Below are 57,671 nucleotides of genomic sequence, written 5' to 3'. Positions count from 1 at the left end.
ATCATATTCATTAATGAATCAATTTAATTTAGACAAAAATGATGTATTTTTACAATTTGCAACAATGATTTTTGATGCCTCCATTATGGAAATGTTTCCGATTTTGTTATGCGGAGGAAGAATGCATGTAATTTCTGAAATGGAAAAACGTTCTGCAGAAGAATTTATAAATGTAATTAACAAGAATGGTATTACATTTGTTCTTTTACCAACTGCATTTTTTAAATTAATAGCTGATATGCCTAAAGAAATGTTGCTTAAATTAAATTCCTTAAAATGTGTATTTGTGGGAGGGGAAACCATACCTGCTGAATCAGTTCGTAAATGGCAAAGTAAAGTAGGGTTAAAGATTCCAATTCTTAACGCATATGGTCCTACTGAAGCTACTGTATGTACAACCATTTATGAAGTAAATCATGAGATAAAAGAAGAAACTTCTAATATACCAATAGGTAAACCAATTGCTAATAGTAAAGTTTTCGTGGTCAGTCCGTTTAACACGCTATGTCCGTCAGGAGTAGTAGGTGAGTTATTCATTGGTGGTGATGGGGTTGCTAAAGGATATATAAATCAAAAGAAAAAAACAGAAGAGGCATTTATTTCTTTCGAGAAATCATATAATCGCAATAAAAAAATATATCGTACTGGGGACTTAGTACGTCTTTTACCAAATGGCAACTTAGAATTCATCGGAAGGAAAGATAATCAAGTAAAACTACGTGGGTATCGAATTGAGCTTGATGAAATAGAAAGAGCATTATTTAAACACTCAGAGGTAAAAGATGCAGTAGTAGTAACTTATCAAAATGACAAAATTGCTAGCTTTTATGTATCAAAAGACAATACAGAGATAAAACAAGAGAACTTAAAAACATTCTTAAGTGAAAGATTACCAGATTTTATGATGCCAAATTATATATTTCATCTTAAAACATTTCCATTATCACCAAGTGGTAAGATTGATAGAAAAAAATTAGAATTACAAATCCCACCTTTACTTGAAAATATGCAAAATCAATATATACCACCAATAAGTGGCACAGAAAAAAGGTTGGCAAAAACATGGTCAGAGATTTTAAATTTAGGAAAATATAGAATCAGTAGAGATGATGACTTTTTTAAACTTGGGGGACATTCATTAATTGCTGTGCAAGTATTAAATCAAATTCAAAAAGAGTTTCATTTGAAAATAGAAATTAGAGATATTTTTGAGCATACAACAATTGCTAGTCTATCTGCTTACATCGATAAATTAATGGAAGTAAATCGTGATAGGGAAGAACAGAAGATGCAAATATTAAAAGTTACAGATAAGGAAAGTTATCAGTTATCAAGTGCTCAAAAAAGAATCTGGTTTTTAAATAAATCAAACGCTATTAATAGAGTATACGATACACCACTACACATATATATTGAGCCGAGTTTGAAAAAAGATATTTTACAGGACGCCATAAGGCTTTTAGTTGAACGACACGAGATGCTCCGAACAGTGTTTATTGAAAAAAATGGGGAGCCTAGACAAGTCATATTAAAATCAATAGCGATTGACCTGACACACCATGAGATTGAACACATGGCTAAAAAGGAACAACAAGAATATATACATAGAACAATAAATCAAACGGATCATACACCATTTGATTTGGAAAATGGACCGCTTTTCCGGATTAGAATTTTTAATCTTGATAAGAAAAAATCCTATCTATATATCAATTTACATCACATTATTACTGACGAGTGGAGTGTAAGGAATTTATTAGATGAGTTGATGAAGGTATATAGTGCCTTTGCTAAACGAAGAAATCCTGAGTTGCCAACTATTTCTAATCGATATGTAGATTATGTTGAGTGGGAACAAGAGCAGTTAAAATTAGGTCGGTGGGATACGGAAAAATCTTATTGGATGGCCGAACTTGCAGCGCCTCTTCCTATACTAAATCTTCCTTTAGATTTTAGTAAGAATCGTCAAAGTACAAATAGAGGTACAGTATTTGAAATGAAGTTAGATAATAAAATGAAAGAGTCTTTGAAACAAGTATGTGAACAAGAGAATGTTTCGATGTATATGCTATTTTTGGCAGCATATATTCAATTGTTACATTATCTCACGGATCAAAAAGACATTATTGTAGGTACACCGGTTGTTGGAAGGAATTATCAAGAATTTGAACAAATACAAGGATTTTTTGTAAATACTTTAGCGATTAGAACACAATTAAATGATGTAAAAAATTTAAAACAGCTATTAAAAGTAGTGAGAGAAAAATGTTTGAATTCTTTCCAAAACCAATCATACCCATTTGATAAAGTAATTGAGCAAATAAATCCTGATAGAAGCTTTGGAAATAACCCGATCTTTTCTACTATGTTTAGTTACCAGAAAGATATTTTGCAACAACATGATGCGTACAAGCTTCAATTGTTACCTAATAAACAAGATGTTAGTAAGTTTGACATTTCTTTAGCTGTTGAAGAAGAATCGGATTATGTAGAGATTTCATTTGAGTATAATATTAATCTTTTCAAGGAAGAGTCAATTAATAGGTTTACTCAAAATTTACTTAATATACTGGACGCATTTATTCATCAAAGAACAGTGGCATATGAGAATCTTTCATTCCTATCACTGGAAGAGGAATCTCTATATAGAAAGGTAAATCATACAGAAAGACCGTATCCTTATTTTCAAAATATACAGGAGCAATTTTATAAGCAAGTAGAAAGACAATCAAATCGGATTGCTATAGCGACTGAAACAGAGTCTTTAACATATAGGCAATTAAATAGGAGTTCTAATCAAGTAGCTCAACATTTGCTTGATAAAGGTATAAAAAAAGGTGACAAGGTAGCCATATTTTTAGATAGAAGTATGAATAGTATCGTTTCTATGATTGGAATATTAAAAGCCGGTGCTGCCTATATACCAATCGATGTAAAATACCCTGAGGATAGAATAAATTATATAGTTAGTGATAGCGAGGCATGTAGAATTATAACGAGTAACAAATACAAAAGTCATTTGAACGTAAGCAATTATAACGTTTCAATAATAGAGGATATATATCGTACGACTATAAATAGTGATGTGAAAATTTTAAATAAACCAGATGACTTGGCCTATGTCATTTATACTTCAGGATCAACAGGCAAACCAAAAGGTACATTATTAACTCATAAAGGAGTATTAAATTTAGTTGAATGGAGAAATGAAGTATTTCATATTTCACCAAATGATAAAATAACACAGTTTTATTCCCATAGTTTTGATTCTTCTGTATCGGAAATTTTTTCTACTTTGTTAAATGGGGCGGAACTATATGTATTAAGTGATGAACAGCGCTATTCAACTGTCGAATATGCCCAAGCAGTCCAAGAAATACAAGCAACTATTTCTGATTTACCAACAGTATTTTTTAATGAATTATCGACCTCATTAACTAAACCGGATAGGGAGAAGATACGTTCTTTAAGATTTATGATAATGGGAGGGGAAGCTGCATCAACAAATGCTATTAGGAGTTGGCAAAATACTTTTAAAAACCAAGTGCAACTGGTAAATGAGTATGGTCCTACTGAAGCAACTGTTTCAGCGATGTACTATTTCATACCAGACTTAGAATGCGAAAATAACATTTTAGGAAGCATACCGATTGGTATTCCAATTTCTAACACAAAGGTTCATATATTGAATTCATATATGCAACATTGTCCGGTAGGGGCTATGGGTGAATTATATATTGAAAGTTTAGGATTGGCCCAAGGGTATTGGAAGCAGGAAGAAAAAACAAAACAGGCATTTATTTCAAACCCATTTTCAGAAGACAATAGTAAAAGATTATATCGAACAGGTGATTTAGCAAGGTGGTCACCAAATGGAAATATAGAATTTATGGGAAGAAAAGATAAGCAGGTTAAAATTAGAGGGCACAGAATTGAACTAGGGGAGATAGAAGATGCAATATTACAACTTGAGGGGATAAGTCAGGCTGTAGTAACACAAACGGAAGATGGAATGTTACTGCAAGCTTATTATAAAACAGTGGACGGTATAGGGATAGAGAAAAATAAGTTAGCTTTACATTTATCAAATGTATTGCCAGAATATATGGTCCCTAAATATTACTCTCATGTGTTAGAAATACCAATAACGGCGAACGGTAAAATTGATTTTGAAAAGCTGCCAAAAATAGAGTTTGGTCATGAGCAAAAAGATGAGTGTAAACTTAAACCTCAAACTAAAGTGCAAAAAGACATTGCAAAGGTATGGTCTGAAGTTCTAAACATAAAATCTATAGGTTTAAAAGATGATTTCTTTAATTTGGGTGGACATTCTTTAAAAGTTATGCCGGCATTAGTCAAATTAAAACCGTTATATCCTAACTTGAAAATTCAAGATTTCTTTAAGTATAGAACAATAGAAAATTTAGCCTCTCATATTGAAGAAATGGAAAAGATGTCGTTAAAGAAAGAGAAAAATATGAATGTAGCATGTATGGAAAATGAAACGATAATGCCTCCTGCTTGTAAAAGAAATAAAATAGAAGAATGTGAGATAGGTAGGGTGAATTATCCAAAAGCAGTGTTCCTTACAGGGGCTACAGGATATTTAGGAGCACACATTTTAGAACGCTTATTACAGTTGCCATCTACGACTATTTACTGTCTAGTAAGAAATAATGAGGATCAAGTAATTGGTGCAAAGTTAAAAGAAAGAATGATGTTTTATTTCGGTAAAGAAATTCTCCAAAAGTTGGAGGAGAGAGTAGAGTTAATTGAAGGAGATTTATCTTTGATAAATTTAGGTCTAGATTCAAAGCAATTGGACCATTTAAATAATAAGGTAGAATCAATCATACATTGTGGTGGAGAAGTTAGACACTATGGAGAACGTGAGCATTTTCAAAAGGTAAATGTTCAGTCTACAAAATATTTATTGGAATTAGCTAAGAATACAAATGCACGTTTTCATTATATATCGACTTTAAGTGTAGCTGGACAGGCTGAAAGCGATCCAAAAGAATTTGAATTCCTTGAGTCTAATTTTGATAGAGGTCAAAATTTAGATAATGTCTACTTAGAAAGTAAGTTTCAAGGCGAGAAAATGGTCAGAGAGGCAATGGAAAAAGGGATTCGTGCTACGATATACCGTGTGGGGAATTTAGTGGGTAACTCTAAAACGGGTAAATTTCAATTCAATATTAATGAAAACGCTTTTTATAGATTGTTGAAAGGGATATGCTTATCTAACGTAGCACCTGAAATCAATACGTATGTAGATTTAACGCCTGTAGACTATGGAAGTTTAGCTATTACTGAATTATCCTATAAGGCCAATACAGTAAATAAAACTATGCATATTTGTAATCCCAATCAACTTAAATGGGACCAATTTATAAATAATTTACAAGATTTTGGATATGATATTATGTTAATGAAACAAGAAAAGTATATAGAGAAGTTTTTTGATACGAATCTAACTACTGATGAACAGAAAGCTTTAGAGCTCATAATGCCTTTATTAGAATCTGTAGAAGAGCTATCAGTAGCTATACCATCTTGTTTATACACGCAAGGATACTTAAAGAATGTACATTGTTTAGAACCAAATCAAGAGTATATCAATTTGTTATTACATTACGCTATGAGTATCGAGTTTTTACCAACCATTAAAGAACCAATATTGCTATAGAATATACCATCGATTTTGAACAGATTGGTTTATAAATATGAAGTTTTGAATATTTGTTTACTTTCTCTTATTATTTGGAAAAGTAAAAAGAACTTGTAGTTTTGTCTACAAGTTCTTTTCGATTAAAAGGTTTATACATTTAGTTAGTTGGATAATATTTCAATTCTTCATATTACTAACAGAAGAAATTAACCAAGACAAATAATTCTTTTCAATAAGAGTAAAAATACAATTTTATATTAAGACCAAATCCATCGATCATCAGTTAATGCTTGAGAATCATTAACTTTTTCAATCTCATCTGTTATCGACCACTCATTACTTCTTTCAGCGTTCGCCATATGAACTTTAACCTTTTCACCTACATTAAATTTCTGCCCGTGTGTTAAATAAACTGTAACATTACGTTTACTTCCGTCATTTCCAGTATATTGAACAATTACATAATTATATTCTTCTATTCCAGATTTAAACTTATCTACTTTTGTAACATGTCCTATTTCATATTCGTATGCAAAAACATGTTTTAAATAACTTCCCTGGTGTAATGTATCAGTACCTTGAACCTTTTCAATTGAATCTGCAATCATATAGTCCGTAAAATTACGCATCATTGCACCAGTAGCTTTTATTTGATCACCAACTTTTACATTTGGTGTAGAGTTTAAATAGATACTAATAGGTTCTGAATACTTTGTTGACTCAACAGAGATAACATTATCAGTAACCTCAACTACACGCCCTTCAATTGTTGATAAATTTGACTCGATAGAAGCTGCACTTGCTTTTGTTACTTCTAATCCTGGTAGATTTGTGCCTGCAAGAGCTGCAATTCCTAATGCACCAGCTAAAATGATTTTTTTCATACCTTATAACATCTCCATTCCGATTGTATTTAAATGTGCAGTTAGGTTTAATTCGTAAATAACTTTCTTATATCACCCAACATGTAATCATTATAGTTACATTAATAATGATTATCAACTACAATTGAAATGTAATTTTGCATAATAATAAATCTTGATTTAATAATTTATCATTCAAATGGAAAGTAAGATGTGTATGTGTGAAATTGTTACCGTAGAGCAAAAAGGAACTGTCGTGCGAAATGGGGAAAGAAAAATGCTAGGCATAAATGGTCAACATATAAAATTCCTAATTAAACAGTGGAAAATTATAAACGTGAAAAAATTATACACCGTTATATTATCTTTTCGAGAGGATATTAAGGAGAAGGGTAAGAAAATTGAAGGATTAAGAGCTAAATAAAAGCCACTTAATACATCTAAAAAGACGAGATAGGCCATCACGACTGTCTATTTCTATTTTTTATTACAAATTAATCCGCTGAATCCACCTATTTTTTTGAGCTCTAAAAGCTGGGGAAACAAATTTTAACATACCGACTCGAAAACTTCGACTCTTAGAAAACGTCTATAAAATGATTGTAAAATAAATAAAGAAGGATAAATAGATTTTCTCAATAGTGAAAATATTTACAAAATAGTAAAATGTAGGTATGTAATTTCATAATAAACACAAAAAATAAAGAGGGGATGAGGAAAATGAATTTAAAACAATTAGGGATTATATTATTAGGAACCGTAACACTTGTGTTTAGTAGTACAAATTTTGTGGACGCTGCTAGAAAACAGAAAGAATTTAGAGATACGGAGCCAAATAATACTCTTGAAACAGCCAATAGACTAGATTTGGGGTATGATTGTGTGGTTTATGGCAATTTAAATTTAAACGATAAAGACGGTATAGATATCTTTAGATTTTCCCCAAGTGATACTATGAAAGTTGAAGTTACTTTGCAAGGAATGCATGATGATAATGATTTTGATCTATTTGTACGAAATTCGAAAGGTAAAATAATAAAAAAATCTTTGAACCTTTCTAATGATATGGAAAAAATTGTTTTTGAAGCAGAAGAATGGGAAGACTATTATATTGAAGTAAGTTCATCGGTAAGAGGGAATGAAGATAATAACTTTGATTATATTTTAGTAGCAGAAAAATATTAAAACTAGTAAATTTAGAGGCCATCCAAATGGGGTGTTTCTTGTTTTTTCAAGAAATATATGCGTAAAGCCAGTTGGGGTTATTTTTTCGGAGTATTATTTTTACTTAGTGGCTTATCAAACGAAGTATGACTTTGAATTGTAATAGTAAATGAATTAATTGATTAACCTATAAAAACGTAGGAATTAAATATTTCTACGTTTTTTTGTACATAACATTTAAATAAAAAGCTTGTTTTTTGAAAAAGTTGAAAGATGTTATTTATATTGGCACGGATATTTATTACAATGTACTTTATAGAAAAAAGTAGCTGCAAGTGCAACTACTTTTTCACAAAAACATTATTATTCAAATAAAACCTTTAGCGTAAACTTGCGCTTAATGGTACTTGAGAATAAACTGTGAAATTGTTACCATAAGTACCGTGTCTTGAAAATGAGGAAGAAATTAAACTGTTCCAACTTTTGTAGGTAGCCCCGGATGTATCTGTTCTTAGAAGTACATTTGAAAAGCTAGCTTGGCTAAAGGAGTTACGTCCAGTATCTTCAACCCCCTGAACCATTTTTACTGGTTCATATTGAGAAAATGAGCCATATACAGGCTGATTTGCATATCTAGGGTTTCCATTTACATACATAGTAACCGTACCATTTCCGTTATTAACTATTTTAAGGTTTACTCGATCACCATCTTTAATTGATGCATCATACTGTGTGTTCCAATACTTACTGTTTTGACCTGATTCATTATATCCTGAATTTAGAAATACTTTATATCCACTTGGTGTTTTGGAAATACCACCCTCAACTTTAGATGCTCCAATGCCTAAATACCAATTCACATACCCATCTTTAACAACAACTGATTTTGGTAGATTTATATCAGCTGCAATTCCTGTATAGGTACTATTTGTAACACTTTTTACAGCACCTTCTGTAGCTGCAAAACTAGTAGTTGAAAACATTGATAGAGAAATTAAAAGTGAACCAACTAGATACATCATTTTTTTCTTACTTTTTCTTAATACTTGATTCATTTTAGATCCCCCAAATTTAAAATTATTAAATTGTATGGAAAGTTGGCCAACTAACTACAACTTACAAACTAAAGATATATCAGGTTTCATTTAATGTATATATTTTCCTATTATAAGTCATTGAATTGTCGAATAAATCCGATTTTTTATATTTATCAATATAGGTGGAGTTGACAGATTAAAGTTGTATGTCTATTTAAATGTAAGCAGATTTTGTTAAAAATAATATAAAAACCTATAAATATGTTGTGGATAATATGTACTATGATTCATTTAGGAGAGAAAAATATGGAATGAATATAGTGGGATTTATCAAAGAATATATCTGAAATGTTTAGAAATAGATTAAATACGCGGGAAATAAATGAATCGTTTGTCTTAAGGAATTCATTGAAATAGTCCGTAGATGAAGGGGAATATATGATTTATAAGACATGGATTTCCTATATAAAAGAAGAAAGGGGATCCAGCTATGGGAATTACAAATACAAGATTGAAGTTAGATAATGCAGCTATTGAAGAGGCTATAGAGGCATTAAAAGAGGAAAATGAATGTTTACGTATGGAAATCGATTACTTAAAAAAGTTAAAGGCCTTCGTTCAAAAAGAGATGGAATTACAGCCCTTCCTGAACGAGAAAGTCCCTCGTCTTTAGGCATGGGATGAAAGTGAGGTTGGATAAGGAGTGCTACTAAAAACCGCAAGGTTTGTGGCACTCTAAGTATCCAAAATGTTGGTATCTTTTATTTTTTTATCTTTCGTGTTGCAGTTTTATAATCTAACTGATACAATGCACACATGATGAATGATTATAGAAGAACCAAAACAACCGTGTCATTAATTAACTATCATTTTGTGTTTTGCCCAAGATACAGAAGAAAGATTTTTCTTAATACAAAAGTAGAAGAACGTTTCAAAGAGTTGGTTCAAGAAATATGCGGAGAATTGGATATTTCTATTGTTGCAATGGAATGCGACAAAGACCACGTTCACTTGTTCTTAAATACACCACCAACACTTAGTCCTGCTGATACAATGGCAAAAATTAAAGGAGTGACATCAAAACGTTTGAGAGAAGAGTTTCCTCATCTTCAACACTTGCCGAGCCTATGGACGCGTTCTTATTTTGTTTCTACTGCTGGAAATGTATCAAGTGAGACAATAAAACATTATGTTGAAAATCAAAAAACGAGGGGGTGAAACTTGTGCCACAAACCATCACGGTTAAAGTTAAATTGCTTCCAACAAAACAACAAATCATGCTATTGGAACAAAGTAGCCACGAGTATATAAAAGTCATTAATGCCCTTGTAGCTGAAATGGTTAAAGCAAAGAAAAGCACGAAGAAAAGTACAAAGGATATTGAGGCAAATATCCCAAGTGCGGTGAAAAATCAAGCAATTAAAGATGCGAAAAGTGTGTTTTCTACAAAGGTGAAAAAGAGTAAATACAAAATCGTTCCGATTCTAAAAAGACCTGTTTGTGTATGGAATAACCAAAACTATTCATTTGACTTCACGCACATTTCAATTCCGTTTATGGTAAACGGAAAGTCAACTCGTTTAAAGGTTCGTGCTTTATTAATCGACAAATATAATCGCAATTTCGAATTGTTGAAGCACAAATTAGGTACACTTCGTATCACGAAGAAATCTGCTAAATGGATTGCTCAAATATCTGTCACGATTCCTACAAACGAAAAAACGGGAACAAGGATTTTAGGAGTAGACTTAGGTCTTAAAGTTCCTGCGGTAGCCATCACAGATGATGATAAAGTTCGTTTCTTTGGGAACGGTAGGCAAAACAAATTTATGAAACGTAAGTTTCGCAGTGTTCGCAAGAAGTTAGGAGAAGCTAAGAAACTGAATGCCCTTCGTCAACTTGATGATAAAGAACAAAGATGGATGCAAGACCAAGACCACAAAGTAAGTCGTGTAATCGTTGATTTTGCAACGGATAATAATATTTCTGTCATTCGATTAGAGCAACTAACGAACATTAGACAGACGGCACGAACAAGCCGTAAAAACGAAAAAAATCTACACACTTGGTCATTCCATCGTTTAGCACAATTCATCGAGTACAAAGCGACATTAGTTGGCATAAAGGTCGAATATGTGAACCCCTCTTATACAAGTCAAACATGTCCGAAATGTTCTGAAAAGAACAAGGCGCAAGACAGAAAATACAAGTGCCAATGTGGATTTGAGAAACATCGTGATATCGTTGGGGCGATGAATACTCGCTACGCAACTGTGGTTGGCGGTAATAGTCAATCAGCCTAAGAACCTATATGGTCTGTCTTAGGAGGGGTGATGGCACACCCTCATCTTGAAGGCTGTTCAAAACAGAAATGGACTGCGAATGCTTAGTCATTCAAGAATCCCATCCGTTACACCGTAAGGTGTAGGACTTGCGGCTTTAGCCGTGGGAGTGTCAAAATCGCAAAAAAATCAAAGTACACTAAAAAGGAATGAGTCCAGTACAATACCGGACTCACATTCAAACAGCCGCTTAATTTTTTGTTTAATTCTTCAGGCCCAGTTCATCATAGGCGATCGATTGTTGGCTTGCTACGCTCAGTGAGTGTTATTCTTTAACTCATCTAATATTACGTTAGTTTAAGTATTGAGAGTAAAAGAATAGGAATAGAAAAATTAATGTTTTGCTAAATAATCTATTAAAGAAACTTAAAGGAATAACAAGTTCTCCTATTGTAAGGATTTTAAGTTTATCCTTATTTAGTCCTTTTATTAATTCTTTTAATGTTTGGAAATTTATTTTATTAACGAAAGACCAACTTGGCACAGCTTTTGTATCTGAACCTATTTTGAAAATGATATGAATACTATGTGCACGAAAACCGCTTATTATTAAAATAAGCATAAACCCTAAAATAATGAACCAAGTCATTTTTCAACATCTCCTTTCAGTATTTAATATTAAGATATTAAAACTGTTGAGAAAGTGTGCTGTTGTCCATGAAAAATATTGAGAATTTGTTGAGGAAATATTGAGAATGTTGCAATGCGATTGATTGTAGGGGAGTTAGAGTTAATAATGCTTGTCAGATTATATGCGTGAAAAAAGGAAATAGGAAAGAGAACAGTTGCGTAGACTGTTCTCTTAAGGAGCGGAAGTGCTGAACATTTTCAATGACAATGATTCAACCATTCCGTTAATAGTATGTGCAAATATTTATAATTCATACAAGAAAGGCGGCTATTAAAAATAGCCGCCTTGCCTCAGGGAGAATTCAAGAAAATCAGAGATTCATTATGGATACAGATTGGCTGTTACCAATCTATTCGTAGTATTGGAAAAAATTTCATAAATTATTCATAAGTTAAAATATCAATTCATCGTAGGACGAGTGACATGCAAAGTAAAAAGAGCACTTTTTAAGGTGTGTATTAGGACTTGAAAGAGGCATCAATGACAATTTAGAAAGAGATATCTCTATACAACATATGGAGGTACAATGGAAGGGTGACGATAAAAAATAAAAAGAGCAGTTAGAATGAACTAACTGCTCAGCTCTAGGGGAAATGAATAGTTTCAATTATCGAGATAATAAAAGGATAAGCAAAAAGGATTGAATTTGAAGAAAGTGTGTTGTTTTAATTGTATTAGGAGTTTTAATCATCGTATAACTATCTCCCCTATATGAATGGATAAATTGGAAAGAAGTCTTTGTATATCCTATAGGCTCGATTCTATGTATGATACTTGGACATTTTGGGTTACTAGAGTTTTATATATGAGTAGGGTTAGTATGTATTGTATGAGGTATCCTTAGGGCAATAGGAATTAGTGTTAAATAGAAAAAATAAGTGCAGAGAGCATCTAAATGGGATGATTTTTTATTTTGCATAGAAAAAGGAACCCAGAAGGGTTCCTTTTCTTATTCCGATCCATCTTAAGCGCATATAAGATAATGTTATTTTACATCTTAATATTAGGAATTAAAATAAAGAAGTAAAGATTACCATGAGGTGGTGTAAATAGGAGAAAGAACCATAAGTATTACTGCATGATCTGGTTGTAATGAGCCTTGCATGTGGATATTAAATGTCTATTAAGTAAATTGGTCAAATTTTTTCTACAGGTGTTTCATAAAGGTAGATTAATTCGTAAATATGAAGCGTTACGCTATAAGATAGAAATACTTACAAATTTTAAAAGAATTCTATTTGTGTACCAAGAAGCAAAATATATTTATGATAAAATATAGAAAAAGATGATTAAGAAGGGATAATTAAAGTGAAACCAACAATTTATGATGTTGCGGAAAAAGCAGGTGTATCAATAGCGACTGTATCCAAGGTAATTAATCAAACTGGGCGTATTAGTGAAAAAACAATAAACAAAGTAAATCAGGTAATGGATGAATTAGATTACCAGCCAAGTAGTGTAGCAGCAGCGTTAACAGGTAAAAAAACATATACGATTGGGGTACTTGTCCCAGATATCTCAAATCCTTTTTTTGCAGAAGTAGCAAGAGCTTTTGAAAATAGTGCACGAGAATCAGGGTATACACTCATTTTATGTAGTACAGACCATCAAACAAAACGTGAGCATGAATACATTGATTTATTATTTAAAAAGCAAGTAGATGGCATTATTATTGCAACGGAGCTAAATGATTATAAACTTGTAAAAAAAATCGTGAATCGAGATTTGCCACTAGTACTATTCACTGTAGATCACCCTTCCATCACGACTCATGTTGTGACAACTGATGATATGAGGGGAGGCTATCTAGCTGGAAGTTATCTAACGCAGAAAGGCCATACATCTTTAACGATTATGATGGAGAAGGATAGAAAAAGTAGCTTAGGGAGATTGACTGGTTTCAAACAAGCTCTTACAGATTCAGAGATTTCACTAGATGATGATGCTATAATTAGCTGCTATTCGACAGTGGAAGATAGCAAACGTGCAAGTAAAGAGTTACTTAATTTACCTAACAGACCCACAGCGGTTTTTGCTTGTACAGATTTGATTGCTATATGCCTTATGAATGAAGCAAGAAAACAAGGGCTTTCAATTCCAGAAGATTTATCAATTATCGGATTTGATAATACAATCTATGCTGAGATTGCAGATCCTGGGTTAACGACGATTGAACAGCCAATTACACAAATGGCAGCTTGTACGTTTGAACAACTCTTAAAAACGATGGAAATGAAGGAACATGCTAAGCAAAAAATTACAATTATTCCTCAGTTAGTAGAGCGATCCTCAGTAAAGGATATTACATGATAGATTTTTTATAAGCCTATTTGAATGTAAAAAAAGAAGGTCATCGTAACTAAGTATAGTTAGGATGACCTTCTTTTATATATAGGATTTATACAGAGAATTGCTCACCGCTTTTCGTGTTTAAATCCTGTTCCATCTCATTTTCCTTTGGAATAGTAAGGAAATGAGTTAAAAATGCACCAAAGAAATACAAACCAGCAAAGATCCACATCACGCCGCCAACACCTAAAGGACCGATGAAGGCAGTTACCACTAATGGTCCAACGAATGCTGATAATCCTGAACCTAAATTTAAGACAGACATTGCAGCTCCTTTATTTTCAGGAGATAAAGATGGGACTAATGCTGTAAGAGGTACATAACCGGCAAGTGTTGCTCCATAGCAACAGGCAACAAATAATATAGCCCAATAATTATGCCCCACCATTTGAGGTACATAATAGAGTGCAAGAGTTACAATTCCGCAACCGACTCCTCCGAACCATTTAATTGTATTTACCCAACCAAACTTGTCTCCAACAATACCAAAAATAATATTAAACACCATATTCACAAAGAATAGAGTACCCCAAATTTGAAGCCATTCAGTCATCGTAAAATTATATTTCATCATATAAGTAGGCAGGAAAACAACAAATCCAAACTGAGCGGCCGAATTTATAATTTTTACAATACCGCCTATACCAACCTTAGGATTTTCAAATGCGATGGTAATGCCTTTTAGTAACTCACTTGATTTGTTAGCGCTTACGGTTTGTGCTTTAAATCTGTCCTTATTTACAACAATTGAGAACAATCCCCCGATGACAACAAAAATTAAAGCGCTCCATAATGTAGCGATTTCTCCGATTTTAGGAACCATATAGCTAGAATAAAAGGCTCCTATAACACTAAGCCCTAGCTGGAATACGAACCAGAACCAGCCAACTGCTCTTGAAAGCATTTGCTGAGGAGTACTGTAAGATACCCAAACTAGAAAAGAATAAGCAAATAAAGGATAACCGAACCCTCGTAGGGCATAACAAATTAATATTACGGGATAATTCATATGTTGAATTCCTATACCTATGAACCCGATTGAACCTAAAATGAATGATACTAAACCAAACGTCATGACTTTTCTTGGTCCCCACATTTGTACAAATACCCCTGAAAACCAAGAAGAAGCAGATACAGTAATACCGTAAATAGTAAACAAAAATGCAGCATGTTCTAGCGTTAATCCTTTTTCAACGAGATAAGGGGATAACCATCCTTGCTCTAAACCGTCCCCAATCATAAAAACAATAATCCCTATGTATCCCCAAGTTAAATTAGAAGGGATCCCAATCCTGTCCATAAATGTTTTGTTTGAACTAATAGCGTTCATTCTCCCACCACCGATAAGTTATTTTTGGTTAAGCGCTTAATTCTTTTTGATAAAAAAAGTATACGCTTACATTGTGAGGTCGTCAATTTAATTTTTTGACAATTTACAACTTTCTTTTATAGAGGCATTCTATTTACTTATTGGACAATAAAATTATAGTGAGTATGAAAAGAAAGAAATACCTTATAGATGGGGGTTACTATTTAAAAGGCTTGGTTTTCTTTGTTATATCAGTATTTTAAAAGAATATATTTATAGCTTTTTAGATTATTTATTTCTAATTATTATTCTTTATTTTTATGTAATACGTTTATTGAAGGAACTTAAAATTCGGATGAAAAGGTAAGTATTCAAAAAAATAAAAATGTTTTCAATTTAGAATCAAGTGTGTATAATGAAGAAAAATAAGGAAAGCGCTTAACTAAAATTATTAGGCTAAACCTTATAGACTTTCATTTTTTTCTTAAATTTAAATAAAGAGGGAGAAATCATATGAATGTTTTAACGATTGGAATTATTGGGGCTGGACGAATTGGGAAACTGCATGTTGATAACTTGCAGCTTATGCCACAAGTAAAAATTAAAGCGGTTTCAGATGTAGTGATTAGTCATCTAGAAAAGTGGGCTGAGGATAAAGGGATTTCCACTCTGACTACAAACTATCAGGATTTATTAGCAGATCCAGAAATTGATGCTGTCTTTATATGTTCACCAACAAATACACATGCGCAAATTATTAAAGAAGCGGCTCTTGCGAAAAAACATATTTTCTGTGAAAAGCCTGTTAGTTTCTCAGTAGAAGAAACATTAGATGCATTAGAAGTAGTAAAAGAACAAGGCGTATCTCTTCAAGTAGGTTTTAATCGTCGTTTCGATCCTAACTTCAGAAAAGTCTATGATCTTATTCAACAAGGAGAAGTGGGACACCCACATATTTTAAAAATTACGTCTAGAGATCCACAACCGCCAAGTATTGAATATGTTCGCTCTTCAGGTGGATTGTTTATGGATATGATGATTCATGATTTTGATATGGCTAGGTATGTGATGAATAGTGAAGTTGTTGAAGTATTTGCATATGGCACAACATTAATTGATCCATCCATTCAGGAAGTAAATGATGTTGATACAGCAATTGTCACATTAAAATTTGCAAATGGAGCTTTAGGGGTAATTGATAATAGCCGTCAAGCTGTTTATGGATATGATCAGCGTGTTGAAGTGTTTGGTGAAAAAGGCGCGGTCGCTGCGGATAATTGCTGTCCGACAACAGTACAAGTTTCAAAAACAGAAGGTGTTGTAAAAGACAAGCCGCTTTATTTCTTCTTAGAGCGCTACACGCAAGCTTACATTGAGGAAGTAACACAATTTACAAAGTCAATTATAGAAGGACAAGCTGTTATTTGCAGTGGTAATGATGGATTACAAGCAGAGCGAATCGCGAAGGCTGCGAAGGAATCCTTACTAACAGGAAAACCTGTACAAATTGAACATAAACAGCCTGCATTAAATCAATAAAGAGAGCGCTTACTTATGGATGGATAAAGAGTAATGAATAGTAGGTTTATAAAAATATGAACCATATCATTCACTCATTCATAAAGCATGGGAGGTAGAAACAATGAATCCACTTATTTTTAAAGAAGATTGTCCATTAGACCTAATTGCAGTTGGACGTTTATGCGTTGATTTAAATGCCAATGAAACACAACGTCCTATGGAAGAAACAAGAACGTTTACTAAGTATGTGGGGGGATCTCCTGCGAATATCGCAATTGGTGCGGCGCGTCTTGGCTTACAAACAGGATTTATCGGTAAAGTGTCCGATGATCAAATGGGCCGCTTTATTACAGGGTACCTAAAGGATAACAATATTAATACAGATCAGATATGTATTGATCGTACAGGTGCAGTGACAGGTTTAGCTTTCACAGAAATTAAAAGCCCTGAAGATTGCAGTATTTTAATGTACCGCGACAATGTCGCAGATTTAAATCTTGATCCAACAGAAGTTTCTGAGGACTATATTAAACAATCAAAAGCTCTCTTAATTTCAGGAACAGCTTTAGCGAAAAGTCCTTCTCGCGAGGCGGTATTTTTAGCGCTAGAATATGCGCGTAAACATGATTTAGTCGTATTTTTTGATGTTGATTACCGCCCGTATACATGGCAATCAGAGGCTGAAACGGCTGTGTATTACAATCTAGCGGCTGAAAAATCTGATGTCATTATTGGGACGCGTGAAGAGTTCGATATGATGGAAAAACTATTAAACTACGAACAATCTAATGACAAAGTTACAGCTGAAAGATGGTTTTCTCATCATGCGAAAATCGTCGTAATTAAGCACGGCGGGGATGGTTCAATCGCTTATACGAGAGACGGCCAATCACACCGAGGCGGTATCTTTAAAACAAAGGTATTAAAGACGTTTGGTGCTGGCGACTCGTATGCATCTGCGTTTATTTATGGCCTAATGCAAGGGCTTGAAATTCCTCAGGCGATGCGATTAGGTGGTGCTTCTGCTTCGATTGTTATTTCTAAACATAGCTGTTCGGATGCAATGCCAACAAGGGCAGAGATTTCTACATTCATGGAAACGGCTGAGGAAATTGTATAGAAACATCATAAACCATTAATTAAGCAAGGGCGTATCTTATATACGCTTCTACATTACATAAAAGGGAGAGAATGAATATGACAGTACAAACAGCACAAATTGTAAAAAACTACATTGGCGGCGAATGGGTAGAATCTATTTCAACTAAGATGGAAGCTGTATACAATCCAGCAACAGGGGAAGTAATCGCCCAGGTACCACTTTCAACAAAAGCAGATGTTGAACAAGCTGTATTAGCAGCAAATGAAGCATTCAAATCTTGGTCCAAAACAGCTGTGCCAAAACGTGCTCGTATTCTATTTAAATATCAACAATTATTAGTAGATAACTGGGAAGAGTTAGCGAAACTTATTACGATTGAAAACGGAAAAAGCTATAACGAAGCTTACGGTGAAGTTCTTCGTGGTATTGAGTGCGTGGAGTTTGCTGCAGGTGCTCCGACATTAATGATGGGAAAACAGCTACCTGATATTGCAACAGGTATTGAGTCTGGTATGTATCGTTACCCAATTGGTGTTATAGGCGGGATTACACCTTTTAACTTCCCTATGATGGTTCCATGCTGGATGTTCCCACTTGCAATTGCTTGTGGTAATACATTTGTATTAAAACCTTCAGAGCGTACACCACTTCTAGCAGCAAGATTAGCAGAATTAGCTGCAGAAGCTGGTTTACCTAAAGGTGTATTAAATATCGTAAATGGTGCACACGATGTAGTAAATGGTCTTCTGGAACATAAATTAGTGAAGGCAATTTCATTTGTAGGTTCTCAGCCTGTCGCAGAATATGTATACAAAAAAGGAACAGAAAACTTAAAACGCGTTCAAGCATTAGCGGGTGCGAAAAACCATTCCATTGTATTAAATGATGCGAATCTTGAGCTAGCAACAAAGCAAATTATTAGTGCTGCATTCGGTTCAGCTGGTGAGCGTTGTATGGCTGCTTCTGTTGTTACAGTAGAAGAAGAAATTGCAGATCAATTAGTTGGAAGACTAGTAGAAGAAGCACATAAAATTGTGATTGGTAATGGTCTTGATGAAGATGTATTTTTAGGCCCAGTTATTCGTCATAACCATAAAGAGCGTACAATTGGTTACATCGATTCAGGTGTAGAACAGGGCGCTACATTAGTTCGTGATGGACGCGAAGACACAGCTGTAAAAGGAGCTGGCTACTTCGTTGGTCCAACAATTTTTGACCATGTTACAAAAGAAATGAAAATCTGGCAAGATGAGATTTTTGCTCCTGTTTTATCCATTGTTCGTGTGAAATCATTAGATGAAGCGATTGAAATTGCGAATGAATCTCGCTTTGCAAATGGTGCTTGCATTTATACAGATAGCGGAGCAAGTGTACGTCAATTCCGTGAAACAATTGAATCAGGTATGTTAGGTGTGAATGTTGGGGTTCCAGCACCGATGGCATTCTTCCCGTTCTCTGGCTGGAAAGATTCTTTCTATGGAGATCTTCATGCGAACGGTACTGACGGCGTTGAGTTTTATACGAGAAAGAAAATGCTTACATCTCGTTGGGAAAAGTAATCATGAAGAGAGAAGTAGAATCTCTCTAGGTGCTTGTAAGCGAAAGTAACGGAAGTAGTAAAACATAAGAAGGAAGTATTAGGAGTCTATCAAATTCCTGATACTCCTTTTTCATATGCAGAATGACTGATAGAGATAGAAAGGAGCAAACAATATGCAAACTGTTAGAATGACGACGGCGCAAGCTTTGGTGAAATTTTTGAATCAGCAATACGTAGAGTTTGATGGAAAGCAACAAAAATTTATTAAGGGAATCTTTACGATTTTTGGTCATGGGAATGTAGTAGGCCTAGGTCAAGCTTTAGAAGAAGACGCAGGGGAATTAGAAGTATATCAAGGGAGAAATGAACAAGGGATGGCAAATGCTGCGATGGCCTTTGCAAAACAAAAACACAGAAAACAAATTATGGCATGTACTTCTTCTGTTGGTCCTGGATCAGCAAATATGATTACCTCTGCTGCAACAGCTTCTGCAAATAATATTCCCGTTTTACTACTTCCAGGTGATGTATTTGCAACGAGACAGCCTGATCCTGTTCTTCAACAAATTGAACAAACACATGACTTATCTATTTCTACAAATGATGCTTTCCGTGCAGTAAGTAAGTACTGGGACAGGATAAATCGTCCTGAACAATTGATGACAGCTATGATTCAAGCCATGCGTGTTTTAACGAATCCGGCAGATACAGGAGCTGTAACAATCTGTTTACCACAAGATGTCCAAGGAGAAGCATGGGATTTTCCAAGTTACTTCTTCCAAAAGCGTGTTCACCGTATTGAACGTCGTCTACCTACAAAAGCCAGCTTATTGGATGCGGTGGAAATGATTAAGAGAAAGAAAAAGCCAGTTATGATTTGCGGTGGTGGTGTAAGATACGCAGAAGCGGCAGAACAACTCAAACAGTTTGCTGAAACATTCCGCATTCCATTTGGAGAAACGCAAGCTGGGAAAAGTGCGATTGAAAGTAGCCATCCATATAATCTTGGCGGCATTGGGGTAACTGGGAATTTAGCAGCTAATACAATTGCAAAGGAAGCGGATCTTGTTATTGGAATCGGAACAAGATTTACTGATTTTACAACGGCATCTAAACAATTGTTTCAGAATGAAGAGGTTGAGTTTTTAAACATTAACATTTCAGAATTCCATGCGAATAAGCTTGATGCATTGAAGGTTATAGCAGATGCGAAAGAAGCGCTTCTTGCTCTAATAGATGAACTGCAAGCAATTGAGTATCAATCTAGTTACACAGCAGAAATTGCTGATGTAAAAGAGGCTTGGGAAACAGAATTAGCACGTCTACATAATATTCGCTTTACAAATCAAGGTTTCACACCTGAAGTTGAAGGTCATTTCGATGAGAATTTAAATGAGTATGTAGATGCACTTGGTACACAATTAACACAGACTACGGTCATTGGACAAATCAATACATTACTTGACGAAGATTCGATTATTGTTGGCGCGGCAGGAAGTCTTCCAGGTGATTTACAAAGAATGTGGGCAGCAAGAAAACCTAATACATATCACATGGAGTATGGGTACTCTTGCATGGGTTATGAAGTTGCAGGTGCACTTGGTGCAAAGCTCGCTGAACCATCGAAAGAAGTATATGCAATGGTAGGGGATGGCAGTTACCAAATGCTTCATTCTGAGCTTGTCACAAGTCTTCAAGAAAACAAAAAAATTAACGTCTTATTGTTTGATAACTCCGGATTTGGCTGCATTAATAACTTACAAATGGGCAATGGAATGGGGAGCTTTGGAACAGAGTTTCGTTACCGAAACCAGGAAACTCGTAAATTAAACGGGGCTATTATGAAAATAGATTTTGCAGCTAGCGCGGCTGGATATGGCGTAAAAACGTATCAAGTTACATCAATGGAACAATTACAGGAAGCGCTTAAGGATGCGAAAAAACAAACAGTTTCTACATTAATTGATATTAAAGTATTACCAAAAACAATGACAAATGGATACGATTCATGGTGGCATGTAGGTGTTGCAGAAGTATCTAAAAGTCAAAGTGTACAAGCTGCGCACGAGAGTAAAGTAAGTAACTTGCAAAAAGCAAGATCTTATTAGATTAGAACACAAAGAGAGCTTTTTATCTACATGCATATTGTTTTAGGAAGCTCTCCTTTTAACGAGCGGATAATAAAAGTTGGCGAAATTCTATAACATTTTGCGAAGAGGAGAGACAAGAGGATGTTCAAAGAAAATACAATTAAGCTTGGAATTGCACCAATTGCTTGGACAAATGATGATATGCCGGAGCTAGGAGCAGAAAATACGTTTGAACAATGTATTAGTGAGATGGCACTAGCTGGATTTAATGGAAGTGAAGTAGGTAATAAATACCCGAGAAATACAGCTGTATTGAAAAAATCTTTGGAATTACGAAACTTGGAGATTGCTAGTGCATGGTTTAGTGCGTTCTTGACAACGAAGCCGTTTGAAGAGACGGTACAAGCATTTATTAAGCATAGAGATTTCTTACATGATATGGGTACAAAAGTCATCGTTGTTTCAGAGCAAGGACATAGTATTCAAGGTTTAATGGATGTACCGCTATTTCAAAACAAGCCCGTTTTTACAGAAGAAGAGTGGGAAAAGCTAGCGGATGGGTTACATCACCTCGGTAAATTAGCTCAGGAAAAGGGGCTACATATTGTATACCATCACCATATGGGTACGGGTGTTCAAACAACGGCAGAAATTGAAAAGTTAATGGATATGACGAATCCAGAGCTGGTATCCCTACTTTTTGATACAGGTCATCTTGTTTTTTCAGGAGAAGAGCCGCTTTATATTTTGAAAAAATATTTACCTCGCATTAAACATGTACATTTAAAAGATATTCGCCAGGAAGTAGTAGATGCTGTAAAGGAAAACAATTTAAGCTTCTTACAGGCAGTAAAGAATGGTGCATTTACAGTTCCTGGAGATGGCGTAATTGTATTTGATGAAGTGTTTAATACCCTTGCGAACTCTGAGTATAAAGGATGGTTTGTGGTAGAAGCAGAGCAAGACCCAGCTTTAGCAAATCCTTTTGAATACGCATTAAAAGCTCGAAAATTTATACAAGAAAAAGCAGGTTTGTAATTTAAGCATTTTAAGATTATCCCTAAGTAAATGGTATGGTAATCAACATGTCTTCTTACAAAAGGGGTAAAAAGACGTGACGGTTGATTTTACATTTAATAAATAATATTGAAAAAGGTGAATGTGTAATGCCATTAGTTCAAATGAAGGATATTTTAATAAAGGCAAATCAAGAGAATTATGGGGTTGGTGCTTTTAGTGTCGCTAATATGGAAATGGTAATGGGAGCTATTCGAGCAGCAGAAGAGTTACGTTCGCCGCTTATTCTACAAATTGCGGAAGTTCGTTTGAATCATTCGCCAATTCATCTGATTGGTCCTTTGATCGTAGCTGCGGCGAAAAAAGCGACTGTCCCGGTAGCAGTTCACTTTGATCACGGTATGACATTTGAAAAGATTAAAGAGACATTAGAAATTGGTTTTAGTTCGGTTATGTTTGATGGCTCTCACTATCCGTTAGAAGAGAATATCCAAAGGACAAAAGAAGTTGTGGAGCTTGCGAAACAGTACGGAGCGACAGTAGAGGCTGAGATTGGCAGAGTAGGTGGTAGTGAGGACGGATCAGAAGATATTGAAATGATGCTGACAAGTACTAAAGAAGCAAAAAGATTTGCAGAAGAAACAGATGTTGATGCGTTAGCTGTTGCAATTGGAAATGCGCACGGGATGTACAATGGAGACCCTGATTTACGATTAGACCGCTTGCAGGAGATTAATGGGATAGTCGATATTCCTTTAGTATTACATGGTGGGTCTGGCATTAGCCCAGAGGATTTCAAGCAATGTATTCAACATGGTGTTCGAAAAATTAATGTAGCAACAGCGACGTTTCAGAATATAGTTTCTACGGTTAACACTGTTGTCCTAAATACTCCTTATTCAGATTACTTTATGTATCATCAAGATGTAATTGAGGCCGCATACGAAAACGTTAAAAATCATATGCTCATTTTCGGAAGTGAAAACAAAGCACAACCAGAAAAGGTTTCTTCATTAATTAATAGAAGGAACTCATAATTTAGTTAGCTGACAAAGATAGAGAATGATAGAGTAGCCATTAATTAAAAGGGGGAGAAAGCCGTGTTAGGAAAATTAGGTGAATTAAATGAAGGGTATAATGTATTAACAGAAATGAACGGTCAATGCAGTGATATGTTAATGGATATAGGCATATATAAGATGTCTAATGGAAAAGAAGAGCTGCTATTTGATAATAAAAATGAAGCGGCAGTACTTTTACTAGAAGGGGCAATACGTTTAGAGTGGGATGGAATGGAACAAGTTATTCAAAGGCAGTCTGTTTTTGAAGAAAATCCTTGGTGTTTACATGTGGCTAAAAATGTGAAGGTTACAATTACTGCTCTTTCAGATAGTGAAGTGCTTGTCCAAAAAACAGATAATGACCAAGAATTTGCGTCAAAGTTATATACTCCAAATGATTGTCAAAGTGTCGTAGCTGGAGAAGGCGTATGGGAGGGAACAGCGCAGCGTGTTATTCGTACAATTTTTGACTATAACAATGCAGCATATTCGAATATGGTTGTAGGAGAAGTTATTTCTTATCCAGGGAGATGGTCCAGTTATCCACCGCATCACCATGATCAACCGGAGGTATATTATTATCGCTTTAACAAGCCACAGGGATTTGGATGTGCAATGGTTGGTGAGGATGCTTATCGCGTTGTACATAATAGTTTTATTACAATTCCGGGTGAGCTAGACCATCCGCAAGCAACTGCGCCTGGATATGCAATGTATTTTTGTTGGATGATTCGACATCTTGAGAATAACCCATGGAATGATCGTATCATGGAGGAAGACCACAAGTGGTTATTAGAACCAAATGCGAAAATTTGGCCAGAAAAAGAATAGATGAAAATAAATACAAGCACTCCTATTGTTAGTGATAGGGTGCTCTTTTTTCTGTTTATGCGCATAAAGGAAAATCCTTCTTACTGTTACCGTCGGATTATCGTCCTGCACACATTTGAAGAAGGAGAATTTCTATCTAATAAAATAAGATAAGATTTGATATTTTCTTAGTTTTGGTTAGGTAAGTTTATATACTTAAAGTAAAGGGCTTAATTTCAATTAAGGAGGAGGATAATTTGGAGGTATATAACTCAGCTGCTCCTGCACAAACAAATAATGAAGAGTTACCATTCGATATTTCTTGGATGACCGATTGGATTGTAGACTGGTTTGGTTCTTTGTTTAATAGCGGCAGTAATGTAATAAAAGATGGGGGAGATAAAATAGATGGTGCAGTCCATGCGAGTGTGCCTGCATTCTTTGATGTTATTTTCCTTATACTTTCTGTAGTAATTTTAATATCATTATTAGTTTTTGGGGCTTCGTTATGGTTTAAACATATAAAGTGGAAAAAAAGATCTATATATTTAGGAGTAGGTTCATTTATCCTCATACTTTTAATAAGGATTCTACCAGTGTTAATGTTGACAACACGTTCTTTTGATTTTCAAACTTTTATGAGTAATATGGTGGGCTTAATTACTTCTATAATTTTAGGAACAGCTGTATTAATGTTTTTGATATCTTTAGCATTAGGTATGCTTTATAAGAAGTTTGAACATCCCAAATATGGAAAGTGGAGTTCAAGTTTGAGATATAGTTCAATTTTTATATTTGTAATGACATTGCTAGTACCAGCCTTACTGCGCCATTTATAATTTTGGTTTATATAAGGAGATAGAGGAATAGTGAAGGTAACATCTATATTTATTCCTTCTATATATACTAGTACTTATTCTCCTTTAGGTTTCTAATTTAAATCTAATAAGTTAAACAGCTTTTTGTGTATGAGGTTTTGGTAAGGGAGGATGAGTATTAGTGACTACGTTCATTGTAATGGTTAGTATTTTCTTAATTCTATTCGTAATTGGTCCTAAAGCGACTAAGAGAAAAGAAGAAAAAGATAGAATAGAAAAAGAACATAAGCAGAAAATGGAGGCTTTAGAAGAAAAGTTGGATTTTGATATTAATGGAAGCAAAGTAAGGTTACATAAAAAGCCTAAATTAAAGAAAAGTATATATAAAATAAAGAGTAACAGATAGCTTTTTAATTAAAAGGGGAAAGGGATAGAATGGACAACGGGTTTCTTTGAACAAAGTAGGGAGCATCATACCGGACGGATTTAGAAGAGTGCTTTAGGGAGTTGGTACAAGAAATATGCGACGAATTAGAAATTGTCATTGTCGCTTTAGAATGTAACAAAGACCATACACATATGTTTTTAAACACGCTGTCAACATTTAGTCCTTTGATATTATGGCAAAAATCAAAGGAGTAACTTCAAAAAATTGAGAGAGGAATTTCCTTACCCTAAACATTTTCCAAGTTTATGGGCATGTAGTTATTTTGTATCTACCGCAGGAAATGTATCGAGTGCAACTTTTAAAAAATATGTAGAAAAACAAAAAACAAGGAGATGAGAAAGGTGCAAATTAAATGTAGTAATTGCGGATTTGAACAATTTATGAAAGACCATAAATTCAACAGAGAATATAGAGATGACTACAAAAATGCCTTGTTTGTTCTGTGTGGGAGAAATGCTTGTGATACTTCTCAAATTAAAATCCCGAGTGGTTATATCAGAAAAGTGATGTGGCTTGGCTCGTGGTCAATTGTAAGAGTTATAACTTTAGACGAATACAAAAGTCTTAAAAGAGCCAGACTTCTTAGGGATTTAGTTGTAGAAAAATATAACAATCTGTGACAGAAAAATTAAGCTATTTCCTACAAAAGAACAGGATTTTATCTTAAAGGCTATGGGAAGAGAATATATCTCTACAATCAATGTACTTGTATCTGAAATGGTACAGCAAAGAAAATATATGAGATGAAAGAAGCCATTTGTGATAGAATGGTTCTTTTTGTATTAGAATATTTTCCTATGTTCATTATTTTGTTGCTTGAAGTGAAACTAAATCTAAAGATAGCTACTAATTCTAGAGTGATACCAAAAACTCGAATTACTTTCTTCATGTTCTTCTGTGAATATTCAAAAATAAGTTTCTCAAGTTAAAATATTGTGAATATATTTATAAATGCAAGTATGCCGTGATAATATTTGATAAAAGGGGGTAGGAGCAGATGAGTGTTAACCTCATTTCTAACGAAAAAATCACCAAATTATTAAATGACTGGTATCAAGCTATGATTGCACAACGTGTATTACAGTCTGAAAAGATAAAAGAAGATATTGAAAGTAAAATTAATTATATCAAGGAAGATCAAACAATATTAATGTATTACGCTTTACTAAATGCGCGGTACAGCCTTCTAATTCGTGATACGAAAGGTTCAAAAGATATTTTAGACAAAGTCGAACCTTTACCAGACGAAAATGAAACGTTTTTAGAGTACTATTATCATTTATTTAAAGCTATTTACGCCATCAATACGGCCAACAATAGTGAAGCAAGGATTCATTTTGAAGAAGCTGAAAAGCTTCTAGATTACATGCATGATGAAATTGAAAAAGCAGAATTTAATTATTGGGTTGCTGTTTACTACTACCATATAATGAAACCAATTCAAGCAATTCAATATGCTATGAAGGCAAATGAAATATTTATAAATAATGCAGGATATGAATTGAAAATAGCTGCATGTTTAAATACTTTAGGAATGGCAAACATACGACTAAATGAATTTGAAAGTGCAGAAGAATATTTACTTTCAGCATTAGACACTTTCAAAAAATCAGGTGATGAAATTCTAATTAAACGCGTTAAGCATAATTTAGGACTTTTATATGCAAGTCAAAACATGCCAGAGTTAGCAGTTAAACATTTAGAGAATTCATTAGAGAATAACTTTAAAACTATGTTTCTTTTAGCGAGAGAACATTTCAAGCTAGGAAAGCATACTATTGCAAATGAATATATTGAACAAGGTTATAAGCTTAGTGATGTAGGTTATCGTCATCATTTCGAAATCTTAAGGTCATTACATAATAAAGCACCAATCGAAGAATTTGAGAAATTAGTTATAGAAGGTATTTCTTATTTTGAAGCAGAAGAATTATATGAGTGGATAAAAGAGTATGCTTCTCTTTTAGGTGACCAATTCTACAATTCAAAAAATCATGAAAAGGCAAGCAAATATTTACACATTGCTTTAGACGCAGACAAAATAAGCAAAGAAAGAAGGGCGCTAAAATGAAAAAAGCTATCTTATTAATGATGATGTTGTCCACATTTTTTACTTTTGGTCTTACTAATGTAAAAGACGTACCACAACAAGAATCAATTGAAGTATTTATGGATCATGGGGAACATATTTAATTTTCTAAAAAGAGGCTAATAAAGTTTTATTTAATCTAATTATTAAACAGAGATCTGAGCGTATTACTGATGCTTGGATCTTTTTTAATAATAGGGCTTTGTGAACATAACTAACGGTTGATTACGGAAATAATGATTGTGGGGGAAAAAGATGAAATGGGGAATAGAAGCAATAAAGAGTTATGAATTAAATTGTAATGACTTAGATCGATATACAATTTTAAGGGAAGAATACCAAAGTACAAACTGGAGTTATTTATCTCTCTCGCATCTTCAAAATTTCTTAGAAACATCAGGTTTGGATAGAGATATGATATTAGAACTGCTGCCAATTAATTTTAAAGGAATTGTATGGATGTCTCTTGAAAGCGAGGACTTGGAATTTCTAAATACTTTAACAAGTCCTATTAGATGTTTGGAGATTTTAGATAGATATAACTTAATGGATTCAGCAGCAACTCATACACCAAGCATGGAATATAAACTGAGATGGTTAAAAGAGCGCTGGGTGAAAGGATATTATATTTTCGCCAACTGCTGAGATAAAGCTTGAATAATAGAAAGGAGGATATATTGGAGAGGACCGACTCATGTAGCAGCAGGGGCAGCATTCGCTTTAAAATAGCGTCAAGTTCTTACGTAATATATTAAGCTTGGTACTGATCCATACAAAGAAAAGACACCAAAGGCGTCTTTCTCCGTATGGAACCATCTTAAGTTTAATGTTATGGATAAGATTTCTAACCAAAATGATTGTTGCAATTTAATATATTTTTAATGTATGGATGTGTGCATTCTTATGACAAATAGATTGTGTACTATCATGCAAGTTAGTATTTTATTAGTAATCATTTTCATCTGAGTTACTATTATAACTAGAATTATAAGAAGGACTATCATACCTAGAGGAATCTTCATTTTTGTAACTAGAAGTGCTGTTATAATTGGAGTTACTATAGGAACTTTCAGAACTTGAACTATTTGAAGAGCTATAATAGCTAGGGGAACTGTAGTCGTCATAATAGTCGTTAAAATCATCTTCATCATCCAAATCAGAATTTACAACTTTATTTGTATTTGCTTTCTTTCCAACTGATTGAACTCTATAAGACGTATTCCTTTTTTTATTTTGTTTTCTTTTTCCATTTCCTTTAGATTGCAACGAAGGTGTATACGTTATAGGTATTACTCTAGATAATCCCCTTACAAATAATCGAACAATACATACTAAAATCCACATGCAAATAATAAATACAAAGACATAAAGAGCAATGTTGTAAATCATATTGTTTATTGTATCTATCATCGCACCCTTTGAAATATTAAACATAAAATCAATCACCGCCATTTTTCTATAAAATTTATATTAAAAACGTAATATTAATCTAAATAGAATTATAAAATATTTTTTCCATTTTTTATATAAAAAATATGAATTTGTTACCGCGGATTAGAATTAAGAAAAAGACACCCTGAGGTGCCTTTCAATGACCTTAGTATCATTTTTTAGTGTGAAAAGGCAAATTGTATACAGTTTGATACTCTCGCTGGATTATTTCATTTGTATATAAATTATTTTAAAGTTTTTCTCATTTTTATGCATTTGAAATTTAATAGTGGGGGATACCGCTACATGCCCATCAACTTAAGAAAAATAAATGTCCCAAAAATTAAAAAAGGAACAAATTAATTTACTCCTTTTTTACTTGAATTCCACATGAAATTTAGTATCAATGATTCCAAAAGCAACTTTACATGGGAACGGATTTTTTCCTATTGAAGCAGCGCGCATACATGAAAGCACCCAATAATCCAATTCTAAAGGTAAACGGAATACTTGGATACTACTATCATCGTTTTTTACTGTTACGATTGGTGTATTTACCCTAGTTGTAGTGAAACCGTCAGTTGTTATCATTGCTACTGCATCATTATTATGAAAACCAGCGCTTAAAACCTCGTAAGTTATTCCATCATTCTCATTAATAATCATAGGTATATTTAAATAGGGATAGCTATTTATATTGTTATGAATAACTGTTCTTGCTGTATTCTTTCTTATCTGATTCCCTTGCATTTTATACACTCCTTTATAACAATCCAAACGTTTAAATCTATTCTATTTTACATCAAGTATATCCGAAAATTGTAGTGTCAACTTATTATAGAAAGCATCCGTACATATGATAGCGCTATTTAACGGATCTATATCAATGATGGTCATATAGTTAGTAAGAAAATAGCCGTCTTCATAATATGTAATTAGTATTTCTTCTTCGGATAATAAGGAACATAAAAGCATATTCTCAATAAGTTCTTTTTCTTCAGAGGTTAAAATAGGACGTGCTATTTTATTTTTCTCTTTGATTATTTCACGTATTCCGGCGAATTGTTCTGGCATTGCTGCGAACGGCGCCCATTTTACCATTCCTCTGCCTTTTGGCATATTAGCGTTGTTCATGCTTTGTGTCCTCCTAATAGTGTGTTTCTGTATCTAGCTGTAGCGCTATGCGTGTAGGAAATTCCTCTTAATATACTATTCTTCCAAATTTCGTGCGTATTTCATCCATTACTTTCGTTAGCTTTATTTCTTGTTCTCGTTGCGTGACATTATCAAAAAGTGAAATTTGTTCTTCTCCTTCTTGAAGTAGGTTTGTTAAGGATATGTTTATGCTACGAATGGGTTCACCAGTATATTGCTGATGTAAAAAGTATGTACAGATATGATAAATATCCATCGTTAAATTTGTGGGACGGCTTAAAGTATGTGTTTTTCTAATGCCACCTGCACAATTCTTGCTATAACCAACAGAGAAATGAACGGTTTGAGCAAGTTTGTTTTGTTGTCTTAATCGATAGCAAACTTCTTCGGTATGTTCCGGCAGGATAATCGGAAATTCTTCTATTGTGTAGTCACGCATGAGAATTTGGCTTTTTCCAATAGAAGTTGTGGCAGGAACATATTTCTCTGAAATGCGACTAAAGTCAATTCCATGGCTATGTAAGTGTAATTCTTCTCCAATCACGCCGAAGCTTTGTTTTAAATATTTAAGAGGATAATTAGCTAAATCTTCAATTGAATGTATTCCTTTTTTATTTAACTTTGTTTCAGTTTTATGTGAAATTCCCCAAAACTTACTAAGTGGCCGTATGCTCCATAATTTTGTAGGTACATCTTCGTATTTCCAATAAGCAATTCCGTCTTTATTTTGCTTTCCTTCAATATCTAAAGCTACCTTACTCATCAACAGGTTAGGAGCAATTCCAATTGTGCATTCAATTCGTGTATGTTCATATATTTCACGTTTAAACTGTAATGCAAATTCATGTGGATTTCGGGCAAATAGATGGATGCTATCGGTAATATCCATAAAAAATTCATCAATGCTGTATTGATGAAAGTCTTCAATAGGAACATATTGTAGAGCTAACTTCGTTATGTAATTGGAGCATTTAATATATGTTCCCATAATTGGATTCACAATAAGAATATCTTTTTGTCGAGGAATCTCGTATAGCCTTGCCATCTTCTTTACACCCATTGCTTTTAATGGTGGAGTTGCGGCTAGAACAATTGAACCGTTTCTATTTACATCCCCGACTACAGCTAATTTTGTATGAAGTGGATCAAAGCCCAATTTAATACAACTAACTGAGGCATAAAAGCTTCGAAGATCAACACATAAAATGATTCTATTCGGTAAAATTGAATAGTCATACATCATAATTCCTCCTAACAACAAGAACGTCCGTTCTTATTATACACGAACTTACGTTCTTTTATGAAGTGGTTTTTGAAAAATATTTATGAATTAAAAATACGCAGAATGAAAGAGAGAGCGGCCTAATGTAGTTGGAGTGTTTAGGTTATAAACAGTGTTAGCTATATTAGGTAGTGAGGGAAGAAAAGGATAGGAGGGAAGTTCTTTAAATCAATTTCTAAGTATTTGAAATATAAGTGTTGACTGTAATTTATTACCTATGCTAACATATAGATAATTTAATTTAGGCGGTGGATATGTATTGGACTCAGACGTTGACTCGGATAGTTGGCTAAATAACCTCGATTTTCTTAGAGTACCTCTTATTATTTTGAGAATGTAGATTGTAAACAATCATATATTACACGCAGTTAATAAATAGTAAGTAGGGAAAGTGAAAATATATTAGGAGGTGAATCCTTTAGTTTTTACGAAACTAAGGGGATTAGTTGGACATATTTAATTTAATTATGGTAGCGGTTTTAGTCGCATGTACCGCGTTTTTCGTGGCAATCGAGTTTGCTATTGTAAAAGTAAGAGGATCAAAGATTGATCAATTTGTATTAGAAGGAAAGAAGGGTGCATTGGCAGCTAAGAAAGTAACGTCAAACCTGGATGAATATTTGTCAGCTTGTCAATTAGGTATTACAGTGACAGCAATGGGACTAGGGGCATTAGGTGAACCAACCATTGAGAGACTTTTACATCCTTTATTTGATAAGTGGAATATCAACCCTTCCATTGCAGGTGTATTATCTTTAGGAATTGCTTTTACTTTTATGACGTACTTACATGTTGTAGTTGGTGAATTGGCACCCAAAACATTTGCGATTCAAAAGGCTGAGAAAGTTACTTTATTGCTTTCAGCTCCGCTTATCTGGTTCCACAAAATCATGTATCCGTTTATTCGATTGTTGAATGGCTCTGCAAGGATGATAACAAGACTATTTGGTTTAAAACCAGCATCAGAGCATGATGTCGTACATACAGAAGAAGAATTACGATTGATTCTTTCGGAAAGTTATCAACGTGGAGAGATTAATCAAGCTGAATATAAATATGTAAATAATATTTTTGAATTTGATAATCGTATTGCAAAAGAAATAATGGTCCCTCGTACAGAAATTATAGGGCTTCATGTAGAGAATTCTTTAGCGGATCATATAAATATAATCCGTAATGAAAAGTACACACGCTACCCTGTATTTGGAGAAGACAAAGATGAAATCATTGGCATGGTGAATGTGAAAGATTTCTTGATTCGTTATATGAGTAATGAATCAAAAGAATTTAAATCTATTTCCTCGTATACGCGTCCAGTAATTGTAGCAATAGAAACCATACCAATACATGATTTATTATTAAAAATGCAAACGAAACGTATTCCATTGGCTGTATTATATGATGAATACGGCGGCACAGCTGGTTTGGTAACAATTGAGGATATACTAGAAGAAATTGTAGGCGAAATTCGTGATGAATATGATGGAGATGAGCTTTCACCAATTCAGCAAATAAATAATGATCATGTTGTCGTAGAAGGTAAAGTACGTATAAGTGAAATAAATGATTTGTTAGGATTACATATGAATGATAGTGATGTTGATACAATTGGTGGGTGGATTCTAATGCAGAATTATGATATCCAGGAAGGACAAACGTTATTTAGTGAAGGATATGCATTTACAATTCTTTCAAAAGACCCCCACCAAGTTAAGCGTGTTGAAATACAAAAAGAAATTTTAGAAGCAGCAACTGTATAGTTGCTGCTTTTTATAGGGGTAGCAGAAAATGAAAGCAAAGATACTTGTAACATTAACCTTACTTGTTATGTTATTAGCAGGTTGTACAACCGAAACATACGGACTTACACAGTCAGAGTTCAGACAAGTAGATAAAGAGTTTAAAGCAGATAAGATGATAAAAGAAATGAAACAGTTGCATTATAGCGATGAACAAATTGAGAAACAGCTAAGAATGGCGTTAGCACAATTAAAGTATGAAGAGGAAATGAAGAAGAAAGAGAATGACAAGTACAAGGGTATAGAGACGGGAGAAGAAACCAAGAAAGACAAGAAGAAAGGGGACAATGAAACAGTCTATGAAAAGAAAGAAAAAGAAAAAGAAAAAGTAACGGTAACGGAAGAAAGATATCCGTATCAGTTATACGAAATCTATGCCCGACTTCAGTATCAAATTGAATTTCTAGGTAAGGGGATGGAAAAATCAATTAATGAGCGTAGTGCTACCGTGAACTACACAAGAGAAGAATCAAAACTGGTTGATATGCAACTAAACTACATACTTAACCTGGTGCCAATCGGAAAGTACGAATCAAACTATCCTTTACTCGAAGAAGGTGTATCAAAGTTAAGAGAAGCTTTAGAACTCATTGTAGACTTTGGTATGAGAGCGCAAAATCCGTTATATCCTGATAACAAATTACCTGAGGGATTCGACAAAGCCAATGATATGATTATAGACGTACTGAGCACATGGCAACCGATTTTTGATGAAATAGATAAAGATTTCCCTGATGCGAAACGTAAAGCAGAGAAGAAAGTAGAAAGGAATTTAAATGATGATACAGAAGGTGGATTCCGTATTCATAAATTAAATCCTAAAAAGGTAAGCAGAGAAGAAAATAACAACGATTATTAACGGGGGGATGACGTATGAAATCGAAGAAACTAATCACGTTAGCGATTCCGGTTATGTTATTAGGGGGTTGTGCTACGACTCAAGATCCACCAAAGAAAGAAGCAAAGACAGAAGAGTCAAGCAAAGCGAAAGCTACTGAACAAGATAAAAAGTCTACTAGCTTAAAAGATAACGAGAAAGATATTCAAAGGATTCGAGTTTTAGAAGAGGATTATCCACAATACATGTTAGACATGGAGAAAGATTTAGTGAAGCGGTTAATTTTTTATAAAGATTCAATAAAATACTACCAAAAAGGTAGTAAATCAAGGGAAGAAGTCTTAGTTTCCATTAAAGACTATATGAAAGTACTGGATAAGATAGAGTCTATAGATGCCCCTTCTAAATACAAGGAAGATCACAAAGAAGTCCTTAAAGCAGTCAGTAAGTATAGGGAATCTTTTGAAGAAGTAGAAAAGGTATTCAAGAAAACAGACTTCTCAATGGAAGCTGATAAGGAAGTACTTGAAAAGGCAGACAGTAAGCTATCAGAAGGTAATCGTGTTTGGATACCAGTGTTTGAAAAACTAAAGAATGAATCAAAAAAAGTAGAAAGTTCTTCTGATTCATCTAGTGAAGACGTTTCATCAAATTTTGTTCCAAAATCATCTTCACCTAACTCAAGTCAATCAGACAAGAGCCAAGCCCAAACAGGTATGTTCAAAGGTATAGTTGGTACTGATGAAGAGTTAGGAATAAACGATTCTAATACATCTAGGTATATTAAAAATGAAAGGTCTATTGTAGGTAAGTATGGTATTGATTTAGGAGAAGGAGTCAAAACAATACTCGATTTAAAAGGTGATATGACATTTGCTTTTTATAAGTATGTGGATTTCCCAAGTAGAGATAGTCTAATGAAAGGAACATACGAGTTAGACGTACCTTCTTTACAATTAACATTAAAATTAACAAGCGTAACTGAGAATGGTCATAAGACTCAAAGAACTGAGAGTTTTAGATATCAGGTACAAAATTATGATTTAAATATGTTACAACTTTATAGTGCAGACGAAGATGTCCGTATGAGATTGATTAAACACGGGTAAATATATTAGTAGAGTTAGGTGAAAAAGCCTAGTCCTTATTTTAAGGGGATATTGCATAAATGGAGCAGGTTATACAAGAGTTTTTTTCTCCAAGTAAAAACTATAAGGTTCAAATCATTAAAAGAAAAGATGGTCTATATACAACAGAAGCGTATAGATGGATGGAGGATTGCGGCTATACATTTTGGAGTTATATATCACAAGGATTGACTTTGATAGATAGTAAGGAACATGCGCAAAAGATTGCTATGGAACAACTAATAGAATGTTCAAGAGAAAGGTTTAAAAATACGTAATTATATTTGTAAAATTATAAAGAAGTATGATGTTTTATTAATAGTGAAAGAACACAAATCTTTTGTAAGTGAACCTATTATTATTAATTTCTAGATTCATATATTTTTATGAAAATACATGAAGTGAATTTTATTTAATCCTATTTATTTTATTGGAATTATAAGCTATACTAAAAGTAGGTGCAAAATGTACCATTTGAAAAAGAGTGCATTGCAAAAAGGGATCCGTAAAGGATTCCTTTTTTATTACTGTGAAAATGAAGCAACGTTCTAATTATCTCTTTCTTTTTTATGAATGAACTACCACCTTATATACTTAAAAGGTATTTTTGGAAAATAGGGGGAGTAAATTATTTGAGACTTTAATAATTTGTTTTTATGAATTGTGCCTAATAGCCAAACGTATTTTTGAAAAATCGAAGTATAGCCTTCAAAAAGCAACCGGTGCTCGTATTTTATACAAACAAAATAGAAGCCTTAAAAAAGACTTCTATTTTATACAAACAAAATAGAAGCCTTAAAAAAGACTTCTATTTTGTGACATATAATGAATGATAAGGTGGTAAACAAATCAAGATAATGTGACTGAGCGGTAAAAATTTATTAATAGCTGTTTTAGATTCTCTTATAACTAGGCTAATTACGAAAAGTGAATCTCTACAATGATAATAAAAATTGAAAAATTTTACTCATTAAAACTTAGACTAACTACAGTTGCAATTGATTGGGCCGCATGTTCCCAGCTTCCATCTTGTGCTGTAAACTCATAATAAAATTGATCATCTGGACGAAAACTTAAATGGTGAGAGATTTGCCCCTTAACATATTTTTTTCCTGCACCTAGATTTACTACTTCTATTTCTTTTACATTAAATTAATGTTCGAATACTTTGATTTTTTTGACTTCTGGACCATTTAAGGCAGCTTGAACGGCTGTTTCCAAATTGTTTTGTGCAAAAGGTTGAATACTTAATTGTGCCTCTTTTGGTTGAATGGGAGCCTCCTTTTCTGCAGCAAACACCGAGGTAGTAGGTAGTGCACCTGTAGCTAATGTAGCTGCAAGTGCTGTTGTCATAATGATTTTTCTTTTCATCTTCATAGTTTTCCTTCCTCTCTTAAAGTTATGATATATAATCTTTTAAAGACTGACACGGTGCAATTTTTTTCATAATGTACGCAAAAAATCAGTTTAATAATTATGTGAAATTGTGTCAGAAAATTAAAGTTAATTATATATGTATTTAAGATGATATCTATCTACACATTTTTTCAATCTTTAGATAAATCAAATGCTAATGACTTCTTAAGAATCAATTTAGCACCCTGTTTATCTATAATAGTCCTATAAAATACATTTAGTTCATAGTAAAAGTAATACATTTGATATTAAGTGTCTTACATAATGCGATAAAATTTCACAATTTTTTATTATAATATACAGAAAAGGGTAAAAACATAAGTAATACTAGTCATTGGTGTGAATTATACGAATCTACTTATTGTAACAGCTAAGATGTTAGATAATGTTTTTCTTAAAAATATTACTAATCCATATTCATGAAAAACATTTTAATGGATTAGTTTGATTCGATATAAAAAGAGGACGCATTTTTATTTGCGTCCCCTTTTTATGATAATTTATTTTACAAGTTAAGAAGAATCTTTGATCATCTAAATAAATTCTAGCACCCTATTAGGAGATACTAGTATAACAATAGGGACTTTTATTTAGTTCTTTTTTATCAATCCGTTTAATTCTTTAATAATACTGTAGGCAAGCATAGTACTTAGTTCAGGAGCTTTTTCTATTATTTTATTGATAACACTCCTTCTTAGTACTATTCTAAGTATTTTTCGGCTAGGTAAGAAGGGTATGTTGAAATAGGAGGGCCCATATGAAAGTAGGATAAATTGGTCTTTGAAATTGGTATACAGTTCTTTAATAAATATAGTTTTTGCAATATATCTTTATCTATGGGATGAAGCATATAATCTGTCATGATGAAATAATTGTGATGGTAGATAAATACTTTTCCTTCCGGTAGAATCGCGTGATTAGATAAATTTGGATAAATAGGTGGCCCATCTGAAAGTTGATTTAAACTACATTGTGAAACTTTAATAATTTCTTGGACTGAAAATTTAAATTTGCGAAATGCTATGGTATTAATAAACAGACGTTTTTGATTATTTTCTATATAAAATAACTCTCCTTTTTCATTTTGTACAACTCGTAGATTTGGAATTGACTCTGTAAGGGTTATGGGGGGACCTTCTGTATATTTATAGATAAATGGATCGGGAATTAAGACAATTTCATTTTGATTATATTTGAAGTAAGAAAGCATGTCTTTCGAAATAAGCCTGCGTTTAAGGTTATCAATTAAAAATACTTCACCGTGTGAATTACTAAACAAAATACCATTTAAATCTTTAGAAGGGAGGTTAGCATATAGGTTTTGGAAAGAGAATGGTGTTTTAAAAGTAATATCGAGCACTTTGGGAATGGGATAAAAAGGTTGAAATGTATTTAGGCGTTTCCAAAACATTGCATCTCCAGCAAACCAATATAAAGGATTTGTATCCCAATATCCACGGTACTTTTCATAGACTTTTACTAATATTCTTTTAGTATGCATAACTGAACAGTGATCTACAACATTAGCAGCTGTATATAAAATTTTCGAAGCTTCTCTTACAAATTCATTTGTAGGTTCTAGGTTATAATCAACATATTTAACGTATTGGGAAGAGTAGACTACATCAATTTCAGGGTTTTTTTCTAAGAAAGATAACATTTCAGCTAATCTGTTTGGAAGGTATATAGTGTCATCCGTTAAATAGCAAATATAATCCCCACAGGTTAATGGAAGTGCCTCATTGATAAGTGTTGCATATCTTGTAGTTTTATATCGTTCATCATCTTGTATAAAACTATTCTTATAAGTAATTCGAGGATCCTCTAAATAATTTTTTATGACATTTATAGTTTCTAGACAGGAGTTATCATCCATAATAAAAAGTTCCCATTCTTTATAAGTTTGCATTAGAACACTTTCAATAACTTGATTAATTAATGACGGCTTATTATAACTAGTAAGGATAATTGATATTTTGGGTTGCAAATACTTCACCTCTATTGAGAATATTAAATGTGTTTTTTCTAGTGAAATATAATAATTAAAGCTTTATCAACACTTTCTTTTTTATTTTAAATAGTTTATTACTTTTTCATAGATATGGTATGGACTATAGTGGAGAAAAAAGGATATAGGTGAATATAAATAACGCTATTAATTTTTTATAGGTAAAGAAATCTTTTTTAAAATTATCGGAACGGTTTGTCCTTTCTATTTATATAATAACGTAACTGTTTTTGTATTTGTTGATAAGGAGGAGAGGGATATTTGCCTAAAATTTCAGTTATAATGACAAGTTACAATAAGCCTGCATTTGTTGAAAAATCGATATTAAGTGTATTAAACCAAACCTTTCAGGATTTCGAGCTTTTTATAATGGATGATGATTCAGATGAATTGACCCAGAAGGTGATTCACCCATTCATAAATAAGGAAAATGTACATTTTTATAAAAGTAATGTAGCTCATATTTCTGAAAGGACAAAAAAAGTAAGATATGCTGCTTTAATTAATGAGGCACTTAAGCATGCTAAAGGGGAATATATAACTTATATTACAGATGATAATCAATATGAAGAAGAACGCTTGAAAAAGATGTCTAGTTATCTTGATGAGAATGAAGATGTTCAAATTATTTACTCTGCATCAAAAACGATTCATATAGATGAATCAGATATGCCTATTAAAACTGTTGAAAGACCTGCCAAAAAAATTACAAATAATGCGCCATGTACTATTGATCATTGTTCTATTATGCATAGAGCATCTGTTTTACCAATTCTTGAAAAAAGGTGGAATTCTTACTGGGATGAAGATCCTCAGTTTTACCGGATAGGAGATGCACGTTTCTTTTGGAGATTAAATCACTATTGGGATTTTTATCCCTTAGATGAAATTTTAGATATTAATTATATTACTCCTCATTCAATACATGCACAGTTATTTGCAGAAGAAAAAAATGAATTTGTGCAATTATTACCACCACAAAGAACATGCAAAGAATTAAGAGAAGATCTAAGAAGAAAAAGAGGGTGAAAAATTGAGTGACATTTATTTGAAAAATTACTGGCTATTAAATTTAGAATATATAAATATTTTTTCAGAGTTAAAGCATCATAACATTCCTTTGCCATTACTGAGTAATTTTTATCAATATTTAGATGAAGATATAAAAAATAAAATGAAAGATGATAATTTTTACAAGCAATTGTCAATTGATCCAATAGCGGAAACACAGTTACAGTTGGAGTTTGAAAAAATAATTTCTGCATTTCAATCAAAAATAAAAAGAAAAAATAAAGATGGAACAATCCTGCTAAATTCAGATTATCTCCGTTTTTCAGTAAGTAATTTTACCCACTTTCATCCAAATCAAACTAAGATATTAACAAGATCAAAAAAAACAGAACTTTATGGTCTTCCTACAGTTTGTGCACCAGATTATATAAATAAATCCCCTAATAACGCAAATGTTTATATAGAAAAAGCTAAAGAAATCTTTTTAAGGTTTAATAAACACCCACTACTATCAAACACGTTTTTTCAAAAAAAATTACTCAGCGACCTTCCTATCATGATTGAGAAACTTAATGTGGCTCATTTTATTTTTAAAGAACAAGATATATCTGGTGTGATTGTTGGTACTACGGAAGATATAACAAGTAGAGCTCTTACTTTTCTTTCAAGTAGTGAGGGTATACCAAGTTATTGCTTGCAGCATGGCGCAATAATGGGAGAAGAAGCATACTTTCCGGTTTTCGCAACAAAACAGGTCGTATATGGGAAATATGAAGAAAGTTGGTACCTTCAAAAAGGGGTCACTGAATCTCAAATTGAAATATTAGGGCACCCCAGATATGATGAGATCTTTGATAGAGTATATATGGATGAAAAGAATTTTTTTAATAAATTAAAAATAGACACCTCTACAAAAGTGGTTTTTATTGCAACCCAGCCATTTAAAACTTCATTTTATACCGAACTGACAGAAAAGCTAGTAAAAGACAAAAATATTACGGTTATTATAAAGCCTCATCCTTGGGAAAAAGGGCGCAACCTAGTAGGAGAATATATTAAGTTAAGTAACACATATCCAAATGTTAAATATATAACAAATGAAGTGAACATGTATGATGTTATTTTACATGCAAATCTTGTGGTTATCTCAAATTCAACAGTAGGATTAGAGGCAATGTTATTAGACAAACCTGTAGTTGTTTATAAATCTTTATTAGAGGAAAGGGATTATAAATATTACGATACGCTAGATTGGCTTGTAAACCATTCTATGGAGGATGTGACTAGTACGATTAAAAAGGTTCTACATGATCCTTTACAATCTAATTTAGCAAAAGAATTAAGAAAAAAATTTATTAATGAAAACTATCCGCAAGAAGCATGCACAAAAAGATTAATAAATTTAATTCAAGGTGAAAAAGATTAAACTCATCACCATTTATAAATATTTGAAGTAAAAGATTATATCCTCAGTTTTCAATGATTAATATGTATCTTAAACTTGCAATGGAAACGTGTGTTTTAATATCCGATAAACCAGTTTATCTCTCAACAAATGGCTTGCTAATGGAACTACACACAAATTGAAGAGAGGTTTTCTTAGCTAAAATTAATTTTTTAATATGAGGAGGTATATATTTTCATGTTTTTTAAAGATAAAAACGTTTTAATTATTGGTGGAACAGGAACAATTGGAAAAAGCATTCTTTCTAATGTTCTACAGGAAAAGCCAAAAGTGGTAAGGGTTCTTAGTAGAAGTGAATATAATCAATTTTTATTACAAGAAGAATTTAGGGATAAAAATCAAAATATTCGTTATTTAATTGGGGATATTCGTAATTATGATCGAGTATTTAGTGCGATGGAAAATATTGATTATGTATTTCATGTGGCCGCGATGAAGCATGTGTCTTTTTGTGAATATAATCCGTTTGAAGCAGTTTTGACCAATATTTTTGGAACGCAAAATGTAATAAGAGCCGCAATTGCTCAGAAAGTAAAAAAGGTAGTTTTTACAAGTTCTGATAAAGCGATTTCACCAACAAATAATTACGGTGCAACAAAGTTGACTGCTGAAAGATTGATTACATCAGCGGAATATTCAAAAGGTTCAAGTGAAACGATATTTGCAAGTGTTCGTTTCGGAAATGTGATGGGGTCAAGAGGATCTGTCATTCCTTTATTTGAAAATCAAATTAAAGAAAACCAAAAAATAACTGTAACGGATCTTAGTATGAGTAGATTTATGATGACACTGAATCAAGCAACTATGTTAACAATTGAAGCAATGAAAATAGCAAAGGGTGGTGAAACTTTTATATTAAAAATGCCAGTTATTTCATTAAAAGATTTAAGTGAGGTGATGATAGAAGAAGTTACAAAGTTATATGGGTTGCTTAAGGAGAATATAAAAATTGAAGAAATTGGATTAAAACCTGGTGAAAAAATGTATGAAGAACTTATGACACATGATGAGTCTTTACAGGCTTTTGAATTACCAGATATGTTTATCATTCCTAGCCCATTAAAAAAGGGTACACAATATGAAAATGCAGAAAGGGCGAAAGCAGGATTTTACCGTTCTGATAATCAAAATGCGATTTCAAAAGAAGAGCTTAGAAATTTAATATTAAACCAGCAACTATTAACAGGAGGGGAGAAACTATGAAAATATTAGTAACTGGTGGTGCAGGTTTTATTGGTAGGTGGGTTGTGAAGAGATTATTGCAGGATAAGCATGAAGTATGGATATTAGACAACTTAGCAAATTCAACTACTGCAAATATCACCGGATTTGCACACGATCTAAATTTAAAGCAATGCATTCAAGGAGATATTAAAGATAAAAAATTAGTTGCTGAATTATTTAAAAATAATTCATTTGACCTTTGTTATCATTTAGCAGCGAGTATCAATGTTCAAGATAGTATAGATGATGCTAGATCAACTTTTGAAAATGATACAATAGGTACTTTTAATTTGTTAGAACAATGTCTTAAATATAAAGTCAAAATGGTCTTTATGAGTACTTGTATGGTATATGATAAAGCTACTAATATACAAGGAATATCAGAATTAGACCCGATTAAACCAGCTTCTCCATATGCTGGATCAAAAATTGCTGCTGAAAACATGGTTTTATCTTACTATTATGCTTATAAGCTACCTGTAGTGGTTATTCGCCCATTTAATACGTATGGTCCATTCCAGAAAACAGGTGGGGAAGGTGGGGTTGTTGCCATTTTTATAAATAATAAATTAGATAATGTACCATTAAATATTTATGGGGATGGAAAACAAACGAGAGACCTTTTATACGTTGAAGATTGTGCAGATTTTGTTGTGGCAGCAGGATACTCTGCAAAAGCAAATGGCCATATTATCAACGCTGGAACAGGACAAGATATATCCATTAATAAATTAGCAGAATTGATTTCGGGAAATAAAGTAAGTATTCAACATGTAACTCATATCCATCCGCAAAGTGAAATCCAAAAATTATTATGTAACTATGAAAAAGCAAAAACAATATTAAACTGGGAACCGAAAGTTTCTTTAGAAGATGGAGTTATTAAAACAGAAGAGTGGATTAAATCTTTAAAAATTAACCCTAAGGAGAAAGAGTAATGGTAAGGGGGATTCTCGGTATTCATGGAGGAAAGCCTGTTAGAGAAACTTATTTACCATATGGTCAGCAACAAATTGATGAATATGACATTCAGGCTGTTGTAGACGTATTAAAAGGGGATTTTTTAACAACAGGACCTATGGTTCAACAATTTGAGGAGGCTATAGCGAAATATGTGGGAGCAAAATACACTGTTTCCTTTTCAAGTGGTACAGCTGCATTGCATGCTGCCTGCTATGCAGCTGGCATAACTGAGGGAGATGAAGTAATTACAACTCCAATGACATTTGTAGCAAGTGCAAATTGTATCTTATACCAGGGTGCTAAGCCGGTATTCGCCGATATTGACAATGAAACATATAACATTAGTCCTAAATCTATAGAGGAAAAGATTACAAACAAAACAAAAGCCATTATTCCCGTACACTATACTGGACAACCTGTAGAGTTAGAAGCAATACAAAAAATAGCAAAACAAAATAATTTGATTATCATTGAAGATGCAGCCCACGCATTAGGAGCCACATATAAAAATAAAAAGATTGGTTCAATTGGTGATATGACAATGTTTAGCTTTCATCCGGTAAAACATATTACTACCGGAGAGGGCGGAGTAATTACTACAAATAATCCTCTATTTTATGAAAAACTTGTTCAATTCCGTACACACGGAATTGAAAGGAATCCCCAAAAACTTCTTGAAAATCATGGGCCTTGGTATTATGAAATGCAATTCTTAGGTTACAACTATAGAATAACGGATATACAAGCTGCTCTTGGTTTATCACAGTTAAGTAAATTAGACTCTTTTATTAAGATTCGAAAGAAATATGTAGACATTTATAGTAAAGAATTTAGTTGTTTATCTGAAATCATCATACCAAAGCAATTGCCTCAAACCAGTTCGAGTTGGCACCTTTATATTATTCGTTTAAATACTAAATTATTAAAATGTAATCGAAAAGAATTTTACGAAGCGTTACAAAGAGAAAATATCGGTGTGAATGTGCACTATATACCCGTACATTTACAACCGTTTTATCAAAAATTAGGTTATGAAAAAGGTATTTGTCCGCAAGCAGAAAACGTATATGAGGAAATTATTACGCTGCCTCTATTTCCTAAAATGACAGAAGCTGATGTGTGGGATGTAATACAAGCTGTGAGAAAAGTTCTTTCGTTTTATAGTGTTGCTAAAAATTAAATGAAAGGGGGGTTAATAAAATTGCAAAATCAGAAATTGTTAAGAGCAGTTACAAAAGTTGACATTAAAAAAGGAGAAATTATTACAGCTAATAAAGTAACAATGGAGTTAAATATTGTAGAAAATGCGCTGAACAAGCTTGAAGCAGAGGAATTATTACCCCAGGTAGCTGTATATAATTTGCCTGCAGGTACCCCATTAACAAAAGAGGTTATTGAGCCTCCTAAGGTAGTAATAATTGTACTTTGCCGCTTAAAATCTACTAGGTTACCTTTAAAAGCCATATTGCCAATACACGGAGTTTCTTCCATTGAACGATGTCTTATAAATACATTAGCTATTCCAGGAAAACATCAGGTCATACTTGCTACTTCAGATATTGCACAAGATGACCCTTTGGAAAAATTTAATTTAGATGGAAAGGTTAAGATTTTTAGAGGTGATCCAGAAAATACCGCTGATCGCATGTTCCAAGCTGCAAAACAAGAAAATGCAAACATTGTCATAAGGATTACAGGAGATTGCCCAGCTGTGTCACCAGAAATTAATACTTTTTTACTAGATGAACATTTGAAAAGTGGTGCAGATTATACACAGGCAGAGTTAAGTACGTTACCTGTCGGAACAGCAGGCGATATTTTTACATTAGAGGCAATTGAACGACTACTACAAACCCCAAAACCTTTAACCTATGCAGAATACCTTCCGTTTTATTTTATTAATAATCCGCATTTATTTCGTACCAATATAGTGAAACTTCCTCCACCATTTTGTTACCCTACTTGGAGGTTAACATTAGATGAACAACCGGATTTAGATATGTTCAATGAACTTTATAAAGGTCTGAATGTAAAATCTAAACCTTTATTTTTTCATCAAATAAAAGATTACATCCTTCGAAATCCTGAACTTATTGAAATGAATAATCATGTGAAATTGAAATGGGCAAATCAACAATCATTAGTAGATGAGCTAAATAGAGAAACGAAATTATAAGTTAATAAGTTATAGTGCTTTTAGTGAGGAGGGAGTATCTTGCTCGAGAAAAAAATTGCCTTTCGTGCCGACGCATCTATTGAAATAGGTACCGGTCATATTATGCGTTGTTTAACACTGGCCCATGAGTTGCGGAATAAAGGTGTTCAAGTATATTTCATTTGTCGTAAGCTGCAAGGTGATTTACATCAATATATTTTAAATAAAGGATTTCATGTGTTTGTATTAGATGGAGATGGTGAAAATACGAATTTCTTAAGTACAGAAAACAGGAGTTATTTAAATTGGCTAAAATCTCATTGGTTTGTTGATGCGCAGCAGACCAATGGGATTTTGTCGCAACTTCCCAAGTGTGATTGGTTAATTGTTGATCATTATGGATTAGATAATAAGTGGGAGTCTGCTTTAAGAAAAACTGTACGAAAAATTATGGTAATTGATGATCTTGCAAATCGAATGCACGACTGTGATTTGTTACTAGACCAAAATTTATACGATAACCTTAATGATCGCTATAAAGATTTAATACCAGAGCACTCATTAGTAAAATTGGGGCCTAAATACGCTATATTACGACCAGAGTTTCATGCAGCTAAGAAGATTTCACGAAAAAGAACAGGAAAAATTGAGAGGATTTTTATTTTTTTTGGTGGCCATGATGTAACAAATGAGACATTAAAAACGTTAAGAGCTTTACAAAATATAAATAAAGATAACTTAAAAATAGACGTTGTGGTAGGTAGCCAAAATCCTCATAAAGAGGATATTCAAACTTATTGTAAGAGTGTTACTAACGCTTCATATTATTGTCAAATAGAGAATATGGAAGAGCTTCTCGTACGAGCGGATTTAGGGATAGGAGCTGGGGGCACAACCACATGGGAACGATGTTTTCTTGGATTACCTTCTATAACAATTACAACTGCCCAAAATCAAATTGAAGTAACAAAGGCTGTAGCGAAGGTTGGAGCTACATGGAATATTGGTACAGCTGAAAGTGTTTCGGATAAAGCAATTACGAAATGTCTAAACAAACTTTTATCAGATTTTAAAATAGTGAAAGAAATGTCTAATAAAGCTCTTTCTATACAGTGTGCCAGTAATACAAATGAAATAGCAAAAATTATTTTAGGAGGATAGTATGTTAGATATTGGGGATTTTCAATTGGAAAAGTTAAAAAAGAAAGATTTAGAACTTATTTTAAATTGGCGGAATACAAAAGAAATCCGCTCGGTTATGTATGAAAATCATGAAATAACAATAGACGAACATTTAAAGTGGTATGAAAAACTCGTAATGGATGATACAAAGGTTGCAAGATTATTAACATATAAAGAAAAACCAATTGGATTTGTTAATTTTACAAAAATAGATAAAATGGATCGAACTTGTTATTGGGGCTTTTATATAGGTGAAAAGCAAAGTGTAAGACGTGCCGGAACTGTATTAGGTTTATTAGCATTAGATTTTATTTTTGAAATCAAAGACATACACAAAGTATGTGCAGAAATAATAGAATCAAACCGTATTAGTTTAAATTTCCATCAGAAAATTGGTTTCCAAGAAGAGGGAAGATATGAAGATTATATTTACAGGGACAATGATTATGTTGATGTCATTACAATGACCTTGTCCCGTGAACAATGGGAGGAAAGAAGAGAATCTATAAAAAAAGAACTTGAAGGTGACAAAAATGAGTAATGTATATATCGGAGGTAGAGAGATTGGCAATAGTTTGCGACCATTTATTATTGCAGAAATGTCAGGGAATCATAATCAATCATTAGATAGGGCGTTGAAAATTGTAGAGGCAGCTGCGGAGGCCGGGGCACAAGGATTTAAAATTCAAACATATACACCAGATACAATGACTTTAAATATAGAAAATGGTGATTTTTTAATTCATGATAAGAAAAGTTTATGGAAAGGCAAATCACTTTATCATTTATACAAAGAAGCGTATACACCATGGGAGTGGCATAAACCAATTTTTGATCGCTGTATAGAGTTAGGAATGATACCATTTAGTACGCCTTTTGATGAAACAGCTGTAGACTTTCTAGAGACATTAAATGTTTCATGTTATAAAATTGCATCTTTTGAAAATACTGATATTTCCCTCGTACGTAAGGTAGCCGCAACAGGAAAACCAATAATCATTTCGACAGGTATGGCTTCAATCGCTGAACTAGATGAAACAGTAAGGGCTGCGAGAGAAGAAGGGTGTAAAGAACTAATTCTTTTAAAATGTACAAGTACGTATCCTGCATCTCCAAAATCTACAAATATAGTTACTATACCTCATATGAAAGAGTTATTTAACTGTCAGGTGGGCTTATCAGATCATACCCTGGGAGTAGGTGTATCTGTAGCAAGTGTTGCCTTGGGAGCTACAGTAATTGAGAAACATTTAACGCTCTCAAGGTCGGATGGAGGAGTTGATGCTAAATTTTCAATGGAACCAGCTGAATTTAAATTATTAGTAAGCGAAACTGAAAAAGCATGGGAATCTTTGGGGAATGTATATTATGGACCTACTGATATAGAAAAAGATTCTTTAAAGTTTAGAAGATCATTATATGTAGTAGAAAACATAAAAGCGGGAGAAAGATTTACAAATGAAAATGTTAAAGCTATTAGACCAGGGAATGGCTTATTACCAAAACACTTATCCAAAATTATCGGAAAAAAAGCGAGTAAGGATATCAAAAAAGGGACGCCTGTTTCATGGGATTTAATTTGATACCGAGGAAATGAGAGCTTTTATAGAAAGATTTATAACAAAAATGCTATAAATGATAGCAAACATGCTGGCCTATACCCACCGACATTCATCTACCACCTAAAGTTGGTGTTTCACACCTTCATATTTTTGAAGAAGAGTCTTCTGTCAGAAAATGATTTAAAGGGCATGATATTTAACAACTGAAGGTACCTTTACATTACCATTATTGGAATATTTATACCATATGTTAGGTGTTGAGAAATAAAAAATTCATTGGGCACAACAAAGTGGCCAGCGAAGCTGGCTAACCACTTGTTGCACAAAAGAAAATTAGGCCCTTAAAAGTAATAGTTATGTAACCTAAAGTTACATTTATAGTATTAACAAGATTGCATATGTTATACGAAAAGGTACCTGGTGGCAATTACATTTTGGAGAAATAAAAATAAAATTGCCACCGGATAACCTTTTGATAAAACAGAGCACTTTCAAACATAATGTATTCAAAATCTTACGATATGTGTAAATAAAAGAGCAGCTAGTGATGCTAGCTGCTTAATACAGAAAAGAGAAGAACTACAGGGACGGTTAAATGAGTTCTGGCTTTCGCCTATCTTTAGTATTGACGAAATGTTTAGTTTTATGCTGAAAAACCTAAGAAGAGCATCTATAAAAAGACCTCTTTAAGGAAGAAATGAGATATTGAAAAATAAATTAGTAGTTTAAAATTTAATATAATATATGACTATTTCATCATATTGTGACGATGAATCATAAAAGAGCAGCTAACAATAGCTAACTGCTCGACCCTCAACCAAGAGAGTTAGAGTTACCGAGGCCTTTAAGTGCCTATTATTTTTTAAAGAAGTTAGAAATTAAGTAATTCTGGATAAAAAAGATTGGTTCATTTTAGTTTAGAAAAAATTAAGATTTACTTATTATTACTTTAACTATTTAAAGTGAAACCTTAAGGGAAAGTTTAAAAAAAATAAAATGTTGCGTTATAACATAATAATATAATTTTCATTTGAATAATTAAAAGCATATAAAATGGGTGCTAGTCATTATTATGAAGTATGGAATTTTTTGAGTAGTATAGGAGGGTTTCATGAGTAAAATAATAGATTTACTAAGGAGTTTAGATAAAAAACTAATTTTGATCTTATGCATGTTTTGTATTATTAGTATCACTGCAATTTATAGTAGTCAACAAACTGGCCAGTATGGAAGTACAAACTTTGCATTTCAGCAAGGTAGGAACTATATAATTGGTTTTGTACTGTTAATATTAGTTGCAAGTATTGATTGGGATCAATGGCAAAAGTTATCTTGGCCATTGTATATTATTGGATTTGCAGCAATTGTTATATTGAAAATACTACCAGAATCAACGTTTACCCCTGTTAAATTGGGAGCAAAAAGATGGTTTCAATTTCCTGTTATTGGTCAAATTCAACCGTCGGAGTTTTTCAAAATTGCACTAATTATACTTGTCGCAAATTTAGTAGTAAATCATAATGTAAAATATATGATGCGGACATATAAAACTGATTTCATGTTGATTGGAAAAATTATGTTAGTTTCTATTCCTCCTATTGCTCTGGTATACAGTCAGCCAGATACAGGGATGGTGTTCTTATACGCAGCATCTATTGTCTTTATTTTATTCATATCAGGGATTCAAAAAAAATTAATTGCACTTTGTACATTCATACCTGTAACTCTACTATCTACATTAATATTTATATACGTAAGATATCCCGATTTTTTCTTTAAAGATTTAGTTACTAGGTTAAAACCTCACCAACAATCACGCATTATAGGGTGGCTGAATCCAGCTGAAAATGCAGATCAGGGGTATCAAACGCAACAATCTCTTTTAGCTGTTGGAAGTGGTGAATTGCATGGAAAAGGATTTGGTCAAGGAAGTGTATATATTCCTGAAAAGCATACTGATTTTATTTTTGCTACCATCGCTGAAGAAGGTGGATTTATAATAGCGGCTCTCGTTGTATTGGTCTTGTTACTTCTTATATATCGAGTAACTATAATTGCTTATTCAGCAGAGAGTCTGTTTGGTACATTCCTATGTGCGGGGACTATTAGTATTTTAACACTGCAAATCTTCCAAAATATCGGTATGATTGTTGGGATAATGCCGGTAAAAGGAATTGCACTTCCTTTTTTATCATATGGAGGGAGTTCACTGTTTTCAAATATGATAATGATGGGGCTTATCTTATCGGTGCATAAAAATTATAAAAAATACATGTTTCAAGTGAAATAAAAGTTAAGAATATGTTTAGGATTGTTTTTTTAGATTTTTGAAAATGAAAAGAATTGAGATAAAGTCTGATTAGAAATTTAGAAGACGGTAATCTCCTAAATCGGAAATCAAATCCAATTTAGGGGTAGGTATCCATTTCGAAATAAAGTAATACGTAATGATTGAAATCAGCTTAATATAAAACTATTAACAAAAATTAGATATATATAATTCATTTATTATTCATCATTGTTATTAGCAATAGGATAGCTACTTAAAGATAAAAAGGAAGTTGCTAATTTTTTTGCAAAATGTAACGGAGGCTCCACTGATTGGATATGAATATACATGATTAATGGGGTCATATATAACCAGTGATTATGTAAAGCACTAACGATAATTCCCTGTTGTACAATTGATTTCAAAAATAAAGGGATTTCTTCTTGTAGAACAGCAATTTCTCCTAAATTTAATGCATTATCATTTTGATCCATTGATTCGAAACTTAATCCGACGGGTACTACATACGCACTTGGTTTTCCTTGAACTAGCACCTTAAAATCACGATGAAAAGACACCGAACAACCATTTTGACTTATTTTACTTTTTCCTTTAAGGATTGTAGCAAATTGATCACAAATGAAATGAAAGTTTTGCATAAATTCAATTCCCTTCTCATAAAAAATGTTTATTTTAAACGCAATTCCTATGATATTTTCAAGTGGCCATAGCCTTTCTTGAAAGGAATTAATCTATCTAATTTTTTGAACGTATAATTTATTATTGACGAAAAAAAGTATAAATGGCTTAACATAATATACAGTATACAAGCAGTAAAGGAAAAACATATTATGTAACTGTAAATGAAGCCTATGTGAAATGAAAGAATAATAAAAAGGGTTCTTCCCGAGAGAAGAACTTAGTTTGTAGAATATTATAAGATATATTATCCCCGTAATGGCGTTCTGTATCATGTTTATGTAATGATAGCCAAGAGTATGATGAAAATAAAACCAGAGTATTATTAATTAGAGAGAGCTCTGGTTTCGTAGTTTCTCTTGAACCATGTAATATAATGCAGAAAATCATTTTGTATAACTAAAAAGACAGAAAAAAGAGCATTCCTGGTTGGATGGGAGGAATACTCTGTTTCTGTATAACACAATCGGCATTCTAATTATATGAATTCACTATATACAATATGACTTGAAAATAATAAAGACACCTTCCCCAGCTGAAGGTGTCTCATGTGGTGATATTCTAGATGTATAAATAGTATATCCAATATTATAAAAAGATAGAACTTAGTATTAACTGATAAATGTATATGATAAAAGAATAATTCGGTAAACAAAAAGAGCCATTAGATGACGGCTCTTTTTGTTTTATGAATTTAGCATGTCGATAAGATCGTTACCATCAATTAATTCAATGTTCTTATTTGCAGCGTATTGCTGCGCATTTTTATTGAAATGACTTAACGTAACAAAGTATCCTCCTGTAGCTTCTCCATCGATGATGGCACTATGTAGCTTTTGAATGTATGGTCGTCCAATAGATTTTTTTGTATATCTTTTTATTTCAACAAATTTCACTTCATTATCTTTCCAAAGAATAATGTCTTTTCCTCTATCATTAGAACCTGGTGTAACTTGCGCTTGGTATCCTCGAGAATTAAACAAGTCAGCGATTAAATATTCAAACTTTCGCGGATCCATTTTTTCTAAATATTCACGATTTGCTTGTTCTCTTAAGTGTTTCATGCGAATTTCTTCTTCAGAGACCTTGGGTGCTTTAAGTATTATTCCTAATCCAAAAACGATGACTAATGAAATGATAGCCCAAATCATACAATTCACCTCAGTATGAGTATAACCAGCTTAACACTTATTCTATCTCTTCATACCAAATACCCTCTATATGTAATTTAATAACTTTTGAAATAAGATATGCAACAGGAAATGTAGGAGTAGCGCATTTAATAAAGTTTTTCATCGTATTTTAGAAAATTTGAAGCGGAATGTGAGTAAAACAATACTAGGGAGAGAATACGTGTATTATCTCTATAAAGAAGGGATATTTCATGAAGTTGAGGTAGATTGCTCTTAATAAATGAAGTGAAATTAAAAAGTACGAAGAGCTCATCAAAATATATAAGCAGAAATATTACGATAAAATGCCAGTGATTCATTTTTACGGATACTCAATACAAAAAAGGAAACTTGATGAGTTAGTACCTAAGTATAATACGTTTGTGAAGGTGGGTGTAATAGAATAAATATAAAAAAGTGTTAAAAAGTTTGCAAACGAACCTGACAAAACCTATAAAAAAGAAAATATCGCTGATATGTCATCTTCAATAATAGCTAAAATTAACTAAAATACACTAATATGAAATGCTAATAAAAAATCCTTAATACTAAAAATGTAGTAGCAAACTTGTTAAATTGGTCCAAACGATGTTTATTCTCCATCTCATTGAAAGTGCAATTGTATCTTCAGGGGAATTGTGGTAGATTTCTATAGGGAAAAGACAAATTAAAATGCTTCTTCATAAAATTGAAAAAACATTTTAATTTATTAAGAATGAGTATTGAAGAAAAGATATTATTAATTTAATAAATTAATGAATGTGTGATTGTATAGTAGTCGTTATAAAATGGATCCTCTCATAAAAAGTATGCTGGCTAATAACTCTTGCATGAATTTTTTCGACCATTAATCTTTTCGAAATTGCATCATTTAAATAAAAAGATAATTTGTTTAAGCAGTCTTCAAAACTGTTATAGGATACAATTTCATCTTTATTGAAGAAGGATGAAAGGTCAGGTTTTTCTTCAATAATTTGAAAGCCTTGGCAAGCGGCAATATCAAAAGCGCGATTATTAATGGTATTATTTTTCACTTTATTTTTATTTTTATTCTGTGGAAATAGATGACTACGATGAGGATTTAAAATAAGACTAGCATTATTATAATAGAGTGCAACCTCTTGAGGTGGAATCCATCCTTCTATAATCTTAATTCTTCGGTGATTCTTCCATTTTTTTAATAACTTATTTCTCCAGTGTTGACCAATAATAGTATAGTGATAAGGCGTTTTTTCCAAGAGAAACTGTATCAATTTTACTCGGTTAGGATAAGGATATCCAATCAACAATACTTCACTTTTATATTTTGAATTTTTTTGATTTGGTTTAAATAGTTCTATATTAGTTGCTAATGGTAAGTGATATACATTGGTATATCCTAAAGCTGTGTAATATTTAAGTGCTTCGCTATCAATAGTAAATATAAAATCGAAGTTTTTTAATAGAAGAAGAGAAGTATCTATATAAAATGGATCCTCAGTTAGCCACACAGCTAATTTAATGTTCCTTTTTTTAAAATATTGAGTTGCTTTTTGTGGTAGATGATTACCTAATAAGGTGAAAACAATATCGGGATGAAACGTTGTTGTAATGAAATCCAATTGCTGTATTAATTCACTTGGCTGTACTGCTAACCATTCGAATTTTTGATCAATAAGAGTTCTTTGTATGCTTTGATCTAGATATTGATAGATTTTTGAGTAACCAGAAGTAATGTATAAGAGTTTCATATTTCAACACCTGCTTTTAGGTTTAAAATATATTATGAGATAAACGTAATACTTTCTATTTCTTTACAACTAATCTTAGTAATACTTGTAGTAGGAGGAGTAACTGAATTTTCCTCTTCTAATGTGACTATACAAGTATTAGGGTTAAAATTTGTAAACACAGCAGGACCAATAATATTCCCAGATTTACCAGTCACAGTAACGACTTCGCCTGGTTGTAAATTTTTAAAAATACTACATACTCCACCTGAACAACCAAATAAATTGCATAAGAACAAATTTATCCCTCCTTTAAACAATATACTATATCATATGAAATTTTGTAGAACGATGTGTAGACAAGTAACCTTTAGAAGAGAAAAAGTTTAAATTAAAGCATCCTATTGAAATAATAGATGCAATAGAATGTTACATATCAGGGTGTACTGATTAGTACAGTCATTAGATTTTCTTAAATAGGGATTAAGCTAGAAAAATATGAAGCTTCTTAAGGAGTGGTTAAAGTAACACTTTCTATATCTTCACAACTAATAAATATAGTATTGGTTGAAGAGGGGGTTATCACATCTTCTTCTACCAACACTACTGCACATATATTCGGAAAGAATAGTGAAAAAGTAGCAGGCCCGATAATTTGACCTGATCTAGTGGTAACTGTAACTACTGTTCCTGTTGGCCACGAAGAGAATAAAAAACAAGCTAAACCTGTACAATCTGCCATATTAAATCCTCCTAATTTTAAGTTTTAATTAAAATAATAAAGTCCAAACATTTTATAGTGTATGTGTAAGTAACATGAAGTGCTTGGACTAATAGAAATCACGTTCTGATATTATCTCTTTATGATCAGTGAGATAACTACTAAATCCTATAATACAAAGGTTTAATAAATACAACATGGTCGGAAGGGTTAATGAAAAAGATATTCTATGACTTAGTAATTAGCTATTCCAAGGTCCAAATACTATGAATCGGAATTATAAAATGAGAAATTGGGATATATGGGGCTATGATGAATGATATTTGAATAGGATAAAATACAAAGCTAAAGTTTTCGATAGTGTTGATGGAAATCCCGAGCAATTAAAAAATTTTATTTATATGTAATTGTTTTAAAAGTATTTTCTAAGAGTAACAAGTGAAAGTTTTAAAAATGTAGTAAAAAATTGAACACAAGATTCATTCAAAAAAAAGAACACAGATCAGTGCTCTTAGAAAGTAAACTATATGGTTTTTGGATTAGTATATAGTATCATATGCTCGTTTTTTTTAAGGGTGTAAACAAAATTAAATAAAAATACTACATATGAGATCTTTAAAAGAGTAATAGCTCAACAGGATTGATTTGCAAATGGGTTGTTGGCTACATACAAACTAAATAACAATAAACTTATTAATAAATTTATATAAACAAAAATGGTTGAAAAGAAACTTTTTACATTACTAAATTCAATATTCAGGTTCTTATAAGTATAAACGGATACTGTGAGATAGTAATGGGGCAAGGATAAATTGTAAGAGGAAAATTATATAAGTGATTAATTAATATAAAAACATCCTATTATTGTATATGTGGAAATTTGATGTTTCTATGCAGTTCGTTTCATGTAACTCATAATCCAATGTCTATTGGCATGTGATGTAATTAAATGTAGTTAGAATACAGGATAATATTGAAAAATATAAAGTATGTAGTGTTTGAAACAAATTAAAGAAGTAACATGGGGGATTCATGCATATAGTAATTTTGTTGATTTAATTTAACTGAATTTTCATTAAAATCAGATAAAATAATAGTGTTTTTAACTTATAATATTGTTTATAAGATGAAATAAGGCTAAGGTTGAGTTAATTAAAAAATAAATTTTAGATAGGAAGAGGATAATGAAGACCAGAGATAGTTATAAAATTATTGTAATTGGTGCTGGGACTGCAGGACTATCTTCTACTGCACATTTATTACGAAATATATCCCTATTGAAAGAAAGTATAGCGATTATTGATCCATCAAAAAAACATTACTTTCAACCACTATGGAGTTTAGTGGGGGGAGGAATTGTTTCAAAGGAAATTACTGTGCGTGATCAAGAATCACTTATTCCTAAAGGCGCAACGTGGATTCCGAAAAGCGTTGTTGAGTTATTTCCGGAAGAAAATAAGATACTTCTAGATGATGGACTGCTGCTTAAGTATGAAATTCTTATTGTAGCAGCCGGTATACAAATAAATTGGGAAGGTATTAAAGGCTTAAAAGAGTCTATTGGGGATAGTGGGGTTTGTAGCAATTACTCTTATAAATATGTTGATTCAACTTGGAGAGAAATTGAAAAATTTAAAGGAGGAAATGCGATTTTTACGCATCCCAATACTCCTATTAAATGCGGTGGTGCTCCACAAAAGATTATGTATTTAGCAGAAGAGTATTTTTCTAATAGCAGTGTAAGAAACAAAAGTGAAGTAATGTTTTATACTGCGAATGCTAACATATTTCAGGTTCCACGTTATGCAAATACTTTAGAACAAGTACTAGAAAGAAAGCAAATTATAACAAATTATAATAAAAATTTAGTAGAAATTATTGCCGAAAAGAGAGAAGCAATTTTTGAAGATACGCAAACACTGAAAAGAGAAACTGTACCATACAGTATGATCCATGTTGTTCCACCAATGGGGCCACCTAATTTTATTAAAGAGAGTGAGATAAGTAATTCTCAGGGGTGGGTAGATATAAACCCTTATACGTTGCAGCATATACAGTATAAGAATATTTTCGGACTTGGAGATTGTACCAATTTACCCACCTCTAAAACTGGAGCGGCAATTCGAAAACAAATACCTGTCTTAAAACAAAATATTATGGACGTACTTAACGGAAGAGACTTGCATGCTAAATATGATGGATATACATCCTGTCCGATTGTTACAGGATATAAAAGTCTTATACTCGCTGAATTTAACTATGAACATGAGCCACAAGAAACGTTTCCATTTAATCAAGCGAAAGAACGGTATAGTATGTTTTTACTTAAAAGATATATGTTGCCATATATGTATTGGAATTTAATGTTGAAAGGGATTATGTAAGGAAAGATAGAGAGTAGTTGTAAAAATTGAAAAGTAATTTGAAATAAGTATTCGGAGGGAATAGTTATGCTTTTAAAATATTTTTATGATGAAAAATTAGCTCATGCTTCCTATTTAGTTGGTTGTCAGAAGGAAGGTGTAGCAATTGTAATTGATCCAGGTCGCTATATAGAACAATATATAGAATTTGCTAAGAAAGAGGGGATGGAAGTAATTGCTGCGGCTGAGACTCACATT

The 57,671-nt window shown here is 32.7% G+C and carries 46 protein-coding genes and 4 pseudogenes (1 of these 50 running past the window's edge); 35 read left to right on the top strand and 15 right to left on the bottom strand.

Annotated features, from left to right (window positions below):
* Positions 1–5,689 carry the 3' portion of a non-ribosomal peptide synthetase gene (locus AC1Q8L_RS22475; protein ID WP_492339493.1) on the top strand. 1,910 nt of this gene lie to the left of the window's left edge, so 5,689 of the gene's 7,599 nt are visible here — the last part of the coding sequence; the start codon falls outside the window, past its left edge; it ends in the stop codon at positions 5,687–5,689.
* A 239-nt stretch (positions 5,690–5,928) separates the two neighbouring features.
* Here AC1Q8L_RS22475 and AC1Q8L_RS22470 read toward each other — a convergent pair whose 3' ends face one another.
* Positions 5,929–6,555, bottom strand: a complete 627-nt coding sequence (locus tag AC1Q8L_RS22470; protein WP_000720469.1) for a F0F1 ATP synthase subunit alpha — start codon at positions 6,553–6,555, stop codon at positions 5,929–5,931.
* Between the two features lie 699 nt (positions 6,556–7,254).
* Here AC1Q8L_RS22470 and AC1Q8L_RS22465 point away from each other — a divergent pair.
* A complete protein-coding gene (locus AC1Q8L_RS22465; protein WP_001050004.1) occupies positions 7,255–7,719 on the top strand; it encodes a hypothetical protein in 465 nt (154 codons plus the stop codon).
* A gap of 359 nt (positions 7,720–8,078) precedes the next feature.
* Here the strand turns inward: AC1Q8L_RS22465 and AC1Q8L_RS22460 are convergent, their stop codons facing one another.
* The gene (locus AC1Q8L_RS22460; protein ID WP_001077593.1) at positions 8,079–8,753 is read right to left on the bottom strand and encodes a hypothetical protein; all 675 of its coding nucleotides are present in this window, start codon (positions 8,751–8,753) and stop codon (positions 8,079–8,081) included.
* Positions 8,754–9,225: 472 nt separating this feature from the next.
* On the opposite strand from AC1Q8L_RS22460, the gene AC1Q8L_RS22455 reads away from it, so the two are divergent.
* The 3 genes from AC1Q8L_RS22455 (at position 9,226) to AC1Q8L_RS22445 (ending at position 11,038) form a co-directional block, all read left to right on the top strand.
* Positions 9,226–9,408: a hypothetical protein gene (locus AC1Q8L_RS22455; protein WP_000513221.1), complete on the top strand. Its 183-nt coding sequence runs from the start codon at positions 9,226–9,228 to the stop codon at positions 9,406–9,408.
* Positions 9,409–9,551: 143 nt separating this feature from the next.
* Positions 9,552–9,953 (top strand): IS200/IS605 family transposase, encoded by a 402-nt coding sequence (gene tnpA / locus AC1Q8L_RS22450; RefSeq protein ID WP_033666944.1) that lies wholly within the window; start codon positions 9,552–9,554, stop codon positions 9,951–9,953.
* 5 nt (positions 9,954–9,958) lie between these two features.
* Positions 9,959–11,038: an RNA-guided endonuclease TnpB family protein gene (locus AC1Q8L_RS22445; protein ID WP_098219578.1), complete on the top strand. Its 1,080-nt coding sequence runs from the start codon at positions 9,959–9,961 to the stop codon at positions 11,036–11,038.
* A 331-nt stretch (positions 11,039–11,369) separates the two neighbouring features.
* Here AC1Q8L_RS22445 and AC1Q8L_RS22440 read toward each other — a convergent pair whose 3' ends face one another.
* A complete protein-coding gene (locus AC1Q8L_RS22440; RefSeq protein ID WP_061402286.1) occupies positions 11,370–11,666 on the bottom strand; it encodes a hypothetical protein in 297 nt (98 codons plus the stop codon).
* Positions 11,667–13,016: 1,350 nt separating this feature from the next.
* On the opposite strand from AC1Q8L_RS22440, the gene AC1Q8L_RS22435 reads away from it, so the two are divergent.
* Complete coding sequence (locus AC1Q8L_RS22435) at positions 13,017–14,018, top strand: LacI family DNA-binding transcriptional regulator (RefSeq protein ID WP_000805152.1); 1,002 nt, start codon at positions 13,017–13,019, stop codon at positions 14,016–14,018.
* A gap of 88 nt (positions 14,019–14,106) precedes the next feature.
* Here AC1Q8L_RS22435 and AC1Q8L_RS22430 read toward each other — a convergent pair whose 3' ends face one another.
* Positions 14,107–15,387 carry an MFS transporter gene (locus AC1Q8L_RS22430; RefSeq protein WP_000991761.1) on the bottom strand — a complete coding sequence of 427 codons (1,281 nt, stop codon included), beginning with the start codon at positions 15,385–15,387 and terminating at the stop codon, positions 14,107–14,109.
* Between the two features lie 492 nt (positions 15,388–15,879).
* Between AC1Q8L_RS22430 and iolG the strand changes: the two genes are divergently transcribed.
* The 13 genes and pseudogenes from iolG (at position 15,880) to AC1Q8L_RS22365 (ending at position 28,507) form a co-directional block, all read left to right on the top strand.
* Entirely contained in the window at positions 15,880–16,905 is a 1,026-nt protein-coding gene (gene iolG, locus AC1Q8L_RS22425) for an inositol 2-dehydrogenase (RefSeq protein ID WP_001101871.1), read from the top strand.
* A gap of 103 nt (positions 16,906–17,008) precedes the next feature.
* A complete protein-coding gene (iolC, locus tag AC1Q8L_RS22420; RefSeq protein WP_098398855.1) occupies positions 17,009–18,007 on the top strand; it encodes a 5-dehydro-2-deoxygluconokinase in 999 nt (332 codons plus the stop codon).
* A gap of 77 nt (positions 18,008–18,084) precedes the next feature.
* A complete protein-coding gene (locus tag AC1Q8L_RS22415) occupies positions 18,085–19,548 on the top strand; it encodes a CoA-acylating methylmalonate-semialdehyde dehydrogenase (protein ID WP_098398856.1) in 1,464 nt (487 codons plus the stop codon).
* A gap of 154 nt (positions 19,549–19,702) precedes the next feature.
* Positions 19,703–21,637, top strand: a complete 1,935-nt coding sequence (iolD, locus tag AC1Q8L_RS22410) for a 3D-(3,5/4)-trihydroxycyclohexane-1,2-dione acylhydrolase (decyclizing) (protein WP_098817466.1) — start codon at positions 19,703–19,705, stop codon at positions 21,635–21,637.
* A gap of 123 nt (positions 21,638–21,760) precedes the next feature.
* Positions 21,761–22,657: a myo-inosose-2 dehydratase gene (iolE, locus tag AC1Q8L_RS22405; protein WP_098817465.1), complete on the top strand. Its 897-nt coding sequence runs from the start codon at positions 21,761–21,763 to the stop codon at positions 22,655–22,657.
* A gap of 128 nt (positions 22,658–22,785) precedes the next feature.
* A complete protein-coding gene (locus AC1Q8L_RS22400; protein WP_098817464.1) occupies positions 22,786–23,673 on the top strand; it encodes a class II fructose-bisphosphate aldolase in 888 nt (295 codons plus the stop codon).
* A 63-nt stretch (positions 23,674–23,736) separates the two neighbouring features.
* Entirely contained in the window at positions 23,737–24,528 is a 792-nt protein-coding gene (locus AC1Q8L_RS22395; RefSeq protein WP_098817463.1) for a 5-deoxy-glucuronate isomerase, read from the top strand.
* 218 nt (positions 24,529–24,746) lie between these two features.
* Positions 24,747–25,346 carry a hypothetical protein gene (locus AC1Q8L_RS22390; protein WP_071714986.1) on the top strand — a complete coding sequence of 200 codons (600 nt, stop codon included), beginning with the start codon at positions 24,747–24,749 and terminating at the stop codon, positions 25,344–25,346.
* A gap of 160 nt (positions 25,347–25,506) precedes the next feature.
* On the top strand, positions 25,507–25,731 hold the full coding sequence (locus tag AC1Q8L_RS22385) for a hypothetical protein (protein ID WP_072939333.1): 225 nt from the start codon (positions 25,507–25,509) through the stop codon (positions 25,729–25,731).
* Positions 25,732–25,805: 74 nt separating this feature from the next.
* Positions 25,806–26,109 (top strand): annotated as a pseudogene (gene tnpA / locus AC1Q8L_RS22380) (IS200/IS605 family transposase); the annotation flags it as partial.
* Positions 26,110–26,770: 661 nt separating this feature from the next.
* On the top strand, positions 26,771–27,844 hold the full coding sequence (locus AC1Q8L_RS22375; protein ID WP_071714988.1) for a response regulator aspartate phosphatase: 1,074 nt from the start codon (positions 26,771–26,773) through the stop codon (positions 27,842–27,844).
* The gene (locus AC1Q8L_RS22370) at positions 27,841–27,966 is read left to right on the top strand and encodes an aspartate phosphatase (RefSeq protein WP_071714989.1); all 126 of its coding nucleotides are present in this window, start codon (positions 27,841–27,843) and stop codon (positions 27,964–27,966) included. The genes AC1Q8L_RS22375 and AC1Q8L_RS22370 overlap by 4 nt, the downstream gene beginning before the upstream one ends.
* Positions 27,967–28,117: 151 nt before the next feature.
* On the top strand, positions 28,118–28,507 hold the full coding sequence (locus tag AC1Q8L_RS22365; protein ID WP_098817462.1) for a hypothetical protein: 390 nt from the start codon (positions 28,118–28,120) through the stop codon (positions 28,505–28,507).
* Between the two features lie 300 nt (positions 28,508–28,807).
* On the opposite strand, the gene AC1Q8L_RS22360 is transcribed toward AC1Q8L_RS22365, so the two are convergent.
* The 4 genes and pseudogenes from AC1Q8L_RS22360 to AC1Q8L_RS22345 form a co-directional block, all read right to left on the bottom strand.
* Positions 28,808–29,296 (bottom strand): hypothetical protein, encoded by a 489-nt coding sequence (locus AC1Q8L_RS22360; protein ID WP_071731141.1) that lies wholly within the window; start codon positions 29,294–29,296, stop codon positions 28,808–28,810.
* A gap of 372 nt (positions 29,297–29,668) precedes the next feature.
* Positions 29,669–30,043 (bottom strand): hypothetical protein, encoded by a 375-nt coding sequence (locus AC1Q8L_RS22355; protein WP_071714991.1) that lies wholly within the window; start codon positions 30,041–30,043, stop codon positions 29,669–29,671.
* Between the two features lie 42 nt (positions 30,044–30,085).
* A complete protein-coding gene (locus AC1Q8L_RS22350) occupies positions 30,086–30,427 on the bottom strand; it encodes a YolD-like family protein (protein WP_001057796.1) in 342 nt (113 codons plus the stop codon).
* Positions 30,424–31,688 (bottom strand): annotated as a pseudogene (locus AC1Q8L_RS22345) (Y-family DNA polymerase). Before AC1Q8L_RS22345 ends, AC1Q8L_RS22350 begins: the two are co-directional and overlap by 4 nt.
* A 488-nt stretch (positions 31,689–32,176) precedes the next feature.
* On the opposite strand from AC1Q8L_RS22345, the gene AC1Q8L_RS22340 reads away from it, so the two are divergent.
* From AC1Q8L_RS22340 to AC1Q8L_RS22325, 4 genes are read left to right on the top strand one after another with little or no spacing between them, the layout of a single operon-like run.
* A complete protein-coding gene (locus tag AC1Q8L_RS22340) occupies positions 32,177–33,490 on the top strand; it encodes a hemolysin family protein (RefSeq protein WP_098817461.1) in 1,314 nt (437 codons plus the stop codon).
* A gap of 28 nt (positions 33,491–33,518) precedes the next feature.
* Complete coding sequence (locus AC1Q8L_RS22335; RefSeq protein WP_098817460.1) at positions 33,519–34,388, top strand: hypothetical protein; 870 nt, start codon at positions 33,519–33,521, stop codon at positions 34,386–34,388.
* Positions 34,389–34,402: 14 nt separating this feature from the next.
* Positions 34,403–35,476, top strand: coding sequence for a DUF7018 domain-containing (lipo)protein (locus tag AC1Q8L_RS22330; RefSeq protein WP_098817459.1), 1,074 nt, complete (start codon positions 34,403–34,405; stop codon positions 35,474–35,476).
* 59 nt (positions 35,477–35,535) lie between these two features.
* Positions 35,536–35,772 carry a hypothetical protein gene (locus AC1Q8L_RS22325; protein ID WP_025117929.1) on the top strand — a complete coding sequence of 79 codons (237 nt, stop codon included), beginning with the start codon at positions 35,536–35,538 and terminating at the stop codon, positions 35,770–35,772.
* Positions 35,773–36,457: 685 nt separating this feature from the next.
* On the opposite strand, the pseudogene AC1Q8L_RS22320 reads toward AC1Q8L_RS22325, so the two are convergent.
* Both AC1Q8L_RS22320 and AC1Q8L_RS22315 read right to left on the bottom strand, forming a co-directional pair.
* Positions 36,458–36,871: pseudogene (locus AC1Q8L_RS22320) on the bottom strand (methyltransferase).
* Between the two features lie 739 nt (positions 36,872–37,610).
* On the bottom strand, positions 37,611–38,897 hold the full coding sequence (locus AC1Q8L_RS22315) for a glycosyltransferase family 2 protein (RefSeq protein WP_001182595.1): 1,287 nt from the start codon (positions 38,895–38,897) through the stop codon (positions 37,611–37,613).
* 282 nt (positions 38,898–39,179) lie between these two features.
* Between AC1Q8L_RS22315 and AC1Q8L_RS22310 the strand changes: the two genes are divergently transcribed.
* The 10 genes from AC1Q8L_RS22310 to AC1Q8L_RS22265 all read left to right on the top strand — a co-directional run bounded on the left by AC1Q8L_RS22310 (position 39,180) and on the right by AC1Q8L_RS22265 (position 50,770).
* Positions 39,180–39,947, top strand: a complete 768-nt coding sequence (locus AC1Q8L_RS22310; protein WP_001124405.1) for a glycosyltransferase family 2 protein — start codon at positions 39,180–39,182, stop codon at positions 39,945–39,947.
* Between the two features lie 4 nt (positions 39,948–39,951).
* The gene (locus tag AC1Q8L_RS22305) at positions 39,952–41,355 is read left to right on the top strand and encodes a CDP-glycerol glycerophosphotransferase family protein (RefSeq protein WP_001280551.1); all 1,404 of its coding nucleotides are present in this window, start codon (positions 39,952–39,954) and stop codon (positions 41,353–41,355) included.
* 216 nt (positions 41,356–41,571) lie between these two features.
* Entirely contained in the window at positions 41,572–42,597 is a 1,026-nt protein-coding gene (locus tag AC1Q8L_RS22300) for an SDR family NAD(P)-dependent oxidoreductase (RefSeq protein WP_000465158.1), read from the top strand.
* On the top strand, positions 42,594–43,556 hold the full coding sequence (locus AC1Q8L_RS22295) for a dTDP-glucose 4,6-dehydratase (RefSeq protein WP_071714998.1): 963 nt from the start codon (positions 42,594–42,596) through the stop codon (positions 43,554–43,556). The genes AC1Q8L_RS22300 and AC1Q8L_RS22295 overlap by 4 nt, the downstream gene beginning before the upstream one ends.
* A complete protein-coding gene (gene pseC / locus AC1Q8L_RS22290) occupies positions 43,556–44,761 on the top strand; it encodes a UDP-4-amino-4,6-dideoxy-N-acetyl-beta-L-altrosamine transaminase (protein WP_492339492.1) in 1,206 nt (401 codons plus the stop codon). Before AC1Q8L_RS22295 ends, pseC begins: the two co-directional genes overlap by 1 nt.
* The gene (locus tag AC1Q8L_RS22285; RefSeq protein ID WP_098817458.1) at positions 44,762–45,757 is read left to right on the top strand and encodes a cytidylyltransferase domain-containing protein; all 996 of its coding nucleotides are present in this window, start codon (positions 44,762–44,764) and stop codon (positions 45,755–45,757) included.
* 39 nt (positions 45,758–45,796) lie between these two features.
* Entirely contained in the window at positions 45,797–46,897 is a 1,101-nt protein-coding gene (gene pseG, locus AC1Q8L_RS22280) for a UDP-2,4-diacetamido-2,4,6-trideoxy-beta-L-altropyranose hydrolase (RefSeq protein WP_000890383.1), read from the top strand.
* Between the two features lies 1 nt (position 46,898).
* Positions 46,899–47,459, top strand: a complete 561-nt coding sequence (gene pseH / locus AC1Q8L_RS22275; protein WP_000884111.1) for a UDP-4-amino-4,6-dideoxy-N-acetyl-beta-L-altrosamine N-acetyltransferase — start codon at positions 46,899–46,901, stop codon at positions 47,457–47,459.
* Positions 47,452–48,501 (top strand): pseudaminic acid synthase, encoded by a 1,050-nt coding sequence (gene pseI / locus AC1Q8L_RS22270; RefSeq protein WP_072939294.1) that lies wholly within the window; start codon positions 47,452–47,454, stop codon positions 48,499–48,501. The genes pseH and pseI overlap by 8 nt, the downstream gene beginning before the upstream one ends.
* Positions 48,502–49,591: 1,090 nt before the next feature.
* The gene (locus tag AC1Q8L_RS22265) at positions 49,592–50,770 is read left to right on the top strand and encodes an FtsW/RodA/SpoVE family cell cycle protein (RefSeq protein ID WP_098817457.1); all 1,179 of its coding nucleotides are present in this window, start codon (positions 49,592–49,594) and stop codon (positions 50,768–50,770) included.
* A gap of 218 nt (positions 50,771–50,988) precedes the next feature.
* Here the strand turns inward: AC1Q8L_RS22265 and AC1Q8L_RS22260 are convergent, their stop codons facing one another.
* From AC1Q8L_RS22260 to AC1Q8L_RS22240, 5 genes are all read right to left on the bottom strand, one after another.
* Positions 50,989–51,408, bottom strand: coding sequence for a DUF1259 domain-containing protein (locus AC1Q8L_RS22260; RefSeq protein ID WP_071714999.1), 420 nt, complete (start codon positions 51,406–51,408; stop codon positions 50,989–50,991).
* Between the two features lie 726 nt (positions 51,409–52,134).
* Positions 52,135–52,599, bottom strand: a complete 465-nt coding sequence (locus AC1Q8L_RS22255) for a restriction endonuclease (RefSeq protein ID WP_000637731.1) — start codon at positions 52,597–52,599, stop codon at positions 52,135–52,137.
* A 773-nt stretch (positions 52,600–53,372) separates the two neighbouring features.
* Positions 53,373–54,350 (bottom strand): CgeB family protein, encoded by a 978-nt coding sequence (locus AC1Q8L_RS22250; RefSeq protein ID WP_000772274.1) that lies wholly within the window; start codon positions 54,348–54,350, stop codon positions 53,373–53,375.
* Between the two features lie 32 nt (positions 54,351–54,382).
* The gene (locus AC1Q8L_RS22245; RefSeq protein WP_000477971.1) at positions 54,383–54,628 is read right to left on the bottom strand and encodes a hypothetical protein; all 246 of its coding nucleotides are present in this window, start codon (positions 54,626–54,628) and stop codon (positions 54,383–54,385) included.
* 209 nt (positions 54,629–54,837) lie between these two features.
* Complete coding sequence (locus AC1Q8L_RS22240) at positions 54,838–55,071, bottom strand: hypothetical protein (protein WP_000752671.1); 234 nt, start codon at positions 55,069–55,071, stop codon at positions 54,838–54,840.
* A gap of 1,163 nt (positions 55,072–56,234) precedes the next feature.
* On the opposite strand from AC1Q8L_RS22240, the gene AC1Q8L_RS22235 reads away from it, so the two are divergent.
* On the top strand, positions 56,235–57,434 hold the full coding sequence (locus AC1Q8L_RS22235) for an NAD(P)/FAD-dependent oxidoreductase (protein ID WP_492339491.1): 1,200 nt from the start codon (positions 56,235–56,237) through the stop codon (positions 57,432–57,434).
* 66 nt (positions 57,435–57,500) lie between these two features.
* Positions 57,501–57,671 (top strand): annotated as a pseudogene (locus AC1Q8L_RS22230) (MBL fold metallo-hydrolase); the annotation flags it as partial.

The sequence above is a fragment of the Bacillus sp. GW823-FHT06A11 genome, from assembly GCF_058795355.1.
The sequence above is the reverse complement of the archived record's forward strand: the minus strand, read 5'-3'. Positions and strand labels throughout refer to the sequence as shown.

Bases quoted from the DNA above. Each gene is read 5' to 3' on its own strand.
- AC1Q8L_RS22300 (WP_000465158.1), top strand. From the start codon at position 41,572: ATGTTTTTTAAAGATAAAAACGTTTTAATTATTGGTGGAACAGGAACA.
- AC1Q8L_RS22440 (WP_061402286.1), bottom strand. From the start codon at position 11,666: ATGACTTGGTTCATTATTTTAGGGTTTATGCTTATTTTAATAATAAGC.
- AC1Q8L_RS22370 (WP_071714989.1), top strand. From the start codon at position 27,841: ATGAAAAAAGCTATCTTATTAATGATGATGTTGTCCACATTTTTTACT.
- AC1Q8L_RS22285 (WP_098817458.1), top strand. From the start codon at position 44,762: ATGAAAGGGGGGTTAATAAAATTGCAAAATCAGAAATTGTTAAGAGCA.
- AC1Q8L_RS22375 (WP_071714988.1), top strand. From the start codon at position 26,771: ATGAGTGTTAACCTCATTTCTAACGAAAAAATCACCAAATTATTAAAT.
- iolG (WP_001101871.1), top strand. From the start codon at position 15,880: ATGAATGTTTTAACGATTGGAATTATTGGGGCTGGACGAATTGGGAAA.
- AC1Q8L_RS22260 (WP_071714999.1), bottom strand. From the start codon at position 51,408: ATGCAAAACTTTCATTTCATTTGTGATCAATTTGCTACAATCCTTAAA.
- AC1Q8L_RS22460 (WP_001077593.1), bottom strand. From the start codon at position 8,753: ATGAATCAAGTATTAAGAAAAAGTAAGAAAAAAATGATGTATCTAGTT.
- AC1Q8L_RS22455 (WP_000513221.1), top strand. From the start codon at position 9,226: ATGGGAATTACAAATACAAGATTGAAGTTAGATAATGCAGCTATTGAA.
- pseI (WP_072939294.1), top strand. From the start codon at position 47,452: ATGAGTAATGTATATATCGGAGGTAGAGAGATTGGCAATAGTTTGCGA.
- AC1Q8L_RS22415 (WP_098398856.1), top strand. From the start codon at position 18,085: ATGACAGTACAAACAGCACAAATTGTAAAAAACTACATTGGCGGCGAA.
- AC1Q8L_RS22465 (WP_001050004.1), top strand. From the start codon at position 7,255: ATGAATTTAAAACAATTAGGGATTATATTATTAGGAACCGTAACACTT.
- AC1Q8L_RS22235 (WP_492339491.1), top strand. From the start codon at position 56,235: ATGAAGACCAGAGATAGTTATAAAATTATTGTAATTGGTGCTGGGACT.
- AC1Q8L_RS22250 (WP_000772274.1), bottom strand. From the start codon at position 54,350: ATGAAACTCTTATACATTACTTCTGGTTACTCAAAAATCTATCAATAT.
- AC1Q8L_RS22240 (WP_000752671.1), bottom strand. From the start codon at position 55,071: ATGGCAGATTGTACAGGTTTAGCTTGTTTTTTATTCTCTTCGTGGCCA.
- tnpA (WP_033666944.1), top strand. From the start codon at position 9,552: ATGATGAATGATTATAGAAGAACCAAAACAACCGTGTCATTAATTAAC.
- iolC (WP_098398855.1), top strand. From the start codon at position 17,009: ATGAATCCACTTATTTTTAAAGAAGATTGTCCATTAGACCTAATTGCA.
- AC1Q8L_RS22365 (WP_098817462.1), top strand. From the start codon at position 28,118: ATGAAATGGGGAATAGAAGCAATAAAGAGTTATGAATTAAATTGTAAT.
- pseH (WP_000884111.1), top strand. From the start codon at position 46,899: ATGTTAGATATTGGGGATTTTCAATTGGAAAAGTTAAAAAAGAAAGAT.
- AC1Q8L_RS22295 (WP_071714998.1), top strand. From the start codon at position 42,594: ATGAAAATATTAGTAACTGGTGGTGCAGGTTTTATTGGTAGGTGGGTT.
- AC1Q8L_RS22430 (WP_000991761.1), bottom strand. From the start codon at position 15,387: ATGAACGCTATTAGTTCAAACAAAACATTTATGGACAGGATTGGGATC.
- pseC (WP_492339492.1), top strand. From the start codon at position 43,556: ATGGTAAGGGGGATTCTCGGTATTCATGGAGGAAAGCCTGTTAGAGAA.
- iolD (WP_098817466.1), top strand. From the start codon at position 19,703: ATGCAAACTGTTAGAATGACGACGGCGCAAGCTTTGGTGAAATTTTTG.
- AC1Q8L_RS22350 (WP_001057796.1), bottom strand. From the start codon at position 30,427: ATGAACAACGCTAATATGCCAAAAGGCAGAGGAATGGTAAAATGGGCG.
- AC1Q8L_RS22355 (WP_071714991.1), bottom strand. From the start codon at position 30,043: ATGCAAGGGAATCAGATAAGAAAGAATACAGCAAGAACAGTTATTCAT.
- AC1Q8L_RS22255 (WP_000637731.1), bottom strand. From the start codon at position 52,599: ATGATTTGGGCTATCATTTCATTAGTCATCGTTTTTGGATTAGGAATA.
- AC1Q8L_RS22400 (WP_098817464.1), top strand. From the start codon at position 22,786: ATGCCATTAGTTCAAATGAAGGATATTTTAATAAAGGCAAATCAAGAG.
- AC1Q8L_RS22265 (WP_098817457.1), top strand. From the start codon at position 49,592: ATGAGTAAAATAATAGATTTACTAAGGAGTTTAGATAAAAAACTAATT.
- AC1Q8L_RS22325 (WP_025117929.1), top strand. From the start codon at position 35,536: ATGGAGCAGGTTATACAAGAGTTTTTTTCTCCAAGTAAAAACTATAAG.
- AC1Q8L_RS22335 (WP_098817460.1), top strand. From the start codon at position 33,519: ATGAAAGCAAAGATACTTGTAACATTAACCTTACTTGTTATGTTATTA.
- AC1Q8L_RS22330 (WP_098817459.1), top strand. From the start codon at position 34,403: ATGAAATCGAAGAAACTAATCACGTTAGCGATTCCGGTTATGTTATTA.
- AC1Q8L_RS22360 (WP_071731141.1), bottom strand. From the start codon at position 29,296: ATGTTTAATATTTCAAAGGGTGCGATGATAGATACAATAAACAATATG.
- AC1Q8L_RS22470 (WP_000720469.1), bottom strand. From the start codon at position 6,555: ATGAAAAAAATCATTTTAGCTGGTGCATTAGGAATTGCAGCTCTTGCA.
- iolE (WP_098817465.1), top strand. From the start codon at position 21,761: ATGTTCAAAGAAAATACAATTAAGCTTGGAATTGCACCAATTGCTTGG.